This window comes from Escherichia sp. KCJ4928 (assembly GCF_004352695.1).
GTDB lineage: Bacteria > Pseudomonadota > Gammaproteobacteria > Enterobacterales > Enterobacteriaceae > ECMA0423.
In genome coordinates, this window is record NZ_SJWV01000018.1 from 1 (window position 1) to 44095 (window position 44095).

The following is a 44095-nucleotide window of genomic DNA, read 5'->3' on the forward strand; positions in this document are numbered from 1 at the left end:
ATAAGCAACAGGCAGTGAATACGTTGACAGAGATTGTCGCTAACTTTACCGCCATGATTTCTACCCGAATGCCTGATGACGTGGTGGATAAACTAAAACAGCTAAAGGATGCCGAAACGTCGTCGATGGGGAAAATTATCTACCATACGATGTTCGACAACATGCAAAAAGCGATTGACCTGAATCGTCCTGCCTGTCAGGACACCGGGGAGATTATGTTCTTCGTTAAAGTCGGTTCCCGCTTCCCACTGCTTGGCGAGCTGCAAAGCATACTCAAACAAGCCGTGGAAGAGGCAACCGTCAAAGCGCCACTACGTCACAATGCGGTAGAAATTTTTGACGAAGTAAACACCGGCAAAAATACCGGTAGCGGCGTACCGTGGGTCACCTGGGACATCATCCCCGACAATGACGATGCAGAAATCGAAGTTTACATGGCAGGCGGCGGCTGCACGCTACCTGGCCGCTCGAAAGTGTTAATGCCGTCAGAAGGCTACGAAGGCGTGGTGAAATTCGTCTTCGAAAATATCTCCACCCTCGCCGTAAACGCCTGTCCACCGGTACTGGTGGGCGTGGGCATCGCCACCTCGGTGGAAACCGCCGCCGTACTCTCGCGTAAAGCCATTTTGCGTCCGATTGGCAGCCGCCATCCCAATCCAAAAGCGGCAGAGCTGGAGCTACGCCTGGAAGAAGGACTCAACCGTCTGGGGATTGGTCCACAAGGGCTGACCGGCAACAGTTCAGTGATGGGCGTGCATATCGAATCTGCCGCCCGCCATCCGTCAACCATCGGCGTTGCTGTCTCTACCGGCTGCTGGGCGCATCGTCGCGGCACGCTGCTGGTTCATGCCGATCTCACCTTTGAAAATCTGTCTCACACCCGGAGCGCGTTATGAAAAAGATCCTGACAACCCCGATCAAAGCTGAAGATCTGCAAGATATTCGCGTCGGCGATGTGATCTACCTGACCGGTACGCTGGTGACCTGCCGTGACGTTTGTCACCGCCGCTTGATCGAACTGAAACGTCCGATCCCTTACGATCTCAACGGCAAAGCGATTTTCCACGCTGGCCCCATCGTGCGCAAAAACGGCGATAAATGGGAGATGGTTTCCGTTGGCCCGACAACCAGTATGCGTATGGAAAGTTTTGAACGTGAATTTATCGAGCAGACCGGCGTGAAACTGGTGGTTGGCAAAGGCGGAATGGGGCCGCTGACCGAAGAAGGCTGCCAGAAATTCAAGGCGCTACATGTGATTTTCCCGGCAGGCTGCGCGGTGCTGGCGGCAACCCAGGTGGAAGAGATTGAAGAAGTGCACTGGACAGAACTCGGGATGCCGGAGTCACTGTGGGTCTGCCGGGTCAAAGAGTTCGGCCCGCTGATTGTCTCTATTGATACCCACGGCAACAACCTGATAGCCGAAAACAAAAAGCTGTTCGCCGAACGCCGCGATCCCATCGTGGAAGAGATCTGCGAGCACGTCCATTACATCAAATAACCCTCCCGGAGAGGCTCGCCCCCTCTCCTTTTTCGCAGGCATAACACGATGAAACCTTCCACTGAATGGTGGCGATACCTTGCGCCGCTGGCGGTCATCGCCATTATTGCTCTAATTCCGGTTCCCGCAGGGCTGGAGAGTCATACCTGGCTCTACTTTGCCGTTTTTACTGGCGTGATCGTTGGACTGATCCTCGAACCCGTGCCGGGTGCCGTGGTGGCGATGGTGGGTATCTCCATCATCGCCATACTCTCTCCCTGGCTGCTGTTCAGCCCCGAACAGCTCGCCCAGCCAGGCTTTAAATTCACTGCAAAATCCCTCTCGTGGGCGGTTTCCGGTTTTTCTAATTCGGTTATCTGGCTGATTTTCGCCGCCTTTATGTTTGGCACAGGCTATGAAAAAACCGGGCTGGGACGCCGCATTGCGCTGATTCTGGTGAAAAAGATGGGACATCGCACGCTGTTTCTCGGCTATGCGGTGATGTTCTCCGAGCTGATCCTCGCACCTGTAACACCGTCCAACTCGGCGCGTGGTGCGGGGATTATCTATCCCATCATCCGTAACCTGCCACCGCTCTATCAATCACAACCAAACGACAGCAGTTCGCGCAGCATTGGCTCGTACATCATGTGGATGGGGATTGTTGCCGACTGCGTGACCAGCGCCATTTTCTTGACGGCGATGGCACCAAACTTGCTGTTAATTGGACTGATGAAAAGCGCATCTCACGCCACGCTGAGTTGGGGCGACTGGTTCCTCGGGATGTTGCCGCTCAGTATTTTGCTGGTGCTGCTGGTTCCCTGGCTGGCTTATGTGCTGTACCCGCCGGTACTGAAGTCAGGCGATCAGGTGCCGCGCTGGGCAGAGACGGAACTGCAGGCAATGGGCCCGCTCTGTTCGCGTGAAAAACGGATGCTGGGGCTGATGGTAGGCGCGCTGGTGCTGTGGATTTTCGGCGGTGATTATATCGATGCCGCGATGGTCGGTTACAGCGTGGTGGCACTGATGCTGCTTCTGCGCATTATCAGTTGGGACGACATTGTCAGTAATAAAGCCGCGTGGAACGTTTTCTTCTGGCTGGCCTCGCTTATCACCCTCGCTACCGGACTCAACAACACCGGTTTTATTAGCTGGTTTGGCAAACTGTTAGCAGGCAGCTTAAGTGGTTATTCGCCGACGATGGTGATGGTGGCATTGATTGTGGTGTTTTATCTACTGCGCTACTTTTTCGCCAGCGCCACGGCGTATACCTCCGCCCTCGCACCGATGATGATCGCCGCCGCGCTGGCGATGCCGGAAATCCCGCTGCCGGTGTTCTGCCTGATGGTTGGCGCGGCAATTGGTCTGGGGAGCATTCTTACACCATACGCCACCGGACCCAGTCCGATTTACTACGGTAGTGGTTATCTGCCAACGGCGGATTACTGGCGACTGGGGGCGATTTTTGGGCTGATATTCCTCGTATTGCTGGTGATTACCGGCTTACTGTGGATGCCCGTGGTGTTGCTTTAAGTAAGGACGGTGCCGGAAATTGCTCTCCGGCACCCGATAGTTTTACGCGGCCGGTAACTCCGCCAGTGGCCAGCGCGGACGCACGCTAACGCCGAGATCCGCCGTCGCGCCTGCTTTAAACCGCACCATTCCGGCATAGGCGATCATCGCGCCGTTATCAGTACAAAACTCCGGACGCGCGTAGAACACTTCGCCGCGGCGTTTTTTCATCATTTCAGCCAGCTTCGCCCGTAACGTACGGTTAGCACTCACGCCGCCTGCCATGACCAGTCGCTTAAAGCCAGTCTGATCCAACGCTCGCTTGCACTTAATCATCAGCGTATCGACCACCGCATCTTCAAAGGCGCGGGCGATATCAGCACGCGTCTGGTCGTCGGTGCCGTTGTCACGAATGGTATTTGCCGCGAAGGTTTTCAGACCGGAGAAGCTGAAATCCAGCCCCGGACGGTCGGTCATCGGACGCGGGAAAACAAAGCGCCCGGCAGTACCCTGAGCCGCCATTTTCGACAGTAACGGTCCGCCAGGATAATCCAGCCCCAGCAGCTTCGCGGTTTTATCAAACGCTTCACCGGCGGCATCATCGATAGACTCGCCGAGCAGCTCGTACTGACCAATGCCAGTCACGCTGATTAACTGCGTATGACCGCCGGACACCAGCAGCGCGACAAACGGAAATTCCGGCGGGTTATCTTCCAGCATCGGCGCTAACAGATGCCCTTCCATATGGTGTACCGGGATTGCCGGAACGTTCCAGGCAAACGCCAGAGAACGCCCCACGGTTGCGCCAACCAGCAGTGCGCCGACTAATCCAGGGCCTGCGGTATAGGCCACAGCATCAATGTCTTTTGCCGTTAAGCCAGACTCCTTTAGCGCCGCCTGGATCAACGGTACGGTTTTGCGCACGTGATCGCGGGAGGCCAGTTCAGGCACGACGCCGCCGTAGTCAGCGTGCAATTTCACCTGACTATACAATTGGTTGGCTAACAAACCTTTTTCATCGTCGTAAATGGCGATGCCGGTTTCATCGCAGGAAGTTTCAATACCCAGTACACGCATGACTTGTTTTACCTCGCTTTATTACCGCGCAGTGTAGGACCAATGCGGGTTGATGTAAAACTTTGTTCGCCCCTGGAGAAAGCCTCGTGTATACTCCTCACCCTTATAAAAGTCCCTTTCAAAAAGGCCGCGGTGCTTTACAAAGCAGCAGCAATTGCAGTAAAATTCCGCACCATTTTGAAATAAGCTGGCGTTGATGCCAGCGGCAAACCGAATTAATCAAAGGTGAGAGGCACATGCCGGTAATTAAAGTACGTGAAAACGAGCCGTTCGACGTAGCTCTGCGTCGCTTCAAGCGTTCCTGCGAAAAAGCAGGTGTTCTGGCGGAAGTTCGTCGTCGTGAGTTCTATGAAAAACCGACTACCGAACGTAAGCGCGCTAAAGCTTCTGCAGTGAAACGTCACGCGAAGAAACTGGCTCGCGAAAACGCACGCCGCACTCGTCTGTACTAATTCCCCGAGAGCGTTGCTCTCCGATCAGACCGAGTTGTAGTTGTAAGGCCGTGCTTCCGAAAGGAATGCGCGGCTTATTTTCGTTTATGAATTGCTAAAAATCGGGGCCTATGGCTGGACGAATCCCACGCGTATTCATTAATGATCTGCTGGCACGCACTGACATCGTCGATCTGATCGATGCCCGTGTGAAGCTGAAAAAGCAGGGCAAGAATTTCCACGCGTGTTGTCCATTCCACAACGAGAAAACCCCGTCATTCACCGTTAACGGTGAGAAACAGTTTTACCACTGCTTTGGATGTGGCGCGCACGGCAACGCGATCGACTTCCTGATGAACTACGACAAGCTCGAGTTCGTTGAAACGGTCGAAGAGCTGGCAGCAATGCACAATCTTGAAGTGCCATTTGAAGCAGGCAGCGGCCCCAGCCAGATCGAGCGCCATCAGAGGCAAACGCTTTATCAGTTGATGGACGGTCTGAATACGTTTTACCAACAATCTTTACAACAACCTGTTGCCACGTCTGCGCGCCAGTATCTGGAAAAACGCGGATTAAGCCACGAGGTTATCGCTCGCTTTGCGATTGGTTTTGCGCCCCCCGGCTGGGACAACGTCCTGAAGCGGTTTGGCGGCAATCCAGAAAATCGCCAGTCATTGATTGATGCGGGGATGTTGGTCACTAACGATCAGGGACGCAGTTACGATCGTTTCCGCGAGCGGGTGATGTTCCCCATTCGCGATAAACGCGGTCGGGTGATTGGTTTTGGCGGGCGCGTGCTGGGCAACGATACCCCCAAATACCTGAACTCGCCGGAAACAGACATTTTCCATAAAGGCCGCCAGCTTTACGGTCTTTATGAAGCGCAGCAGGATAACGCTGAACCCAATCGTCTGCTTGTGGTCGAAGGCTATATGGACGTGGTGGCGCTGGCGCAATACGGCATTAATTACGCCGTTGCGTCGTTAGGTACGTCAACCACCGCCGATCACATACAACTGTTGTTCCGCGCGACCAACAATGTCATTTGCTGTTATGACGGCGACCGTGCAGGCCGCGATGCCGCATGGCGAGCGCTGGAAACGGCGCTGCCTTACATGACAGACGGCCGTCAGCTACGCTTTATGTTTTTGCCGGATGGCGAAGACCCTGACACGCTGGTACGAAAAGAAGGTAAAGAAGCGTTTGAAGCGCGGATGGAGCAGGCGATGCCGCTTTCCGCATTTCTGTTTAACAGCCTGATGCCGCAAGTTGATCTGAGTACCCCTGACGGGCGCGCACGTTTGAGTACGCTGGCACTGCCATTGATATCGCAAGTGCCGGGCGAAACGCTGCGAATATATCTTCGTCAGGAATTAGGCAACAAATTAGGCATACTTGATGACAGCCAGCTTGAACGATTAATGCCAAAAGCGGCAGAGAGCGGCGTTTCTCGCCCTGTTCCGCAGCTAAAACGCACGACCATGCGTATACTTATAGGGTTGCTGGTGCAAAATCCAGAATTAGCGACGTTGGTCCCGCCGCTTGAGAATCTGGATGAAAATAAGCTCCCTGGACTTGGCTTATTCAGAGAACTGGTCAACACTTGTCTCTCCCAGCCAGGTCTGACCACCGGGCAACTTTTAGAGCACTATCGTGGTACAAATAATGCTGCCACCCTTGAAAAACTGTCGATGTGGGACGATATAGCAGATAAGAATATTGCTGAGCAAACCTTCACCGACTCACTCAACCATATGTTTGATTCGCTGCTTGAACTGCGCCAGGAAGAGTTAATCGCTCGTGAGCGCACGCATGGTTTAAGCAACGAAGAACGCCTGGAGCTCTGGACATTAAACCAGGAACTGGCGAAAAAGTGATTTAACGGCTTAAGTGCCGAAGAGCGATCGGGAAGCCCCCGACAGCCGCACTGAGAGGCAGCGGCAAATATATAAGTACGCCCTCGTAATTATCGTTGGCGGTAAACAACCGTTGGATTTCAGCGTTAACGGCTGAAGGACATCGGGTCAATCGCCCAACACCAACCTCATGAAATAAGTGTGGATACCGTCTTATGGAGCAAAACCCGCAGTCACAGCTGAAACTTCTTGTCACCCGTGGTAAGGAGCAAGGCTATCTGACCTATGCCGAGGTCAATGACCATCTGCCGGAAGATATCGTCGATTCAGATCAGATCGAAGACATCATCCAAATGATCAACGACATGGGCATTCAGGTGATGGAAGAAGCACCGGATGCCGATGATCTGATGCTGGCTGAAAACACCGCGGACGAAGATGCTGCCGAAGCCGCCGCGCAGGTGCTTTCCAGCGTGGAATCTGAAATCGGGCGCACGACTGACCCGGTACGCATGTACATGCGTGAAATGGGCACCGTTGAACTGTTGACCCGCGAAGGCGAAATTGACATCGCTAAGCGTATTGAAGACGGGATCAACCAGGTTCAATGCTCCGTTGCTGAATATCCGGAAGCGATCACCTATCTGCTGGAACAGTACGATCGTGTTGAAGCAGAAGAAGCGCGTCTGTCCGATCTGATCACCGGCTTTGTTGACCCGAACGCAGAAGAAGATCTGGCACCTACCGCCACTCACGTCGGTTCTGAGCTTTCCCAGGAAGATCTGGACGATGACGAAGATGAAGACGAAGAAGATGGCGATGACGACAGCGCCGATGATGACAACAGCATCGACCCGGAACTGGCTCGCGAAAAATTTGCGGAACTACGCGCTCAGTACGTTGTAACGCGTGACACCATCAAAGCGAAAGGTCGCAGTCACGCTGCCGCTCAGGAAGAGATCCTGAAACTGTCTGAAGTATTCAAACAGTTCCGCCTGGTGCCGAAGCAGTTTGACTACCTGGTCAACAGCATGCGCGTCATGATGGACCGCGTTCGTACGCAAGAACGTCTGATCATGAAGCTCTGCGTTGAGCAGTGCAAAATGCCGAAGAAAAACTTCATTACCCTGTTTACCGGCAACGAAACCAGCGATACCTGGTTCAACGCGGCAATTGCGATGAACAAGCCGTGGTCGGAAAAACTGCACGATGTCTCTGAAGAAGTGCATCGCGCCCTGCAGAAACTGCAGCAGATTGAAGAAGAAACCGGCCTGACCATCGAGCAGGTTAAAGATATCAACCGTCGTATGTCCATCGGTGAAGCGAAAGCCCGCCGTGCGAAGAAAGAGATGGTTGAAGCGAACTTACGTCTGGTTATTTCTATCGCCAAGAAATACACCAACCGTGGCTTGCAGTTCCTTGACCTGATTCAGGAAGGCAACATCGGTCTGATGAAAGCGGTTGATAAATTCGAATACCGCCGTGGTTACAAGTTCTCCACCTACGCAACCTGGTGGATCCGTCAGGCGATCACCCGTTCTATCGCGGATCAGGCGCGCACCATCCGTATTCCGGTGCATATGATTGAGACTATCAACAAACTCAACCGTATTTCTCGCCAGATGCTGCAAGAGATGGGCCGTGAACCGACGCCGGAAGAACTGGCTGAACGTATGCTGATGCCGGAAGACAAGATCCGCAAAGTGCTGAAGATCGCCAAAGAGCCAATCTCCATGGAAACGCCGATCGGTGATGATGAAGATTCGCATCTGGGGGATTTCATCGAGGATACCACCCTCGAGCTGCCGCTGGATTCTGCGACCACCGAAAGCCTGCGTGCGGCAACGCACGACGTGCTGGCTGGCCTGACCGCGCGTGAAGCGAAAGTTCTGCGTATGCGTTTCGGTATCGATATGAACACCGACCACACGCTGGAAGAAGTGGGTAAACAGTTCGACGTTACCCGCGAACGTATCCGTCAGATCGAAGCGAAGGCGCTGCGCAAACTGCGTCACCCGAGCCGTTCTGAAGTGTTGCGTAGCTTCCTGGACGATTAATCGGTAGGCCGGATCAGGCGTTACGCCGCACCCGGCACTAGTCCCTTTGCACAAACGCCACCTTTTCGGTGGCGTTTTTTATCGCCCACGCACTACCAGCGCCTGGTCCAGCTCGCGATACGCTTCAACCAGTTTCTCTAGTGAAACGCGACTTAAACCGCTGGGATTTGGCAGCACCCAAATCTGCGTCGAACCAATGGTGAGCGTTTGTTTCCCCCACTGTGCACCGCGCTGGCTGAATCCCTGTTCATATGCTTGTTTGCCCAGAATCGCCAACGCCTGCGGCTGATAATCTTCAATTTTTTCAATCAGCTTACGCCCACCTGCGTGCAGCTCCTGCTTTGAAACTTCATTGGCTTGCACCGTTGGACGGTCTACCAGTTTGGTGACGCCACAACGATAATCCAGCAGATGCTGTGCCTCCTGCGGCTTCAACTGACGGTCGGTAAACCCGGCCTGATATATCACCTTCCAGAAGCGATTTGCTGGATGAGCAAAGGGAAAACCAGTCCCGGCGGATGAAAGCCCAGGGTTGATACCGCAAAACACGACCCGTAACCCTGGAGCCAAAATATCCTCAACCATATTTACTCCTTTCTAACATCACCAGGAAAAGTATAACGGATTGAAAATACATTGTTTATAAAAACAGCAGGCGCACGGTAATGGCTGGATTGCGACACGGAGTTACTTTATAATCCGCTACCATGGCCCCTTAGCTCAGTGGTTAGAGCAGGCGACTCATAATCGCTTGGTCGCTGGTTCAAGTCCAGCAGGGGCCACCAGATATAGCAAAGGCTGACGAGAAATCGTCAGCCTTTTTCTTTTTATATATCAGTTACTTTGCGTGCCAGTAAGCCGCTGCACGTACCCGCTGTGGGTCATACTGTTCCGCTTCAAAGCGGCGGCTTAAATTCTTAACGACTTTACCTTCGCCGGTTATCCAGATGAAGTAATCATCGGCAGGGATTTGCATCTGCGCCAGACGCGCATCTACCGCCTGCTCATCATGTGCCAGCCATTCGATATTAAAACCATCAAGGTGCGCGAGATAATCCTGACAGGCGTTATCCCGCACGCTAACCAGCGCACTAACTTGCGGTTTAACGGCAAGTTTGCTCAACGTTTCCAGGCGGCGGCGCAGTGCGGGCATTCCGGATTCATCGCAGACATACAGCTGATACGCGTAATCTTCCGGCACCACCAGCGAACCGCGCGGACCTGCCACCGTAAGTTTATCGCCCGGTTGCGCCTGCATCGCCCAGCCGCTGGCGACCCCACCGTCGTGAATAAAGAAATCGATCGCCAGTTCATGGCGTAGTTCGTCATACAGCGGCGTATAGTCACGCGACGGTGGGCGTGGTCCTTCCGGCCAGACGATGCCCTCTTCCGTTACCGTTGGCGGCACAAAGTGAGCGTCAGGTTGAGGAAAGAAGAGTTTGCTGTGATCGTCAAAGCCGCGCGATGTAAAACCGTCCAGCGCCTCGCCGCCGAGGACAATGCGCTGAAAACCGGCGCTGATGCGCTCAACGCGTAACACAGTCAGTTCACGGAAGCGCAGATCATTGCGAACGCGCTGCGGGTAGCGGGGGGAGTTATTCATTGTTATCGCCTTCGTGATAGTAATCAGATATATCTAAATAATTTTCGTAAATGATAATGATTGTTAATCATGATAAATGCAAGCGATTTGTAGAACTGATATATCTGAAGTATGTGAAGGCATTCAGTGCCATAGCAATGCTGCCGGATGCGGCGTGAACGTCTTATCCGGCCTGGATGTGAGGTGCTTCCACGTTTAAAAATCATTTTTGTACTTGCAGTAATGCTCACATCAGATATAAATTAGATATATCTAATCAAGCAAAAGGAGGCTGATATGAGCCATCATCACGAAGGGTGTTGTAAACATGAAGGCCAGCCACGCCATGAGGGCTGCTGCAAAGGTGAGAAGTCAGAACACGAGCACTGCGGACACGGTCACCAGCATGAACACGGTCAATGCTGCGGTGGTCGCCACGGTCGCGGCGGCGGTCGTCGGCAACGTTTCTTTGGTCACGGTGAATTGCGTCTGGTGATTCTGGATATTCTCTCGCGCGATGACAGCCACGGTTACGAATTGATTAAAGCGATTGAGAACCTAACCCAGGGGAATTACACCCCAAGCCCGGGCGTCATCTACCCAACGCTGGATTTTCTGCAGGAGCAGTCGCTGATTACCATCCGCGAAGAGGAAGGTGGTAAGAAGCAGATTGCGCTGACCGAACAAGGCGCGCAGTGGCTGGAAGAAAACCGCGAACAGGTGGAGATGATTGAAGAACGCATCAAAGCGCGTTGCGTTGGCGCGGCGCTGCGCCAGAACCCGCAAATGAAGCGGGCGCTGGATAATTTTAAAGCGGTGCTGGATTTACGCGTCAACCAGAGCGATATCAGTGATGCACAAATAAAAAAGATCATTGCGGTGATCGACCGCGCCGCTTTTGATATTACGCAACTGGATTAATCGCCGCATCCGCCAGTGGCGCGGTGCAATTGCCGGATGCGACGCTTGACGCGCCTTATCCGGCCTACACCCGCTACACACCCCGCAGGCCTGATAAGATGCGCCAGCATCGCATCAGGCATTGTGCTCCAACCGCCGGATCCGGCATACCGATTAATGCAGCACCGTCACCGCGTCTTCCAGTCGGCTGGCGCGGTGTTTCACCATCGCCGACACCTGCGCACTCTCTTCCACCAGCTCGGCATTTTTCTGGGTGATCAGGTTAAGCTCATCCACTGCACGGGTCAGGCTGGAAAGCCCATCGGCCTGTTCCAGCGTTGAATGGCTAATCTGGGCGATCAACTGGGTGACGTTTTTCACCTGTGCCACAATATCTTCCATCGTCCGTCCGGCGGCGTGTACCTGCTGCGAACCGGATTGCACCTTATCAGCACTGGCATCAATCAGCTTGCGAATATCGTTGGCAGCATTAGCGCTGCGGCTGGCTAAATGACGCACTTCCCCTGCCACCACTGCAAAACCTTTGCCCTGTTCGCCGGCACGCGCCGCTTCCACCGCCGCATTCAGGGCCAGAATATTGGTCTGAAATGCAATATCGTTAATCAGCGAAGTAATGGTGCCAATGCGCTGGGTACTGTCGGCGATATCGTCCATTGTCTTGATCACCGTGGTCATCGCCTCCCCACCCTGCACTGCCGCATTACTGGCGGTGATAGAAAGTTTATCGGCAGCCGACGCCGTGGCAGAGTTCTGTTTCACCGACGCCGCCATTTGGTTCATGGTCGCCACCGTTTGCTGAACGTTATCAACTGTCTGCTGGGTATGTTCGTTCAGTTCATCGGTGCCTTTCGCCAGCGTCTCACTGCCATTTCTGACACTGGACACCTGGCTTGAGACATCGTTAATTAGCCAACGGCACATCAGGCCAAGCTGCCCTACCGCGCGTAATGTCAGCCCCAGCTCATCGCTGCGATTCAGGTGCTCAACACTATTACGCTCTCCGGTCGCCACCTTCAGTGCCTGACGGGCGACATTTTCTATCGGGCGCACAATCTGCCATTCAAAACAAGCGCTTGCCAACAATACCACTAACACACAGAGGAAATACGTCACCACCGGGGCAGCAACAAACCAAAGCATGGCCGCCAGCAAGATAAACATCAGGGTCATCACTCCACGCGCCCGCCAGCGAAGCGGTAATGAAGGCAGTTTACCCAGCCAGCCTTTACGCACCACCAGGCCTTTATGAATACGCTTACTGGTACGTCCGGCGTTCAGCGCTTTGTACAGCGGCTCCACCGCCGCAATCTCTTCATCCGTCGCCCGGGTACGAATCGACATATAGCCACTGATTTTTCCCTCGCGCACCATCGGTACCGCATTGGCCCGCACCCAATAATGGTCGCCATTTTTGCGGCGATTTTTCACGATGCCGCTCCAGGGCTCCCCTTTTTTCAGGGTGAACCACATATCCGCAAACGCCGCTTTTGGCATATCCGGGTGACGCACCATGTTGTGCGGCTGCCCTTGTAACTCTTGCAAGGTAAAGCCGCTCACCTGCACAAAAGTGTCATTAGCATGAGTGATATAGCTTTGCAGATCGGTAGTGGACATCAGAGTGGTATCGTCCGCCAGCGGGGTATTTTGCTGGGTGACATACGGATGAGAAGACATGTTCGCGTCCTGTGCAGGTTATATGGTTGTTAACTTCTTGTCAGAGTTTATGTCGGCCCCGCTGCGGTTATCTTTAACCGATTAATTTGATTTAGATCGCAATTTGCGATTAAAGCACAAATCTAATTCTTTGATTTAAAATACTTTCACTCTGTTACTATACGAAAACGTTAATTATCTTGCCCAAAAATCAGGCAATTATTGCCCTGAAAACGTGCATTTGCGCAGCAATCATCAAATCCATACCCGACAAAAACCGTGCAAAATAACAACAAATGTTAACAGATAGCATTAAATATTGCACAAATGATAACCGAATTTGTGTTTATCCCGATTTTCGCGATCGCAGCCGGAGTGGCGCAATCCCTGCAATACTTAAATCGGTATCATGTGATACGCGAGCCTCCGGAGCATATTTTGAACAGGTTACCTTCGAGCGCATCGGCTTTAGCGTGCAGCGCCCACGCCCTGAATCTCATTGAGAAGCGAACGCTGGATCATGAGGAGATGAAAGCACTTAACCGAGAGGTGATTGAATACTTCAAAGAGCATGTCAATCCGGGGTTTTTAGAGTATCGCAAATCTGTTACCGCCGGCGGGGATTACGGAGCCGTAGAGTGGCAAGCGGGAGGTTTAAATACGCTTGTCGACACCCAGGGACAGGAGTTTATCGACTGCCTGGGAGGTTTTGGAATTTTCAACGTGGGGCACCGTAATCCAGTTGTGGTTTCCGCCGTACAGAATCAACTTGCGAAACAACCGCTGCACAGCCAGGAGCTGCTCGATCCGTTACGGGCGATGTTGGCGAAAACCCTTGCTGCGCTAACGCCCGGTAAACTGAAATACAGCTTCTTCTGTAATAGCGGCACCGAGTCCGTTGAAGCAGCGCTGAAGCTGGCGAAAGCTTACCAGTCACCGCGCGGCAAGTTTACTTTTATTGCCACCAGCGGCGCGTTCCACGGTAAATCACTTGGCGCGCTGTCGGCCACGGCGAAATCGACCTTCCGCAAACCGTTTATGCCGTTACTGCCGGGCTTCCGTCATGTGCCGTTTGGCAATATCGAAGCCATGCGCACGGCTCTTAACGAGTGCAAAAAAACCGGTGATGATGTGGCTGCGGTGATCCTCGAACCGATTCAGGGTGAAGGTGGCGTAATTCTGCCGCCGCCGGGCTATCTCACCGCCGTACGTAAGCTATGCGATGAGTTCGGCGCACTGATGATCCTCGATGAAGTACAAACGGGCATGGGGCGCACGGGCAAGATGTTCGCCTGCGAGCATGAGAACGTACAGCCGGATATCCTCTGCCTTGCCAAAGCGCTCGGCGGCGGCGTGATGCCGATTGGCGCGACCATCGCCACTGAAGAGGTGTTTTCAGTTCTGTTCGACAACCCATTCCTGCATACCACCACCTTTGGCGGCAACCCGCTGGCCTGTGCGGCGGCGCTGGCGACCATCAATGTGTTGCTGGAGCAGAACTTACCGGCTCAGGCTGAGCAAAAAGGCGATATGTTGCTGGACGGTTTCCGTCAACTGGCGCGGGAATATCCCGATCTGGTACAGGAAGCGCGTGGTAAAGGGATGTTGATGGCAATTGAGTTTGTTGATAACGAAATCGGCTATAACTTTGCCAGCGAGATGTTCCGCCAGCGCGTACTGGTGGCCGGAACGCTCAATAACGCCAAAACGATCCGCATTGAACCGCCACTGACACTGACCATTGAACAGTGTGAACTGGTGATCAAAGCGGCGCGTAAGGCGCTGGCGGCCATGCGAGTAAGTGTCGAAGAAGCGTAATATCAAATCGGATGGCGATACGACGTCGCCATCCGATCTTTTTATACGACGCGTACGCCCGCAGGCATCATCCGCTCCGGCGTTAACAACACGCTTTCACTGCCGTCATCGGTTTCCGCACACAACAGCATGCATTCCGACGTTTCACCACGCATTTTCGCTTTTTGCAGATTGCATAAGACCACCACCGTTTTCCCCATCAGCTCTTCTTCGCTGTAGTACGGCACCAGGCTGGTCACGGTTTGCAGTGTTTTTTCCCCCACATCAACCTGTACGATGTACAGCTTGTCGGCGTTTTCATGGCGTTTCACTTCCACAATCTTTCCGACGCGCATTTCCAGACGTGCAAAATCAGCGTAAGCCACGGTTTCCATTGTTTCCTCCCTTCGGGTAAAATTTTACTAAACTATAGAAAAAGTTTTTCTCAATCCTGTAGGCTAAAAATGGAGAATGCAGGCGTGATCACATTCGTGAGCCGCTGTGTTACCGTTACAGCGTCAAAGAAACGCGCTTTATTTACTGAAAACAGGTGACCCGATAAGCACTTCCTCTACAATGGGGCGCACATCAGGGAAAGTAAAAAAGGTAAACATGGCAACACTAAAAGACATCGCAATCGAAGCTGGCGTATCCCTGGCGACAGTATCCAGGGTCTTAAATGACGATCCGACATTGAATGTGAAAGAAGAGACGAAACATCGCATTCTCGAGATCGCCGAAAAGCTGGAGTACAAGACCAGTAGTGCCCGTAAACTCCAGACAGGTGCAGTCAACCAACACCATATTCTGGCTATCTACAGCTACCAGCAGGAGCTGGAGATCAACGATCCTTACTATCTGGCGATCCGCCACGGCATTGAAACCCAGTGCGAAAAGCTGGGCATCGAGCTCACCAACTGTTATGAACACAGCGGCTTACCAGACATTAAAAACGTCACCGGTATTTTAATTGTCGGCAAACCCACGCCCGCCCTGCGCGCCGCTGCCAGCGCGTTGACCGACAATATCTGTTTTATCGACTTTCACGAACCCGGCAGCGGTTACGATGCGGTGGATATCGATCTGGCACGCATCAGTAAAGAAATCATCGACTTCTATATCAACCAGGGCGTTAATCGTATTGGTTTTATTGGCGGTGAAGATGAGCCTGGCAAGGCGGATATTCGTGAGGTCGCCTTTGCGGAATATGGCCGACTGAAACAAGTGGTACGCGAAGAGGATATCTGGCGCGGCGGTTTTTCCAGTTCGTCGGGTTATGAACTGGCAAAACAAATGCTGGCGCGGGAAGACTATCCGAAGGCACTGTTTGTTGCTTCCGATTCCATTGCTATCGGCGTACTGCGGGCAATTCATGAACGAGGCCTGAACATCCCACAGGATATTTCGCTTATCAGCGTTAACGATATCCCCACCGCGCGATTTACCTTTCCGCCGCTCTCCACCGTGCGCATCCATTCCGAGATGATGGGAAGTCAGGGCGTTAACCTGGTGTATGAAAAAGCCCGCGATGGTCGCGCGCTGCCGCTGTTAGTCTTCGTTCCCAGCAAATTAAAACTGCGCGGCACGACCCGTTAAATCCCCTTACACACTGTCCGGCAAACGTTTTTGCCGGACAGTGCTGCCGTTTATTTTCGTGATCCAGTTAAAGTAAATGCATTTACCTGCTACTTTTTAGTAAAAATTTTACTAAACTCCCCAGCAATTACACAAACTACCATCACCATGAATGGTTCCGATTTCTCTCTACCGGGAGGCCCTATGAATCGCTGGGAAAACATTCAGCTCACCCACGAAAACCGACTTGCGCCGCGTGCGTACTTTTTTTCATATGATTCTGTTGCGCAAGCGCGTACCTTTGCCCGCGAAACCAGCAGCCTGTTTCTGCCCTTAAGCGGTCAGTGGAATTTCCACTTTTTTGACCATCCGCTGCAAGTACCAGAAGCCTTCACCTCTGAGTTAATGGCTGACTGGGGGCATATTACCGTCCCCGCCATGTGGCAAATGGAAGGTCACGGCAAACTGCAATATACCGACGAAGGTTTTCCGTTCCCCATCGATGTGCCGTTTGTCCCCAGCGATAACCCAACCGGTGCCTATCAACGTATTTTCACCCTCAGCGACGGCTGGCAGGGTAAACAGACGCTGATTAAATTTGACGGCGTCGAAACCTATTTTGAAGTCTATGTTAACGGTCAGTATGTGGGTTTCAGCAAGGGCAGTCGCCTGACCGCAGAGTTTGACATCAGCGCGATGGTTAAAACCGGCGACAACCTGTTGTGTGTGCGCGTGATGCAGTGGGCGGACTCTACCTACGTGGAAGACCAGGATATGTGGTGGTCAGCGGGGATCTTCCGCGATGTTTATCTGGTCGGAAAACACCTAACGCATATTAACGATTTCACTGTGCGTACCGACTTTGACGAAGCCTATTGCGATGCCACGCTTTCCTGCGAAGTGGTGCTGGAAAATCTCGCCGCCTCCCCTGTCGTCACGACGCTGGAATATACCCTGTTTGATGGCGAACGCGTGGTGCACAGCAGCGCCATTGATCATTTGGCAATTGAAAAACTGACCAGCGCCAGCTTTGCTTTTACTGTCGAACAGCCGCAGCAATGGTCAGCAGAATCCCCTTATCTTTACCATCTGGTCATGACGCTGAAAGACGCCAACGGCAACGTTCTGGAAGTGGTGCCACAACGCGTTGGCTTCCGTGATATCAAAGTGCGCGACGGTCTGTTCTGGATCAATAACCGTTATGTGATGCTGCACGGCGTCAACCGTCACGACAACGATCATCGCAAAGGCCGCGCCGTTGGAATGGATCGCGTCGAGAAAGATCTCCAGTTGATGAAGCAGCACAATATCAACTCCGTGCGTACCGCTCACTACCCGAACGATCCGCGTTTTTACGAACTGTGTGATATCTACGGCTTGTTTGTGATGGCGGAAACCGACGTCGAATCGCACGGCTTTGCTAATGTCGGCGATATCAGCCGTATTACCGACGATCCGCAGTGGGAAAAAGTCTACGTCGAGCGCATTGTTCGCCATATTCACGCGCAGAAAAACCATCCGTCGATCATCATCTGGTCGCTGGGCAATGAATCCGGCTATGGCTGTAACATCCGCGCGATGTACCACGCAGCGAAGGCGCTGGATGACACGCGACTGGTGCATTACGAAGAAGATCGCGATGCTGAAGTGGTCGATATTATTTCCACCATGTACACCCGCGTGCCGCTGATGAATGAGTTTGGTGAATACCCGCATCCGAAGCCGCGCATCATCTGTGAATATGCTCATGCGATGGGGAACGGACCAGGCGGGCTGACGGAGTACCAGAACGTCTTCTATAAGCACGATTGTATTCAGGGACATTATGTCTGGGAGTGGTGCGACCACGGGATCCAGGCGCAGGATGACAACGGCAACGTCTGGTATAAATTCGGCGGCGACTACGGCGACTATCCCAACAACTATAACTTCTGTCTTGATGGTTTGATCTATTCCGATCAGACGCCGGGACCGGGCCTGAAAGAGTACAAACAGGTTATCGCGCCGGTAAAAATCCACGCGCTGGATCTGACTCGCGGCGAGCTGAAAGTCGAAAATAAACTGTGGTTTACCACGCTTGATGACTACACCCTGCACGCAGAGGTGCGCGTCGAAGGTGAAACGCTCGCGACGCAGCAGATTAAACTGCGCGACGTTGCGCCGAACAGCGAAGCCCCCTTGCAGATCACGCTGCCGCAGCTGGACGCCCGCGAAGCGTTCCTCAACATTACGGTGACCAAAGATTCCCGCACCCGCTACAGCGAAGCCGGGCATTCTATCGCCACTTATCAGTTCCCGCTGAAGGAAAACACCGCGCAACCAGTGCCTTTCGCACCAAATAATGCGCGTCCGCTGACGCTGGAAGACGATCGTTTGAGCTGCACCGTTCGCGGCTACAACTTCGCGATCACCTTCTCAAAAATGAGTGGCAAACCGACATCCTGGCAGGTGAATGGCGAGTCGCTGCTGACCCGCGAGCCAAAGATCAACTTCTTCAAGCCAATGATCGACAACCACAAGCAGGAGTACGAAGGGCTGTGGCAACCGAATCATTTGCAGATCATGCAGGAACATCTGCGCGACTTTGCCGTAGAACAGAGCGATGGTGAAGTGTTGATCATCAGCCGCACAGTTATTGCCCCGCCGGTGTTTGACTTCGGGATGCGCTGCACCTACATCTGGCGCATCGCTGCCGATGGCCAGGTTAACGTGGCGCTTTCCGGCGAGCGTTACGGCGACTATCCGCACATCATTCCGTGCATCGGTTTCACCATGGGGATTAACGGCGAATACGATCAGGTGGCGTATTACGGTCGTGGACCGGGCGAAAACTACGCCGACAGCCAGCAGGCTAACATCATCGATATCTGGCGCAGCACCGTCGATGCCATGTTCGAGAACTATCCCTTCCCGCAGAACAACGGCAACCGTCAGCATGTCCGCTGGACGGCACTGACTAACCGCCACGGCAACGGTTTGCTGGTGGTTCCGCAGCGCCCAATTAACTTCAGCGCCTGGCACTATACCCAGGAAAACATCCACGCTGCCCAGCACTGTAACGAGCTGCAGCGCAGTGATGACATCACCCTGAACCTCGATCACCAGCTGCTTGGCCTCGGCTCCAACTCCTGGGGCAGCGAGGTGCTGGACTCCTGGCGCGTCTGGTTCCGTGACTTCAGCTACGGCTTTACGTTGCTGCCGGTTTCTGGCGGAGAAGCTACCGCGCAAAGCCTGGCGTCGTATGAGTTCGGCGCAGGGTTCTTTTCCACGAATTTGCACAGCGAGAATAAGCAATGAGGATCATCGATAACTTAGAACAGTTCCGCCAGATTTACGCCTCTGGCAAGAAGTGGCAACGCTGCGTTGAAGCGATTGAAAATATCGACAACATTCAGCCTGGCGTCGCCCACTCCATCGGTGACTCATTGACTTACCGCGTGGAGACAGACTCCGCGACCGATGCGCTATTTACCGGGCATCGACGCTATTTTGAAGTGCATTACTACCTGCAAGGGCAGCAAAAAATTGAATATGTGCCGAAAGAGACATTACAGGTAGTGGAATATTATCGTGATGAAACTGACCGTGAATATTTAAAAGGCTGCGGAGAAACCGTTGAGGTCCACGAAGGGCAAATCGTTATTTGCGATATCCATGAAGCGTATCGGTTTATCTGCAATAACGCGGTCAAAAAAGTGGTTCTCAAAGTCACCATCGAAGATGGTTATTTCCATAACAAATAACAACTACGGCGGCAAAAGGAGTTTGCCGCCACCGCTACCCTACACATTTTCGGAGATGTGTTATGTCTGATACCAAACGTAATACAATCGGCAAATTCGGCTTGCTCTCGCTGACTTTTGCCGCCGTTTACAGCTTTAACAACGTTATCAATAATAATATTGAGCTTGGACTGGCCTCGGCACCGATGTTTTTCCTCGCGACGATTTTTTATTTTATTCCCTTCTGTCTGATCATCGCAGAATTTGTTTCGTTAAATAAAAACTCAGAAGCCGGTGTCTACGCGTGGGTAAAAAGTTCGCTGGGCGGACGTTGGGCATTTATTACTGCCTATACCTACTGGTTCGTAAACCTGTTCTTTTTCACCTCACTGTTGCCGCGCGTTATTGCTTATGCTTCGTATGCCTTCCTCGGATACGAATATATTATGACGCCGGTTGCCACCACCATTATCAGTATGGTGCTGTTCGCCTTCTCCACCTGGGTTTCCACCAACGGGGCGAAAATGTTGGGGCCAATTACCTCCGTCACTTCAACGCTGATGCTGCTGTTAACGCTCTCCTACATTTTACTGGCAGGTACGGCGCTGGTTGGCGGCGTACAGCCTGCTGACCCCATCACCGTTGACGCGATGATCCCGAACTTCAACTGGGCGTTCCTCGGCGTTACCACCTGGATCTTTATGGCCGCAGGTGGCGCGGAGTCCGTCGCTGTGTACGTTAACGACGTCAAAGGCGGTTCGAAATCGTTCGTTAAAGTGATCATCCTCGCCGGGATTTTTATCGGCGTACTGTATTCCGTCTCCTCGGTGCTGATTAACGTCTTCGTCAGCAGCAAAGAGTTGAAATTTACCGGCGGATCGGTGCAGGTATTCCACGGCATGGCGGCGTATTTTGGTCTACCGGAAGCGTTGATGAATCGCTTTGTCGGTCTGGTGTCCTTTACCGCGATGTTCGGTTCCCTGCTGATGTGGACCGCAACGCCGGTGAAAATTTTCTTCTCCGAAATCCCGGAAGGCATCTTTGGTAAGAAAACCGTCGAACTGAACGAAAACGGCGTTCCGGCGCGCGCAGCGTGGATCCAGTTCCTGATCGTCATCCCGCTGATGATTATCCCGATGCTCGGTTCCAATACCGTGCAGGATCTGATGAATACTATTATTAATATGACCGCCGCAGCGTCCATGCTTCCGCCGTTATTCATCATGCTGGCTTACCTGAATTTACGCGCCAAATTAGATCACCTGCCACGCGATTTCCGTATGGGCTCCCGCCGCACCGGTATTATCGTTGTTTCAATGCTGATTGCGATATTTGCCGTAGGGTTTGTCGCTTCGACATTCCCGACTGGCGCGAATATTCTGACCATCATTTTTTATAACGTCGGCGGTATTGTTATCTTCCTCGGCTTTGCGTGGTGGAAATACAGTAAATATATAAAGGGATTAACGGCTGAAGAGCGCCATATTGAAGCGACGCCAGCCAGCAATGTTGATTAAGCAGAATAATAAAAAATGAGCAGGCATTTTCCCTCTTCCTGGATGAGGAGAGGGAAAATAGTTTCTGCCTTTATATTTTTATAATTACAACGATAAAAGGCTGTACTTTTTCTTTAGCTCATGGATTAACACAATGAAATTAATCACTGCACCATGCAGAGCATTACTTGCTCTGCCGTTTTGCTACGCCTTTTCTGCGGCAGGAGAAGAAGCACGTCCGGCAGAACATGACGACACAAAAACACCTGCAATTACCTCGACATCTTCTCCTTCATTTCGTTTTTACGGCGAATTAGGGGTTGGTGGATATATGGATTTAGAGGGTGAGAATAAACATAAATACAGCGACGGTACCTATATTGAAGGTGGCCTGGAGATGAAGTACGGCTCCTGGTTCGGCCTGATTTACGGCGAAGGCTGGACCGTGCAGGCCGACCACGACGGCAATGCCTGGGTGCCAGACCATAGCTGGGGTGGTTTCGAGGGCGGAATTAACCGTTTCTATGGCGGTTATCGTACCAATGATGGCACCGAAATCATGCTCAGTCTGCGTCAGGATTCCTCGCTGGATGACCTGCAATGGTGGGGCGACTTCACCCCCGATCTGGGCTACGTCATTCCCAATACCCGCGACATTATGACCGCGCTGAAGGTGCAGAACTTAAGCGGCAACTTTCGTTATAGCGTCACCGCCACACCTGCCGGACATCATGACGAAAGCAAAGCCTGGCTACATTTTGGCAAGTACGATCGCTATGACGACAAATACACCTATCCGGCAATGATGAACGGTTACATCCAGTATGACCTTGCCGAAGGCATCACCTGGATGAACGGTCTGGAAATCACCGACGGCACAGGACAGCTCTATCTCACGGGCCTGCTAACTCCTAACTTTGCCGCTCGCGCCTGGCACCATACCGGACGCGCCGACGGGCTGGACGTACCGGGAAGTGAAAGTGGGATGATGGTGAGCGCCATGTATGAAGCGTTAAAGGGCGTTTATCTCTCCACCGCTTATACCTACGCCAAACATCGCCCTGACCACGCTGACGATGAAACCACCTCTTTCATGCAGTTTGGTATCTGGTACGAATACGGCGGCGGACGTTTCGCCACGGCTTTTGATAGCCGCTTCTACATGAAAAATGCCTCTCACAATCCCAGCGACCAAATCTTCCTGATGCAATATTTCTACTGGTAATAAGGACTGTAATTTCATGAAAATAAAAACTATTTTAACGCCAGTAACCTGCGCTCTGCTGATAAGTTTTTCCGCCCATGCCGCTAACGCCGACAATTATAAAAACGTGATTAACCGTACTGGCGCGCCGCAGTACATGAAGGATTACGATTACGACGATCACCAGCGTTTTAATCCGTTTTTCGATCTCGGAGCCTGGCATGGTCATCTGTTGCCAGACGGCCCTAACACCATGGGCGGCTTTCCGGGCGTTGCGCTGCTGACGGAAGAGTACATCAACTTTATGGCCAGCAATTTCGACCGCCTGACCGTCTGGCAGGACGGCAAGAAAGTCGACTTTACGCTGGAGGCATACAGTATTCCCGGTGCGCTGGTGCAAAAACTGACAGCAAAAGATGTGCAAGTCGAAATGACTCTGCGCTTCGCCACGCCGCGCACGTCACTACTGGAAACCAAAATCACCAGCAATAAACCGCTGGATCTGGTGTGGGACGGCGAACTGCTGGAAAAACTGGAAGCGAAAGAAGGGAAACCGCTTTCCGATAAAACCATTGCTGGCGAATACCCTGACTATCAGCGCAAAATCAGCGCCACCCGTGATGGCCTGAAAGTCACCTTTGGCAAAGTGCGCGCCACCTGGGATCTGCTGACCTCCGGCGAATCGGAATATCAGGTGCATAAATCCCTGCCGGTGCAGACTGAAATCAACGGTAATCGCTTTACCAGTAAGGCGCATATCAACGGTTCGACCACGCTCTACACCACCTATTCCCATCTGCTGACCGCTCAGGAAGTTAGCAAAGAGCAAATGCAGATCCGCGATATTCTGGCGCGTCCGGCGTTTTATCTCACCGCCTCGCAGCAACGCTGGGAAGAATACCTGAAGAAAGGGTTAACCAATCCGGATGCGACGCCGGAACAGACGCGCGTCGCGGTGAAAGCGATCGAAACGCTCAACGGTAACTGGCGCTCACCGGGCGGTGCGGTGAAATTTAACACCGTTACACCGTCGGTGACCGGGCGCTGGTTCTCCGGCAATCAGACCTGGCCGTGGGATACCTGGAAGCAGGCGTTTGCGATGGCGCATTTCAATCCGGACATCGCCAAAGAGAATATCCGCGCGGTCTTCTCCTGGCAGATCCAGCCTGGCGATAGCGTGCGTCCGCAGGATGTGGGCTTTGTCCCCGACCTGATAGCGTGGAACCTTAGCCCCGAGCGTGGTGGCGATGGCGGCAACTGGAACGAACGTAATACCAAACCCAGCCTTGCCGCCTGGTCGGTGATGGAAGTGTACAACGTCACCCAGGATAAAGCCTGGTTGGCAGAGATGTACCCGAAACTGGTGGCCTATCACGACTGGTGGTTACGTAACCGCGATCACAACGGCAACGGCGTGCCGGAATATGGCGCGACCCGCGACAAAGCCCACAACACTGAGAGCGGCGAGATGCTGTTTACGGTGAAGAAAGGCAACAAAGAAGAGACGCAGTCTGGGCTGAACAACTACGCCCGCGTGGTGGAGAAAGGCCAGTACGACAGTCTGGAAATTCCGGCACAGGTCGCTGCGTCGTGGGAATCGGGGCGTGATGATGCCGCCGTCTTTGGTTTTATCGACAAAGAACAGTTGGATAAATATGTCGCTAATGGCGGCAAACGTAGCGACTGGACGGTGAAATTCGCCGAAAACCGCAGTCAGGACGGAACGTTGCTGGGCTACTCGCTATTGCAGGAGTCGGTGGATCAGGCCAGCTATATGTACAGCGATAACCATTATCTGGCGGAGATGGCAACCATCCTCGGTAAGCCAGAAGAGGCCAAACGCTATCGCCAGTTGGCACAGCAGCTCGCGGACTACATCAACACCTGTATGTTCGACCCGACTACCCAGTTCTACTATGACGTACGTATTGAAGATAAACCACTGGCGAACGGCTGCGCGGGCAAACCGATTGTTGAGCGCGGTAAAGGGCCGGAAGGCTGGTCGCCGCTGTTTAACGGTGCGGCAACGCAGGCCAATGCCGACGCGGTGGTGAAGGTGATGCTCGATCCTAAAGAGTTCAACACCTTTGTCCCGCTGGGAACGGCGGCGTTAACCAATCCGGCTTTTGGCGCTGATATCTACTGGCGTGGGCGCGTATGGGTGGATCAGTTCTGGTTTGGTCTGAAAGGGATGGAGCGTTACGGTTATCGCGATGATGCCCTGAAACTGGCGGATACGTTCTTCCGTCACGCCAAAGGATTAACCGCCGATGGCCCAATTCAGGAGAATTACAACCCGCTGACTGGCGCACAGCAAGGCGCACCAAATTTCTCCTGGAGTGCCGCGCATTTGTATATGTTGTATAACGATTTTTTCCGTAAGCAATAATTTGCAACTGCTGGCGGATGCGGCGTAAACGCCTTATCCGCCCTACATGTGCAATCCTCCTGGCCGGATAAAACGCGACAAGCGTCGCATCCGGCATCTGCACCGTGCCACTGGCGGATGCGGCGTGAACGCCTTATCCGCCCTACATGTGCAATCCCCCAGGCCGGATAAAACGCGGCAAGCGTCGCATCCGGCGTTACCACCGGGCGTATTCTTTTTGAATCCCATCACAAACCCCGCACTCCCCTTTTCCCTTTTCTCCGGCGACGGCTAAATTAGAACTCATCCGACCACATAACAATTATTTTACATACTGGACAATTTTATGAGCTACCCGTCGCTGTTCGCCCCGCTGGATTTAGGTTTTACCACGTTAAAAAACCGCGTGTTGATGGGCTCAATGCACACCGGGCTGGAGGAATACCCGGACGGTGCCGAGCGGCTGGCAGCGTTTTATGCCGAACGCGCCCGTCACGGCGTGGCGCTGATTGTCAGCGGCGGCATTGCACCAGATTTAACAGGCGTTGGCATGGAAGGTGGCGCAATGCTCAACGACGCCAGCCAGATCCCACACCATCGCACCATTACCGAAGCGGTACATCAGGAAGGCGGCAAAATAGCCCTGCAAATTTTGCATACCGGGCGCTACAGCTACCAACCGCATCTGGTCGCTCCCTCCGCATTGCAGGCCCCCATCAACCGTTTCGTTCCTCACGAACTCACGCATGAAGAGATCCTGCAACTGATCGACGATTTCGCCCACTGCGCGCAACTGGCACGGGAGGCAGGATACGACGGTGTAGAGGTAATGGGGTCCGAAGGGTATTTGATCAACGAATTTCTGACGCTGCGCACCAATCAGCGTAGTGACCAGTGGGGCGGCGATTACCGCAACCGGATGCGATTTGCCGTAGAAGTAGTGCGTACGGTGCGCGAACGCGTCGGCAACGACTTCATTATTATCTACCGGTTGTCGATGCTCGACCTGGTCGAAGGCGGCGGCACTTTTGCCGAAACGGTAGAACTGGCGCAGGCCATTGAAGCGGCGGGCGCGACCATTATCAACACCGGCATTGGCTGGCATGAAGCACGTATTCCGACCATTGCCACGCCCGTGCCGCGCGGCGCATTTACTTGGGTCACGCGCAAACTGAAAGGCCACGTCTCGCTGCCGCTGGTGACCACCAACCGGATTAACGATCCGCAGGTTGCCGACGATATTCTCTCGCGCGGCGATGCCGATATGGTATCGATGGCACGACCGTTTCTTGCTGATGCGGAACTGCTGTCAAAAGCGCAATCGGGGCGAGCCGATGAGATCAACACCTGCATTGGCTGCAATCAGGCCTGCCTCGATCAGATCTTCGTTGGCAAAGTCACCTCGTGCCTGGTGAATCCTCGCGCCTGCCACGAAACCAAAATGCCAATCCTTCCTGCCGTGCAGAAAAAAAATCTGGCGGTGGTCGGTGCGGGACCTGCTGGGCTGGCGTTTGCCATTAACGCGGCGGCGCGTGGGCATCAGGTAACATTGTTTGATGCCCACAGCGAGATCGGCGGGCAGTTTAATATCGCCAAACAGATCCCCGGCAAAGAGGAGTTTTACGAAACGCTGCGCTATTACCACCGGATGATCGAAGTGACGGGCGTGACGCTGAAACTCAATCACACCGTGACGGCGGATCAGTTACAGGCGTTCGATGAAACGATCCTCGCCAGTGGGATCGTGCCGCGCGTTCCGCCTATCGACGGGATCGATCATCCGAAGGTATTGAGTTATCTCGATGTACTGCGCGACAAAGCGCCGGTAGGCAACAAGGTTGCCATCATCGGTTGTGGCGGGATTGGTTTTGATACGGCGATGTATTTAAGTCAGCCGGGCGAATCCACCAGCCAGAATATCGCCAGGTTCTGTAATGAGTGGGGGATCGACAGCAGCCTACAACAGGCTGGTGGCTTAAGCCCGCAGGGAATGCAGATCCCGCGTAGCCCACGGCAAATTGTGATGCTCCAGCGCAAAGCCAGCAAACCGGGACAGGGGTTAGGCAAAACCACCGGCTGGATCCATCGCACCACCCTGCTCTCGCGGGGTGTGAAAATGATCCCAGGCGTAAGTTATCAGAAGATTGACGATGACGGGCTGCATGTGGTGATCAACGGCGAAACGCAGGTATTAGCAGTGGACAATGTGGTGATCTGCGCAGGGCAAGAGCCAAACCGCGCGCTGGCGCAACCGCTGATTGATAGCGGGAAAACTGTGCATTTAATTGGCGGCTGCGATGTGGCTATGGAGCTGGACGCACGACGGGCAATTGCCCAGGGAACACGGCTGGCGCTGGAGATTTAAATCGTTATTTGAAGCGCCGGATGCAACGCATCCGGCACGTCGCGTTAATCAATAAACAAGGCGGGAGAAATGCCGAATCGCGTTGCCAATTTTTTAGCGTGTTCCAGCGTTAATTTCCTCTTCCCGCTCAAAACGCGTGACACCATAGATTTACTGCCAATTTCCGGCAGATCGGAAAGGGTTAAACCATATTGATCCATAAGGGTACGAATCACGGCTATACCGCCAGGCATGGCTTGAGCCATGGCATTAAATTCCGCAAATTCGGGCGCTGATTCTTCCCACGCGGTTATTTTGGCACACACCAGATCCAGCAAGGGGTTTTCAGGATCGTTGAGCAGCAGATGATCTACCAGTTCCAGCGCCTGGGCGTATTGTTCCTCGTTCTGAATACCCGCCAGAAAAGGTGCCACCGCAGTTAGCTTTTCTCCTGCTTGCAAGATGTCGGCAATCGCAATCATTTTTTCCCCTTAGTACGATGAACAGCGGTAAAGAAATCGTATTCTTTATGCGTCATAACTTCACGTATGTAGCATAAACGTTGAACAACGCTAAACAAGAGAATGTAGAGGATGGTGACAGGGATTTTTTGTTTTATGGAAGCGCGATTCCAGAACTGGGCAGACATTGCCGGATGCGACGCTTGCCGCGTCTTATCCGGCCTGGGAGTAACGTGCTGAACGTAGGCCGGATAAGGCGTTAACGCCGCATCCGGCAGGTAACTCCCAATCTTACCGACGACGCCCCAGCTTCACTGTTTTCAGCACCACAAATTTATTATTCGTGGCGATGGTGGTGCAGTTGCCGAAAATCTTCTTCAGTTTATGGAAGTAATCCAGGTGACGGTTGGCAACGATATACAGTTCGCCGTTGATTTTCAGGCAGCGGCGGGCGTGGTGGAACATCTCCCAGGCGACGTTATCGGTCAGCGCATGTTGCTGATGAAACGGCGGGTTGCAGAGCACAGCATTAAAGCGGAAAGGCTCCACTCCGGAGAGCGCGTTGTTGATCATAAACTCGCAGCGATCCAACGCCTCTGGCATGTTGGTTTCAACATTCATTCGGCTGGAAGCGACCGCCATCGGCGATTCATCGACAAACACCACTTTCGCCTGCGGGTTTTTATCAAGCAGCGTCAGGCCAATAACGCCGTTACCACAGCCGAGATCGACAATCTCACCTTCGAGATTCTCTGGCAGATGTTGCATAAAGAAGCGTGCGCCAATATCCAGCCCGGTGCGGGAGAAGACATTCGCATGGTTGTGGATAGTCCAGTCAGTACCTTCCAGCTTCCAGCTAACGGTCTGCGGCGCATCGGCCAGCGGCGGTTCATTGAAAGTGCAATTAATCAGGCGCGCTTTTTTCCATGCCAGCGTAGTGGTGGTCGGGCCGAGCACTTTCTCGAACAGCTCCAGCGTGGAAGTGTGAATGTCACGGGCTTTGGCACCGGCAATAATAAGTGTATCCGACGTGACCACTTTGCGCAGCGCACGCAGTTGCTGTTCCAGCAATGCCAGTGTTTTCGGCACTTTGATCAGCACCACACCCGGCTGTTGCGGGTAGTCGGCGGTGCTGTCGAGAAACTTCACGCTCGACTCATCAATCCCGTTGAGGCGTAAATTCTCGCGCGTCGCCAGTTCACTGATGTATGAGTCGCCAATGCTGTACGGCTTATGTTCCGCCAGCGCGCAGCTTAACGCACCAAAGGCATCATTCAGGATCAACACCGGGCCGCGGATTTCTGTGTCGTCCAACTGTTGCAGCAAATATTCATCCGCCGCTTCCCACGCCTGTAGCGGGTTAACGTCATCCGTCGCCGGAAAACGTTGTAGTGTCAGTGAACGGAAACCGTTGTCTAAGTGGCTCATCGGCCCTCCTGAATGATAAAATTTCGACGTTGCCCCTGAAAAGGGTGCGTGAGTATACCCTTTTTCTCTTTTTCGTGGGCGGTTATGAACAATCTTACTTATCTTCAGGGTTATCCCGAGCAGCTACTTTCCCAGGTGCGAACGCTGATTAACGAACAGCGTCTGGGCGATGTGCTGGCAAAACGCTATCCGGGAACACACGACTACGCCACCGATAAAGCCCTCTGGCAATATACTCAGGATCTAAAAAATCAGTTTCTGCGCAATGCCCCGCCGATCAATAAAGTGATGTATGACAATAAGATCCATGTGCTAAAAAACGCGCTCGGGTTACATACCGCTGTTTCTCGTGTGCAGGGCGGCAAGCTGAAAGCAAAAGCAGAGATCCGCGTCGCTACTGTGTTTCGCAACGCGCCGGAACCGTTTTTACGTATGATCGTGGTGCACGAACTGGCGCACCTGAAGGAGAAAGAGCATAACAAAGCGTTTTACCAGTTGTGCTGCCATATGGAGCCGCAGTACCACCAGCTTGAGTTCGACACCCGGCTGTGGCTAACGCAGTTGTCGCTTGGGCAGGACAAAATCTGAAAATGATGTCAGGCGTTATCTTTTCTTTCTTTAGCGCCTAAAATCGACCTCCCCCCTTTCGTTAAGGATAACGACCATGCAGCCCCGCCTTCTTCTCCGTATTTGTTTTTCTCGCCGGACTCTTAAGATTGGCTGTTTGTTGTTGCTTATAGCAGGAGCGACCATTTTTATTGCCGATCGCGTTATGGTCAACGCCAGCAAGCAGCTGACCTGGAGCGATGTCAACGCAGTTCCGGCGCGTAACGTGGGCTTATTGCTGGGGGCCAGGCCGGGTAATCGCTACTTTACCCGACGTATTGATACCGCAGCAGCGTTGTACCACGCCGGAAAAGTGAAATGGCTACTGGTAAGTGGCGATAACGGACGTAAAAATTACGATGAAGCCTCAGGTATGCAGCAGGCTTTGATCGCTAAAGGCGTACCGGCGAAAGTGATCTTCTGCGACTATGCCGGATTCTCAACGCTGGATTCGGTAGTGCGTGCCAAAAAGGTTTTTGGTGAAAACCATATCACCATTATCTCGCAAGAATTTCATAATCAACGCGCCATCTGGCTGGCAAAACAGTACGGCATCGACGCTATCGGTTTTAACGCGCCTGACCTCAATATGAAGCACGGTTTTTATACTCAACTGCGGGAGAAACTCGCTCGTGTCAGCGCCGTGATTGACGCCAAAATCCTCCATCGCCAGCCGAAATATCTCGGGCCATCGGTCATGATTGGGCCGTTTAGTGAGCATGGCTGTCCGGCAAAAGAATAATGCGTATCTGCGCACGTCGAAGATGAAAAAGGCGTGCTACATTGACGACAGAATCCCTTTATGGAGTATCCACGCGTTATGATACGTTTCGCTGTGATTGGTACGAACTGGATCACTCGCCAGTTCGTCGAGGCCGCCCATGAGAGCGGTAAATACAAGTTAACCGCCGTATATTCCCGCAGCCTTGAGCAGGCTCAGCACTTCGCCAATGATTTTTCTGTCGAGCATCTGTTTACCTCGCTGGAAGCGATGGCGGAAAGCGATGCCATTGACGCGGTGTATATTGCCAGCCCGAATGCCCTGCACTTTTCCCAGACACAACTTTTCCTTAGCCATAAAATTCATGTGATTTGCGAGAAACCACTGGCGTCGAATCTGGCGGAAGTGGATGCCGCCATTGCCTGTGCGCGGGAAAATCAGGTGGTGCTGTTTGAGGCATTTAAAACCGCCTGCCTGCCGAACTTTCATTTGCTGCGCCAGGCGCTGCCGAAAGTCGGCAAATTGCGTAAAGTCTTTTTCAACTATTGCCAGTATTCCTCGCGCTATCAACGTTACCTGGACGGTGAAAATCCCAACACCTTTAATCCGTCATTCTCTAACGGTTCAATTATGGATATCGGCTTTTACTGCCTGGCGTCGGCGGTGGCGTTATTTGGTGAGCCGAAAAGCGTGCAGGCAACCGCCAGTTTGCTGGCAAGCGGTGTAGATGCCCACGGCGTGGTGGTGATGGATTACGGTGATTTCAGCGTCACCTTGCAGCACTCAAAAGTCAGTGATTCTGTCCTGGCGAGCGAGATTCAGGGCGAAGCAGGATCGCTGGTGATTGAAAAACTGTCTGAATGCCAGAAAGTGTGCTTCGTGCCGCGTGGCAGCCAAATGCAGGATCTCACCCAGCCGCAGCATATTAATACCATGCTCTACGAAGCAGAGCTGTTCGCTACCCTGGTGGATGAGCATCTGGTGGATCATCCGGGGCTGGCGGTCAGTCGCATCACCGCCAAACTGCTGACCGAGATCCGCCGCCAGACTGGGGTGATTTTTCCGGCAGATAGCGTAAAACTATAATTGCCAAAGTAAAACAGTGTAAAAGGTATGTAACAGACCATTGACTGGCTGAATGGTCTGTCATACTTTGTTACCTGCAAAGGGGAGTAACTTCATTGCCGGTCGATCGTCATTACGATGTGTGAAAAACCACATCCGGTCACCGGGCAACCCGAAAGGAATACGCAGACGTATTCCTTTTTTGTTGTAAGTGAGACCTTGCCGGAAGGCGAGGTCTATGCATAAAAAGCAGCGGCTGACGTCTTCCGACGTTGGCCGTTTTTTTATGTGTAAGGAACTTCTATGAATACTGTCGGCACGCCGTTGCTATGGGGCGGATTCGCTGTTGTTGTCGCCATTATGCTGGCTATCGACCTGTTGTTGCAGGGGCGTCGTGGGGCACATGCCATGACCATGAAACAGGCTGCGGCCTGGTCGCTGGTCTGGGTGACGCTGTCGTTACTGTTTAACGCCGCTTTCTGGTGGTATCTGGTGCAAACCGAAGGTCGCGCCGTTGCCGATCCACAGGCACTGGCCTTTCTCACAGGTTATCTGATTGAGAAATCGCTGGCGGTCGATAACGTCTTTGTCTGGCTGATGTTGTTCAGCTATTTCTCTGTTCCGGCGGCATTACAACGCCGCGTGCTGGTGTATGGCGTGCTCGGGGCGATTGTTCTGCGTACCATCATGATCTTCACTGGCAGCTGGCTAATTTCGCAGTTCGACTGGATCCTGTATATCTTCGGTGCCTTCCTGCTGTTTACCGGCGTGAAGATGGCGCTCGCCCATGAAGATGAATCAGGCATTGGCGACAAGCCGCTGGTGCGCTGGCTACGCGGTCATTTGCGCATGACCGACACCATCGACAACGAGCATTTCTTTGTGCGTAAGAATGGATTGCTGTACGCCACACCGCTGATGCTGGTACTGATTCTGGTGGAATTGAGCGACGTGATTTTCGCCGTGGATAGCATTCCGGCTATCTTCGCCGTGACCACTGACCCGTTCATTGTGCTGACCTCAAACCTGTTTGCGATCCTCGGCCTGCGTGCGATGTATTTCCTGCTGGCGGGCGTAGCAGAGCGTTTCTCGATGCTCAAATATGGCCTGGCGGTGATTCTGGTGTTTATCGGTATCAAGATGCTGATTGTCGACTTCTACCATATTCCAATCGCCGTCTCGCTGGGCGTGGTGTTTGGCATTCTGGTGATGACGTTTATTATCAACGCCTGGGTGAATTATCGGCATGATAAGCAGCGGGGTGGATAATTTTTAATCTGCCTAAGCCGTGTACCCTGTCATTAACATGAGCACCGTTTTCTCCCTCTCCCTTCCAGGGAGAGGGTCGGGGTGAGGGTAATTTTTCGCACCGATGCTGGCCTGTTCCCCTCACCCTAACCCTCTCCCCAAACGGGGCGAGGGGACTGACCGAGTCCTTTTTTGATGTTGTCATCAGTCTGGAAGCCGCACGTTGGCTTTATTTTTATGTCAAATAAATGTAACCATTAAGTTGCAAAATATGACCTCTCTTTAAAATCCAGCATTTTTCGCTTCCCGAAGCTGTAACTTTCCTTATACTCGACCTTGCAAACACTTTGTTACATCCTGAAAGATGCGTCGACAGAACGCACCAGGGATGTGCGACAACACAATGAAAGGATCGAAAAATGACTACGCAACGTTCACCGGGGCTATTCCGGCGTCTGGCTCATGGCAGCCTGGTAAAACAAATCCTGGTCGGCCTTGTTCTGGGGATTCTTCTGGCATGGATCTCAAAACCCGCGGCGGAAGCTGTTGGTCTGTTAGGTACTTTGTTCGTCGGCGCACTGAAAGCCGTTGCCCCCATCCTGGTGTTGATGCTGGTGATGGCATCTATTGCTAACCACCAGCACGGGCAGAAAACCAATATCCGCCCTATTTTGTTCCTCTATCTGCTGGGTACCTTCTCTGCTGCTCTGGCCGCAGTAGTCTTCAGCTTTGCCTTCCCTTCTACCCTGCATTTATCCAGTAGCGCGGGTGATATTTCGCCGCCGTCAGGCATTGTCGAAGTGATGCGCGGGCTGGTAATGAGCATGGTTTCCAACCCCATCGACGCGCTGCTGAAAGGTAACTACATCGGGATCCTGGTGTGGGCAATTGGCCTCGGTTTCGCACTGCGTCACGGTAACGAGACCACCAAAAACCTGGTCAACGATATGTCGAATGCCGTCACCTTTATGGTGAAACTGGTCATTCGCTTCGCACCGATTGGTATTTTTGGTCTGGTTTCTTCTACCCTGGCAACCACCGGTTTCTCCACACTGTGGGGCTACGCGCAACTGCTGGTCGTGCTGGTTGGCTGTATGTTACTGGTGGCGCTGGTGGTTAACCCATTGCTGGTGTGGTGGAAAATTCGTCGTAACCCGTTCCCGCTGGTGCTGCTGTGCCTGCGCGAAAGCGGCGTGTATGCCTTCTTCACCCGCAGCTCTGCGGCGAACATTCCGGTGAATATGGCACTGTGTGAAAAGCTGAATCTGGATCGCGATACCTATTCCGTTTCTATTCCGCTGGGTGCCACCATCAATATGGCGGGCGCAGCAATCACCATTACCGTGTTGACGCTGGCTGCGGTTAATACGCTGGGTATCCCGGTCGATCTGCCCACGGCGCTGCTGTTGAGCGTGGTGGCTTCTCTGTGTGCCTGTGGCGCATCCGGCGTGGCGGGGGGTTCTCTGCTGCTGATCCCGCTGGCCTGTAATATGTTCGGTATTTCGAACGATATCGCCATGCAGGTGGTTGCCGTCGGCTTTATCATCGGCGTATTGCAGGACTCTTGCGAAACCGCGCTGAACTCTTCAACTGACGTGCTGTTCACTGCGGCAGCTTGCCAGGCGGAAGACGATCGTCTGGCAAATAGCGCCCTGCGTAATTAATTGTTTAACCCCTTTCGTCTACGGCGGGAGGGGTTTTCTCTACTTTAAACGGATCAATTCCCCTTTTCTGCATCCGCCAGAAACGAATGATATTCAAGCCATTCATAAGCAGAAAACTACCCTCAATCATTGTGCCGCCTATCGACCCCGCCCAGAAGTTGTGAATCACCCAGCAACACGTTGAAAACCACATCACGCAGCGCATGGTGAGCCCTTTACAGCGGAACAGCGCCCAGGTACTGACAATCGTACCGATAACCGGCAATAGTTCGACAGGATGATGGAACTTCGCGAGGCCAATTCCGCCAGTCAGCACAATAAAAATCGCCATTACCCATAAGCTGCGCGTGCGTAAGGTAATCAATGTACGAATGGCATTAAGGATGGCACTGGCACCAGCGGGATAGGTGCCCAGAAGAAAAAAATGTACGCCAATAACGGCGCTATAGACCGAAAGCTGCTTTTTGAAGCGACGTTCGTCACGATTGAAAAATGTTGTGATACCAATCAGAAAGGCGATGACACCCACGCCCTGGGCCAGCCAATACGCGGTCATGATAAATCCTTATCAGGTATGGAAAAGCAAACGGCGCTTCACATTATGAAACGCCGTTTTTTATTAACAACTCATTTCGACTTTATAGCGTTACGCCGCTTTTGAAGATCGCCAGTTCGCGGAAGTCGTTACGCTCGTTGCAGGTTTGTTTACCGTTGGCAAACTCAACGATGGTGTCGATAAATTCTTCCAGCAACTGCGGCATCGCTTTACCGTGGATCAGCTGACCCGCGTCAAAGTCGATCCAGTGTTTTTTCTTCGCCGCCAGTTCACTGTTGGTAGCGATTTTCACCGTCGGTACAAAGCCGCCGTATGGCGTGCCACGACCAGTACTGAACAGCACCATATGGCAGCCCGCACCCGCCAGGGCGCTGGTCGCTACGGCATCGTTACCCGGCGCACTTAACAAGTTCAGCCCCGGCGTTTTCAGACGCTCGCCGTAACGCAGCACGTCAACCACGACGCTGGAACCCGCTTTCTGGGTACAGCCAAGGGATTTATCTTCCAGCGTGGTGATACCGCCCGCTTTGTTCCCCGGCGATGGGTTTTCATAGATCGGCTGGTCATGGGCAATAAAGTACTGTTTGAAGTCGTTGATCATGGTGACCAGTTTTTCAAACGTTGCTTCGTCGCGGCAATGGTCCATCAGCAACTGCTCTGCGCCAAACATCTCCGGCACTTCGGTCAGTACGGTAGTACCGCCGTTAGCAATCACGTAGTCAGAGAAACGCCCCAGCATCGGGTTAGCAGTAATACCAGAAAGACCGTCAGAACCACCGCACTCCAGACCAAACTTCAGTTCGCTGAGTTTGCCTGGCTCGCGTTTATCGTTGCGCATCACGTTATACAGCTGATGCAAATGCTCGATCCCGGCTTCGATCTCATCATCCTGCTGTTGGCAGATCATGAAATGAACGCGTTCAGGATCGATATCGCCCAACGTTTCACGGAATGCGGCAACCTGGTTGTTTTCACAGCCCAGACCAATCACCAGCACTGCGCCCGCGTTCGGGTGGCGCACCATGTTTTGCAGCATGGTGCGGGTGTTGATGTGATCGTCGCCCAGTTGTGAGCAGCCGTAGGTGTGGCTGAAGAGGAACACGCCGTCGGTACCTTCGGCGTTGTTGGTCTCTTTCAGGAAACGGTTCTGGATTTGCCGCGCGATGCCGTTGACACAGCCCACGGTTGGCAGGATCCACAGCTCATTACGCACCCCGACATCGCCGTTAGCGCGACGATAGATCTGCACTTCACGATCTGCCGCTTGCGCAGGCAGATCCTGAAAATCAGGTTGATAGCGATACTGATCCAGATCGCTCAGATTCGTGCGCGTATTGTGGGCGTGGACGTGTTCCCCCGCCGCAATATCCGCCAATGCATAACCAATCGGCAGGCCATATTTGATGACGTTGGCCCCTTTTGCGATATCCGTTAACGCAAATTTATGTCCACGAGCAACATCCTGGCGCAGCGTAACAGTCTGGTTATCGACACTGACTTCTGTGCCTTCAGCCAAATCTGCTAAAGCGACCGCGACGTTATCCAGCGCATGGATCTTGATGTATTGCATATCAACCCCAGACCTTAGTTCAGTTCAATGGCGAAGTAGTCACGCGCATTGTTAAAGCAAATATTTTTCACCATCTCGCCCAGCAGGTTGATGTCCGCCGGTGCTTCGCCCGCTTCCACCCAGCGACCGATCATCTGGCACAGAATGCGGCGGAAGTATTCGTGACGGGTGTATGACAGGAAGCTACGGCTGTCAGTCAGCATACCGACAAAGCGGCTCAGCAGACCGAGCTGCGCCAGTTGGGTCATCTGACGTTCCATACCGTCTTTCTGATCGTTAAACCACCAGCCGGAACCGAACTGCATTTTGCCCGGCATACCTTCGCCCTGGAAGTTACCGATCATGGTGCCCAGCACTTCGTTATCGCGCGGGTTCAGGCAGTAGAGAATGGTTTTCGGCAGCAGGTTTTCTTCGTTCTGCTTGCTCAGCAGCTTAGACAACTCTTCCGCCATCGGACGGTCGTTGATGGAGTCAAAGCCTACATCCGGCCCCAGCAGTTTGAACTGACGCAGGTTGTTATTACGCAGCGCGCCAATGTGGTACTGCTGTACCCAGCCGCGACGTGCATATTCGGCACCAAGGAACACCAGTACCGCAGTTTTGAACTGTGCCACTTCGTGCTCGCTCAGGGGTTCGCCAGCCAGACGGCGCGCCAGAATGCTGTCCAGTTCCGCTTCGTTCGCTTCAGCAAACATCACCACGTCCAGCGCATGGTCAGACACTTTACAGCCGTGAGCGGCGAAGTGATCCAGACGTTTGGTCAAGGCAGTTTGCAGGTCAGCAAAGCGGCGAATGTCGGTATCGGAAACTTCGCCCAGCTTCGCCATGTAGTCGTTAAAGGTCGCCTGTTCGATGTTGAAGGCTTTGTCCGGACGCCAGCTCGGCAGCACTTTGATGGTGAAAGAGCCGTCTTTGGCGATCTCTGCGTGATGCTCCAGAGAATCGATCGGGTCATCGGTGGTGCCGACCATTTTCACGTTCATCTGCTGCATGATGCCGCGCGCGGAGAAGTTATCCTGCGCCAGCAGTTCGTTACATTCGTTCCAGATTTCATCGGCAGTTGACGAAGAAAGCAATTTGCCAGTGATACCAAACGGACGACGCAGTTCGAGGTGCGTCCAGTGGTATAACGGGTTGCCGATAGTGTGCGGAACAGTCGCCGCCCAGGCGTCAAATTTTTCACGGTCAGACGCATCACCGGTACACAGACGCTCGGCCACACCGTTGGTACGCATAGCGCGCCATTTGTAGTGATCGCCTTTCAGCCAGATGTCATACAGGTTTTTAAAACGATAGTCTTCCGCAATCTGCTGCGGCGGCAAATGGCAATGGTAATCGAAAATCGGCTGGTCTTTTGCGTAGTCGTGATACAGACGGCGGGCAAATTCGGTATCTAACAGGAAATCTTCAGTCATAAACGGAGTCATTTTCGTCTTCCTCTCAACGAGTGAGCTAGCTTGCTTATGGTGCGATGCTGACAAAGTTATCACACCAATTTCCAGAGTCCGAAGATATTTTCGTGAGTTAGATCAATAAACGTAGTTAAAAAAATTACTCTCAAAGTGGTAAATCTCTCTGCAGGCCGCGCCAGTACTGGCCTCGCTGTCGTCAGGTAATGTCCCTACAAATATTCGCACATTTGTGATGGCTCTCACCTTTTAAAGTTGTATGACAAGTTATCTTTCTGCCGTCGCAAATCATAAGTCGACGGAATGCAAATTGCCGATTCATTCATTTGTTAGATGAATCGGGTTAACCGGTACGGAAGCCGAATTAGCACGAAACTTTCATGGCAACGTTCGGGGCGTGCCGGTTTTTTTTCGGTTACCCGGTCGTAACTAACATCTTCAGCCTCTGGCGGGATGATGGCCGCGCTTCCTGCGGATATAACAAAACGATGAGGTTTTACATGCGTAAAATTAAAGGGTTACGTTGGTATATGATCGCACTGGTGACGCTCGGCACCGTGCTTGGTTACCTGACGCGTAACACTGTGGCGGCAGCTGCGCCAACTCTGATGGAAGAGTTAAACATCTCCACCCAACAGTATTCCTATATCATCGCAGCCTATTCTGCTGCTTATACGGTCATGCAACCGGTAGCAGGTTATGTACTGGATGTGCTGGGTACGAAAATCGGTTATGCAATGTTTGCTGTGCTGTGGGCCGTGTTCTGTGGTGCAACCGCGCTGGCTGGTAGCTGGGGTGGCCTGGCGATTGCTCGTGGTGCAGTCGGTGCCGCGGAAGCAGCGATGATCCCGGCGGGTCTGAAAGCCAGCTCCGAATGGTTTCCGGCGAAAGAGCGTTCCATCGCGGTAGGTTACTTTAACGTAGGTTCTTCGATTGGTGCGATGATTGCGCCGCCGCTGGTGGTATGGGCAATCGTAATGCACAGCTGGCAGATGGCATTTATCATCTCCGGTGCATTGAGCTTTATCTGGGCGATGGCATGGCTGATTTTCTATAAACATCCACGCGACCAGAAGCATCTGACCGATGAAGAACGCGACTATATTATTAATGGTCAGGAAGCCCAGCACCAGGTGAGCACGGCGAAGAAAATGTCCGTTGGTCAGATCCTGCGTAACCGTCAGTTCTGGGGTATCGCGCTGCCGCGTTTCCTGGCAGAACCGGCCTGGGGTACTTTTAACGCGTGGATCCCGCTGTTCATGTTTAAAGTTTACGGCTTTAACCTGAAAGAGATCGCGATGTTCGCCTGGATGCCGATGCTGTTTGCTGACCTCGGTTGTATCCTCGGTGGTTACCTGCCGCCGCTGTTCCAGCGTTGGTTTGGTGTGAACCTGATCGTTTCCCGTAAGATGGTCGTAACGCTGGGTGCTGTGCTGATGATTGGCCCGGGTATGATCGGTCTGTTCACCAACCCGTATGTCGCAATTATGCTGCTGTGTATCGGTGGTTTTGCCCACCAGGCACTGTCTGGCGCGCTGATTACGCTCTCTTCTGACGTGTTCGGTCGTAACGAAGTGGCGACGGCGAACGGTTTAACCGGGATGTCCGCATGGCTGGCAAGTACGCTGTTTGCGCTGGTTGTCGGTGCACTGGCTGACACCATCGGCTTCAGCCCGCTGTTCGCAGTTCTGGCAGTATTTGACCTGTTAGGTGCGCTGGTTATCTGGACCGTGTTGCAGAACAAACCGGCGATTGAGGTGGCGCAGGAAACACATAACGATCCCGCACCGCAACATTAACGTTTAACTTAAGTTGTAATGACGAAGCCGCTTTATCAGACGGCTTCGTCGTTTATATAGAAAAAAGCGTTTGTCCGCTTTGCAGGGTTAATTGATGGTTGGCAAGGAAGGCGTAAAGATTACTGACAATTTGCCCATGTAGTACCCGGCCTGTTTATCCATCACGCTGAATTTATCGACTGCCAGAGTCAAGGGTGTCGGCACACACATCACGGCATAGCGAATACCGGGCAGTACCACCGGACGCACACGTTTCAGGTTAATGCTGTTCCAGACCATATTTTCATTATTGCGCACATCAATTTGCCCACCGGTTTCCGGGTTGTACATTTTGACCCGGTAATCAATGCGTTCTCCCTCGTCGGTGGTGGTCCCTCCCTGACGATAGATAGAGAAGTAACCGTCTCTGCGCCCTGCAGCTGGTCGCCCTTCATCTTTGAGCATGATTTCATAACTGATGGCATTACCGTTAAAACCATCGTACAGGCACATGTCCAACATGGTCAGATCTTGCGCGTAGTTGCTGCCGTTAACGCTTCCTGTTGGATGCAAGTCTAACTGCACCCTTGGCGTGGCGTGGGCGAACTCCGGGAAGAACACGTCAATATGGTTGGGGTCGAGCGTATTCAGGGTAATATTTGCGAAATAGTCCTGGGCCGGGCTGTTCGAATGTAATTTAACTTTCCCCTTCCAGACGCCACCAATCGGCAAATTCTTCATCTCTGTCTGCTCAAGGTAGAGCGTAAGAAACTTTGTATCGTATATATAATAATGTTGACCATCTTCTGTACATGAAGATCTATTAGAATCCTTAAGATTCGTCTGAAGCCCTTTGCCCCCCTTGCATCCTGGCGGCGCTTCATCGCTACTTACAATGGCTGTTTTAAATCCTTTGAGTTTTACCGGCCAACGCATCCCACTGCGTTGTTCAGTTAAATAGATTTGTACTGTCGATATATTTCCATTAGCTGTACAGGTTTGTTGGAGGTCAGGATACGAACATTCATACCACATATATCCATTATTTCCTGCCGACGCTTCATCCTTCCAGAAGTAATAATCCGCTCTACCAGATGCCAAATCATACGTAATTTCACTGGTCACGTCAGGAGCTGCCTGAACGCCAGTGAGTGTGCCAAACAAGCCCAATATCGCCGCAATCAATCGATTTCTCATGGTGCAACCTCCCTTTGCGCCGTCTGAACGTTTCCACGTAATTTAGGCTGTTTCAACTGTGCCTGAACCTGAATCGACTCCGGTAATTGTGAATAAGTCACCACACTACAAGTAACATCTCCGCTGTAACGAATGCTGGCGCGTTTCTTTACAACACTTAGTGGACACTTAAGGAATTGCTGCCCGGAAAGCAGATAGAGCTCTTTTTCGCTGCCGTTAATTTCAAGTGTAAATCCGCCATCTTCAGCTACCAGTAACATGGCGCTGTTCAGCCCCACAATCGGGAATTTTTTCACCGCTGCCGGCAGTAATAAACGACCGATATAGTTGTAGTTAAAGCTGGCAGACACTTCGCGATAGCGCAGCTTGCCAGGCAACAACATTAATTCACGATTCCCTGCACCGTTAATGATGTTTGTTGTCCCCTGCTGATTGCCCTGGCTACTGTCGTTAACCTCAACAAAACCAGACTGAAATCCAGGATAAGGGAACAACACACTGTCACTTTGACCAAGCTGCAAAGTTCGGCTGCCTGCCACCCGCGCTTCGAGTTGCAGATCCTGACTCTCTTCATCCTGTTCAGAGAAGCCTTTCACATCCACCAGTACCGCACCCAGCAAATCGTCTGTACCACTGGCTCCCAAATTAACGCCATAGCGACTGACAGCCAGCGTAGAGCTATAAGTGCCCGTAAAGGCCGAAAGATGATCATGATTCTTACGGTCATAACTATCAGATACGGTAGCGTAGACATTTCCGTATTGCCCATCCCAACGCCCGTTAACCGCGCTGTTTATGGTATCGGTGTTCAGGCCTCCGACGGTTACGCCAAGTTCTTTATGGCTGAATGAATCGTTATAAAAGGTATGCGATAACTGCCATGACGTTTGATCGCCATCCTGTTCGCTATAACGATAATCCGTAGACACATTTGTTGAATGGCTGTTGTTATTGCTATCCATCGTTGGCGTGTCAGATAACGAAAACGATAAGTACAAGCCGTTGTCGTCGTTATCGCCACCGTTGTCATTACGATGGAAAACACCGACTGACGTACTCAAAATCCAGTCACGCATCACAAAAGCGCGGGAAGCGCTAAGTTGTACAGTTTCAGAGATACTTTGCGCTGTTGTCTGGCGAAGATAGTTATTTTCAAAGCTCTGCTGTTTATCCCAACGCAAACTATCATCAGTGTTATTTTGTGTGCGGGTATAACCCAGCATCATATTCCAGCCGACAAAATTCTGTGAAACCGTCGCGGAAATACTTTCATAACAGCTTAAGGCGTTATAGCTCTCTCTGCTGTCGGTTGTACAAGCATCGCCGTCAGAGTTGGTCCGATAAAAGCCCAACGTCGGCCATCCCGGATTACTCCAGTTGGCCTGTTGCATATCACCTTTGCCGCCGTCATCGTTACGGAACACGCTGGCGCTGATTGCAAGATTCCCCACCCCGCCTAAATCTGCCGTCCAGTTATTACCTAACTCGAAAGCACTCACATCATCGGCATTCGCCAGCCCTGCGTAGAGCTCATATTGCGGATGTAATGGCAGGCGTACTCCTAGCTGATAAGCTGAACTTTCATCATCAGAAACCTGTGATGTAGTTTTACCTGCCTGTAAGAACCATTGCGCATTTCCGTCAGTCAGACCGCCGGTTTTGGTAAACGGCACAAGCTCGGTGCGGGTGAGTTGGTTATTTTCGTAGACTTTTAATGCCACGCTGTAGCTGCCAGGCGGAAAGGAACTGGTATCAATAAATTGCGAACCACTATTGAGATAAAACGATCCCAAAAGTTGCTCATTACGATAAGCGTCAACACGAGAATTGCGCGAAAGCAGAACCATTACTGGGGTTCCTTGCTGGCTTTGCGCCTGGTTTAAATAGCTCAGTGTCGACCCGATACGCATCCCATCAATTGCACCGAGTGGCAGAAAGTTAAAGGTAAAGTTCCCGCCTTGTGCATTAAATAGTGTGCGGTTGTCCATGCGACCCGCCTGCACATAATAACGACGTAAAAAATCATAACGATAATAGAGATCGCTGACGTCAGCATTACTGTCACTGACATCATCTGCATCATAACCGTTGAAATTCCAGTGTGCACCAATATAACTATTTTCTGTTATTCCCAGCGCACCGTTTCCCTGAATAGACAACGATTGGTAATCATCCTGTGCCAGAACATTGATGTCTTGCTGATGTATAAAAGCATTAACAGTATTTTTGTCTGGATTTAAATATAATGACTTCGCATCGAAAGCTGAATTCCATTGCGGATTAATAAACAACGTTGCCGAACTTTCTTCATCATTATAGATTATTTCCAGCGTATCGGTATTCAGAAAACCACACCCTGAGTCAGTACGTACATAACCGCAAGCCAATTCACCGTGGCGAGCTAGCGGCTGCGATAATTTTTCTTTCACTATATGCGCGATTTTCTGATCGTCTACATCCAGTTCCAGCTTGTTATATAGACTTGCTGGATCAAGAAATGTTACGGTATCAAGATTAACCATTGCATAATATTTACCGAGACTTTTCCCTGAAAAATAAACCTCGATATACTCCTGCTGTCCCTGAGCAATAACCTCAAACCCTGCGGGAATTTTGGTTAATGTCGCCTCTGCCGGGCTGAGACTCGCCAGGATCAAAAGAGCCAGTAATTTTTTATCCATGGCAATCCTGAAATCCATAACAAATACTAAAACAGTTAAAATAAGGGAGGGCTACCCCTCCCTTTGTTACGTGTTAATTCTGTTATCTGGATTAGATATCCTGAGACAGATAAATGCTTACTACACCACGGTAGATGCCTGTCTCCAGAACACCTTTGGTGGTTTGAGCAAACATCAGGTTTTTAGCCAGAGAACCGTTAGTTAACGCATCGGAAGCAAAGATTTTGGTTGCGGTAAAAGTGGTTGCCGCATCAGCTTTAATTTCTTCACCGCCCCAGGTTACTGTCAGCGGAACAATCTTGCTAGCATCCAGGCTTTGAACCAGTTGCGCCGGGGAAACTAACTGCATTTTTACATCTTTGGTAACGTCGTTAGACCAGATTTTGGTCATCAACTGGTAAGATTGCAGACCCTGCCCCGGCAGATATTGCATTTCTACTGCTTTCGGCAACGCGGTGTTATCGGTCTGTGTCATATCCAGAGCGGCATCAACGTTGGCCGTTACAGTAATATCCTTTTGTACTGCCAATGCGGAGCCTGCAACAGAAAACATCGCTGCGACCAGAAGAGATTTTGCAAATACCTTTTTCATTACTATTCCTTCGTTTATTACAATGATAATTAATGGACCGCCAGTTC

34 protein-coding genes, 1 tRNA gene and 1 pseudogene are annotated in these 44095 nt (G+C 52.2%); 22 read left to right on the forward strand and 14 right to left on the reverse strand.

Going from position 1 to position 44095, the window contains the following annotated elements; all coding sequences use genetic code 11:
• The 3 genes from ttdA to ttdT form a co-directional block, all read left to right on the forward strand.
• Nucleotides 1-896 (forward strand): L(+)-tartrate dehydratase subunit alpha (ttdA, locus tag E0D98_RS04885; RefSeq protein ID WP_240723728.1); only part of this gene is annotated, 896 nt, incomplete at its 5' end.
• On the forward strand, nt 893-1498 hold the full coding sequence (gene ttdB, locus E0D98_RS04890) for a L(+)-tartrate dehydratase subunit beta (RefSeq protein WP_000722957.1): 606 nt from the start codon (nt 893-895) through the stop codon (nt 1496-1498). The genes ttdA and ttdB, both read left to right, overlap by 4 nt.
• Nucleotides 1499-1546: 48 nt before the next feature.
• Entirely contained in the window at nt 1547-3010 is a 1464-nt protein-coding gene (gene ttdT / locus E0D98_RS04895; protein ID WP_000804928.1) for an L-tartrate/succinate antiporter, read from the forward strand.
• Between the two features lie 42 nt (nt 3011-3052).
• On the opposite strand, the gene tsaD is transcribed toward ttdT, so the two are convergent.
• Nucleotides 3053-4066 carry a tRNA (adenosine(37)-N6)-threonylcarbamoyltransferase complex transferase subunit TsaD gene (gene tsaD, locus E0D98_RS04900; protein ID WP_001264365.1) on the reverse strand — a complete coding sequence of 338 codons (1014 nt, stop codon included), beginning with the start codon at nt 4064-4066 and terminating at the stop codon, nt 3053-3055.
• 236 nt (nt 4067-4302) lie between these two features.
• Between tsaD and rpsU the strand changes: the two genes are divergently transcribed.
• The 3 genes from rpsU to rpoD all read left to right on the forward strand — a co-directional run bounded on the left by rpsU (nt 4303) and on the right by rpoD (nt 8410).
• Complete coding sequence (rpsU, locus tag E0D98_RS04905; RefSeq protein ID WP_001144069.1) at nt 4303-4518, forward strand: 30S ribosomal protein S21; 216 nt, start codon at nt 4303-4305, stop codon at nt 4516-4518.
• Between the two features lie 110 nt (nt 4519-4628).
• On the forward strand, nt 4629-6374 hold the full coding sequence (dnaG, locus tag E0D98_RS04910; RefSeq protein ID WP_000918827.1) for a DNA primase: 1746 nt from the start codon (nt 4629-4631) through the stop codon (nt 6372-6374).
• Between the two features lie 194 nt (nt 6375-6568).
• Nucleotides 6569-8410: an RNA polymerase sigma factor RpoD gene (rpoD, locus tag E0D98_RS04915; RefSeq protein WP_000437371.1), complete on the forward strand. Its 1842-nt coding sequence runs from the start codon at nt 6569-6571 to the stop codon at nt 8408-8410.
• Nucleotides 8411-8488: 78 nt separating this feature from the next.
• Here the strand turns inward: rpoD and mug are convergent, their stop codons facing one another.
• A complete protein-coding gene (gene mug / locus E0D98_RS04920) occupies nt 8489-8995 on the reverse strand; it encodes a G/U mismatch-specific DNA glycosylase (protein WP_000228937.1) in 507 nt (168 codons plus the stop codon).
• 124 nt (nt 8996-9119) lie between these two features.
• Here mug and E0D98_RS04925 point away from each other — a divergent pair.
• Nucleotides 9120-9195, forward strand: a tRNA-Ile gene (locus E0D98_RS04925).
• Nucleotides 9196-9248: 53 nt separating this feature from the next.
• Here E0D98_RS04925 and nfeF read toward each other — a convergent pair.
• On the reverse strand, nt 9249-10013 hold the full coding sequence (gene nfeF, locus E0D98_RS04930; RefSeq protein ID WP_001065895.1) for an NADPH-dependent ferric chelate reductase NfeF: 765 nt from the start codon (nt 10011-10013) through the stop codon (nt 9249-9251).
• Nucleotides 10014-10289: 276 nt separating this feature from the next.
• Between nfeF and nfeR the strand changes: the two genes are divergently transcribed.
• Nucleotides 10290-10913, forward strand: a complete 624-nt coding sequence (gene nfeR / locus E0D98_RS04940) for a DNA-binding transcriptional regulator NfeR (protein WP_000018003.1) — start codon at nt 10290-10292, stop codon at nt 10911-10913.
• A gap of 153 nt (nt 10914-11066) precedes the next feature.
• Here the strand turns inward: nfeR and aer are convergent, their stop codons facing one another.
• Nucleotides 11067-12587, reverse strand: coding sequence for an aerotaxis sensor receptor Aer (aer, locus tag E0D98_RS04945; RefSeq protein WP_000094682.1), 1521 nt, complete (start codon nt 12585-12587; stop codon nt 11067-11069).
• Between the two features lie 417 nt (nt 12588-13004).
• Between aer and ygjG the strand changes: the two genes are divergently transcribed.
• A complete protein-coding gene (gene ygjG, locus E0D98_RS04950; RefSeq protein ID WP_001297164.1) occupies nt 13005-14384 on the forward strand; it encodes a putrescine aminotransferase in 1380 nt (459 codons plus the stop codon).
• Between the two features lie 41 nt (nt 14385-14425).
• Here ygjG and E0D98_RS04955 read toward each other — a convergent pair whose 3' ends face one another.
• Nucleotides 14426-14758 carry a tRNA-binding protein gene (locus E0D98_RS04955; protein WP_000450589.1) on the reverse strand — a complete coding sequence of 111 codons (333 nt, stop codon included), beginning with the start codon at nt 14756-14758 and terminating at the stop codon, nt 14426-14428.
• Nucleotides 14759-14975: 217 nt separating this feature from the next.
• Here E0D98_RS04955 and ebgR point away from each other — a divergent pair, with 217 nt between their 5' ends.
• The 7 genes from ebgR (at nt 14976) to fadH (ending at nt 27093) form a co-directional block, all read left to right on the forward strand.
• Nucleotides 14976-15959 carry a transcriptional regulator EbgR gene (gene ebgR / locus E0D98_RS04960; RefSeq protein WP_000212475.1) on the forward strand — a complete coding sequence of 328 codons (984 nt, stop codon included), beginning with the start codon at nt 14976-14978 and terminating at the stop codon, nt 15957-15959.
• Nucleotides 15960-16142: 183 nt separating this feature from the next.
• On the forward strand, nt 16143-19235 hold the full coding sequence (gene ebgA, locus E0D98_RS04965) for a beta-galactosidase subunit alpha (protein WP_001082882.1): 3093 nt from the start codon (nt 16143-16145) through the stop codon (nt 19233-19235).
• Nucleotides 19232-19681 carry a beta-galactosidase subunit beta gene (locus E0D98_RS04970; protein ID WP_050877054.1) on the forward strand — a complete coding sequence of 150 codons (450 nt, stop codon included), beginning with the start codon at nt 19232-19234 and terminating at the stop codon, nt 19679-19681. Before ebgA ends, E0D98_RS04970 begins: the two co-directional genes overlap by 4 nt.
• Nucleotides 19682-19743: 62 nt before the next feature.
• Nucleotides 19744-21177: an amino acid permease gene (locus E0D98_RS04975; RefSeq protein WP_001285446.1), complete on the forward strand. Its 1434-nt coding sequence runs from the start codon at nt 19744-19746 to the stop codon at nt 21175-21177.
• A 133-nt stretch (nt 21178-21310) separates the two neighbouring features.
• Entirely contained in the window at nt 21311-22381 is a 1071-nt protein-coding gene (gene ygjJ / locus E0D98_RS04980; RefSeq protein WP_000767653.1) for a protein YgjJ, read from the forward strand.
• Nucleotides 22382-22397: 16 nt separating this feature from the next.
• Nucleotides 22398-24749, forward strand: a complete 2352-nt coding sequence (ygjK, locus tag E0D98_RS04985; RefSeq protein WP_000695479.1) for an alpha-glucosidase — start codon at nt 22398-22400, stop codon at nt 24747-24749.
• 325 nt (nt 24750-25074) lie between these two features.
• Nucleotides 25075-27093, forward strand: a complete 2019-nt coding sequence (gene fadH / locus E0D98_RS04990) for an NADPH-dependent 2,4-dienoyl-CoA reductase (protein ID WP_000121472.1) — start codon at nt 25075-25077, stop codon at nt 27091-27093.
• Between the two features lie 44 nt (nt 27094-27137).
• Here fadH and higA read toward each other — a convergent pair whose 3' ends face one another.
• From higA to rlmG, 3 genes and pseudogenes are all read right to left on the reverse strand, one after another.
• On the reverse strand, nt 27138-27554 hold the full coding sequence (higA, locus tag E0D98_RS04995; RefSeq protein WP_000560253.1) for a type II toxin-antitoxin system antitoxin HigA: 417 nt from the start codon (nt 27552-27554) through the stop codon (nt 27138-27140).
• Nucleotides 27551-27634, reverse strand: a pseudogene (locus tag E0D98_RS05000) (type II toxin-antitoxin system HigB family toxin); the annotation flags it as partial. The gene higA and the pseudogene E0D98_RS05000, both read right to left, overlap by 4 nt.
• 190 nt (nt 27635-27824) lie before the next feature.
• On the reverse strand, nt 27825-28961 hold the full coding sequence (gene rlmG, locus E0D98_RS05005; RefSeq protein WP_047086761.1) for a 23S rRNA (guanine(1835)-N(2))-methyltransferase RlmG: 1137 nt from the start codon (nt 28959-28961) through the stop codon (nt 27825-27827).
• A gap of 84 nt (nt 28962-29045) precedes the next feature.
• Between rlmG and E0D98_RS05010 the strand changes: the two genes are divergently transcribed.
• The 5 genes from E0D98_RS05010 to sstT all read left to right on the forward strand — a co-directional run bounded on the left by E0D98_RS05010 (nt 29046) and on the right by sstT (nt 34265).
• The gene (locus E0D98_RS05010; protein WP_001297151.1) at nt 29046-29549 is read left to right on the forward strand and encodes a M48 family metallopeptidase; all 504 of its coding nucleotides are present in this window, start codon (nt 29046-29048) and stop codon (nt 29547-29549) included.
• 76 nt (nt 29550-29625) lie between these two features.
• Nucleotides 29626-30309 (forward strand): vancomycin high temperature exclusion protein, encoded by a 684-nt coding sequence (locus E0D98_RS05015; RefSeq protein WP_001183042.1) that lies wholly within the window; start codon nt 29626-29628, stop codon nt 30307-30309.
• Between the two features lie 78 nt (nt 30310-30387).
• Nucleotides 30388-31374, forward strand: coding sequence for a Gfo/Idh/MocA family oxidoreductase (locus E0D98_RS05020; protein WP_001297165.1), 987 nt, complete (start codon nt 30388-30390; stop codon nt 31372-31374).
• A 282-nt stretch (nt 31375-31656) separates the two neighbouring features.
• Nucleotides 31657-32622: a TerC family membrane protein Alx gene (gene alx, locus E0D98_RS05025; RefSeq protein WP_001098806.1), complete on the forward strand. Its 966-nt coding sequence runs from the start codon at nt 31657-31659 to the stop codon at nt 32620-32622.
• Nucleotides 32623-33020: 398 nt separating this feature from the next.
• Entirely contained in the window at nt 33021-34265 is a 1245-nt protein-coding gene (gene sstT / locus E0D98_RS05030) for a serine/threonine transporter SstT (RefSeq protein WP_000211655.1), read from the forward strand.
• Between the two features lie 4 nt (nt 34266-34269).
• On the opposite strand, the gene E0D98_RS05035 is transcribed toward sstT, so the two are convergent.
• The 3 genes from E0D98_RS05035 to uxaC form a co-directional block, all read right to left on the reverse strand.
• The gene (locus tag E0D98_RS05035; protein ID WP_000128137.1) at nt 34270-34821 is read right to left on the reverse strand and encodes a YgjV family protein; all 552 of its coding nucleotides are present in this window, start codon (nt 34819-34821) and stop codon (nt 34270-34272) included.
• A gap of 82 nt (nt 34822-34903) precedes the next feature.
• Nucleotides 34904-36391 (reverse strand): altronate dehydratase, encoded by a 1488-nt coding sequence (uxaA, locus tag E0D98_RS05040; protein ID WP_001199374.1) that lies wholly within the window; start codon nt 36389-36391, stop codon nt 34904-34906.
• Between the two features lie 14 nt (nt 36392-36405).
• Nucleotides 36406-37818 carry a glucuronate isomerase gene (gene uxaC / locus E0D98_RS05045; protein ID WP_131890535.1) on the reverse strand — a complete coding sequence of 471 codons (1413 nt, stop codon included), beginning with the start codon at nt 37816-37818 and terminating at the stop codon, nt 36406-36408.
• Nucleotides 37819-38300: 482 nt separating this feature from the next.
• Between uxaC and exuT the strand changes: the two genes are divergently transcribed.
• The gene (exuT, locus tag E0D98_RS05050) at nt 38301-39599 is read left to right on the forward strand and encodes a hexuronate transporter ExuT (RefSeq protein WP_001226463.1); all 1299 of its coding nucleotides are present in this window, start codon (nt 38301-38303) and stop codon (nt 39597-39599) included.
• An 87-nt stretch (nt 39600-39686) separates the two neighbouring features.
• On the opposite strand, the gene E0D98_RS05055 is transcribed toward exuT, so the two are convergent.
• The 3 genes from E0D98_RS05055 to E0D98_RS05065 all read right to left on the reverse strand — a co-directional run bounded on the left by E0D98_RS05055 (nt 39687) and on the right by E0D98_RS05065 (nt 44048).
• On the reverse strand, nt 39687-40775 hold the full coding sequence (locus tag E0D98_RS05055) for a CfaE/CblD family pilus tip adhesin (RefSeq protein WP_001245988.1): 1089 nt from the start codon (nt 40773-40775) through the stop codon (nt 39687-39689).
• Nucleotides 40772-43456 carry a TcfC E-set like domain-containing protein gene (locus E0D98_RS05060; protein WP_000358674.1) on the reverse strand — a complete coding sequence of 895 codons (2685 nt, stop codon included), beginning with the start codon at nt 43454-43456 and terminating at the stop codon, nt 40772-40774. Before E0D98_RS05060 ends, E0D98_RS05055 begins: the two co-directional genes overlap by 4 nt.
• Nucleotides 43457-43547: 91 nt before the next feature.
• Nucleotides 43548-44048 (reverse strand): CS1 type fimbrial major subunit, encoded by a 501-nt coding sequence (locus tag E0D98_RS05065; RefSeq protein ID WP_000755097.1) that lies wholly within the window; start codon nt 44046-44048, stop codon nt 43548-43550.
• Nucleotides 44049-44095 lie beyond the last annotated feature (47 nt).

Bases quoted from the DNA above. Each gene is read 5' to 3' on its own strand.
- aer (WP_000094682.1), bottom strand. From the start codon at position 12,587: ATGTCTTCTCATCCGTATGTCACCCAGCAAAATACCCCGCTGGCGGAC.
- rlmG (WP_047086761.1), bottom strand. From the start codon at position 28,961: ATGAGCCACTTAGACAACGGTTTCCGTTCACTGACACTACAACGTTTT.
- E0D98_RS04970 (WP_050877054.1), top strand. From the start codon at position 19,232: ATGAGGATCATCGATAACTTAGAACAGTTCCGCCAGATTTACGCCTCT.
- E0D98_RS05035 (WP_000128137.1), bottom strand. From the start codon at position 34,821: ATGACCGCGTATTGGCTGGCCCAGGGCGTGGGTGTCATCGCCTTTCTG.
- sstT (WP_000211655.1), top strand. From the start codon at position 33,021: ATGACTACGCAACGTTCACCGGGGCTATTCCGGCGTCTGGCTCATGGC.
- dnaG (WP_000918827.1), top strand. From the start codon at position 4,629: ATGGCTGGACGAATCCCACGCGTATTCATTAATGATCTGCTGGCACGC.
- uxaC (WP_131890535.1), bottom strand. From the start codon at position 37,818: ATGACTCCGTTTATGACTGAAGATTTCCTGTTAGATACCGAATTTGCC.
- ttdB (WP_000722957.1), top strand. From the start codon at position 893: ATGAAAAAGATCCTGACAACCCCGATCAAAGCTGAAGATCTGCAAGAT.
- E0D98_RS05010 (WP_001297151.1), top strand. From the start codon at position 29,046: ATGAACAATCTTACTTATCTTCAGGGTTATCCCGAGCAGCTACTTTCC.
- rpsU (WP_001144069.1), top strand. From the start codon at position 4,303: ATGCCGGTAATTAAAGTACGTGAAAACGAGCCGTTCGACGTAGCTCTG.
- nfeF (WP_001065895.1), bottom strand. From the start codon at position 10,013: ATGAATAACTCCCCCCGCTACCCGCAGCGCGTTCGCAATGATCTGCGC.
- E0D98_RS05015 (WP_001183042.1), top strand. From the start codon at position 29,626: ATGCAGCCCCGCCTTCTTCTCCGTATTTGTTTTTCTCGCCGGACTCTT.
- ebgA (WP_001082882.1), top strand. From the start codon at position 16,143: ATGAATCGCTGGGAAAACATTCAGCTCACCCACGAAAACCGACTTGCG.
- nfeR (WP_000018003.1), top strand. From the start codon at position 10,290: ATGAGCCATCATCACGAAGGGTGTTGTAAACATGAAGGCCAGCCACGC.
- ygjJ (WP_000767653.1), top strand. From the start codon at position 21,311: ATGAAATTAATCACTGCACCATGCAGAGCATTACTTGCTCTGCCGTTT.
- ttdT (WP_000804928.1), top strand. From the start codon at position 1,547: ATGAAACCTTCCACTGAATGGTGGCGATACCTTGCGCCGCTGGCGGTC.
- E0D98_RS05065 (WP_000755097.1), bottom strand. From the start codon at position 44,048: ATGAAAAAGGTATTTGCAAAATCTCTTCTGGTCGCAGCGATGTTTTCT.
- E0D98_RS04975 (WP_001285446.1), top strand. From the start codon at position 19,744: ATGTCTGATACCAAACGTAATACAATCGGCAAATTCGGCTTGCTCTCG.
- uxaA (WP_001199374.1), bottom strand. From the start codon at position 36,391: ATGCAATACATCAAGATCCATGCGCTGGATAACGTCGCGGTCGCTTTA.
- rpoD (WP_000437371.1), top strand. From the start codon at position 6,569: ATGGAGCAAAACCCGCAGTCACAGCTGAAACTTCTTGTCACCCGTGGT.
- mug (WP_000228937.1), bottom strand. From the start codon at position 8,995: ATGGTTGAGGATATTTTGGCTCCAGGGTTACGGGTCGTGTTTTGCGGT.
- E0D98_RS05055 (WP_001245988.1), bottom strand. From the start codon at position 40,775: ATGAGAAATCGATTGATTGCGGCGATATTGGGCTTGTTTGGCACACTC.
- E0D98_RS04955 (WP_000450589.1), bottom strand. From the start codon at position 14,758: ATGGAAACCGTGGCTTACGCTGATTTTGCACGTCTGGAAATGCGCGTC.
- exuT (WP_001226463.1), top strand. From the start codon at position 38,301: ATGCGTAAAATTAAAGGGTTACGTTGGTATATGATCGCACTGGTGACG.
- fadH (WP_000121472.1), top strand. From the start codon at position 25,075: ATGAGCTACCCGTCGCTGTTCGCCCCGCTGGATTTAGGTTTTACCACG.
- E0D98_RS05020 (WP_001297165.1), top strand. From the start codon at position 30,388: ATGATACGTTTCGCTGTGATTGGTACGAACTGGATCACTCGCCAGTTC.
- E0D98_RS05060 (WP_000358674.1), bottom strand. From the start codon at position 43,456: ATGGATAAAAAATTACTGGCTCTTTTGATCCTGGCGAGTCTCAGCCCG.
- higA (WP_000560253.1), bottom strand. From the start codon at position 27,554: ATGATTGCGATTGCCGACATCTTGCAAGCAGGAGAAAAGCTAACTGCG.
- ygjK (WP_000695479.1), top strand. From the start codon at position 22,398: ATGAAAATAAAAACTATTTTAACGCCAGTAACCTGCGCTCTGCTGATA.
- alx (WP_001098806.1), top strand. From the start codon at position 31,657: ATGAATACTGTCGGCACGCCGTTGCTATGGGGCGGATTCGCTGTTGTT.
- ebgR (WP_000212475.1), top strand. From the start codon at position 14,976: ATGGCAACACTAAAAGACATCGCAATCGAAGCTGGCGTATCCCTGGCG.
- tsaD (WP_001264365.1), bottom strand. From the start codon at position 4,066: ATGCGTGTACTGGGTATTGAAACTTCCTGCGATGAAACCGGCATCGCC.